The organism is Jiangella rhizosphaerae (assembly GCF_003579925.1).
GTDB lineage: Bacteria > Actinomycetota > Actinomycetes > Jiangellales > Jiangellaceae > Jiangella > Jiangella rhizosphaerae.
In genome coordinates this window covers 1-42,343 of record NZ_QUAL01000175.1, presented here as the reverse complement: position 1 = coordinate 42,343, position 42,343 = coordinate 1, and the positions used below count along the sequence as shown (strand labels likewise).

29 protein-coding genes are annotated in these 42,343 nt (G+C 73.2%); 13 read left to right on the top strand and 16 right to left on the bottom strand.

Annotated elements, in window-relative coordinates; all coding sequences use genetic code 11:
• The coding region (locus tag DY240_RS18820) for a S8 family serine peptidase (protein WP_158602907.1) at positions 1 to 3,066 on the bottom strand (3,066 nt) is incomplete at its 3' end.
• 101 nt (positions 3,067 to 3,167) lie between these two features.
• On the opposite strand from DY240_RS18820, the gene DY240_RS18815 reads away from it, so the two are divergent.
• The 9 genes from DY240_RS18815 to DY240_RS18775 all read left to right on the top strand — a co-directional run bounded on the left by DY240_RS18815 (position 3,168) and on the right by DY240_RS18775 (position 15,023).
• Positions 3,168 to 4,172, top strand: coding sequence for a helix-turn-helix domain-containing protein (locus tag DY240_RS18815; protein ID WP_158602906.1), 1,005 nt, complete (start codon positions 3,168 to 3,170; stop codon positions 4,170 to 4,172).
• Positions 4,173 to 4,188: 16 nt separating this feature from the next.
• Positions 4,189 to 4,866: a D-lyxose/D-mannose family sugar isomerase gene (locus DY240_RS18810; RefSeq protein WP_119661370.1), complete on the top strand. Its 678-nt coding sequence runs from the start codon at positions 4,189 to 4,191 to the stop codon at positions 4,864 to 4,866.
• Positions 4,867 to 4,920: 54 nt separating this feature from the next.
• Positions 4,921 to 6,006 (top strand): GNAT family N-acetyltransferase, encoded by a 1,086-nt coding sequence (locus DY240_RS18805; RefSeq protein ID WP_119661369.1) that lies wholly within the window; start codon positions 4,921 to 4,923, stop codon positions 6,004 to 6,006.
• A 133-nt stretch (positions 6,007 to 6,139) separates the two neighbouring features.
• Positions 6,140 to 8,302 (top strand): MMPL family transporter, encoded by a 2,163-nt coding sequence (locus DY240_RS18800; protein ID WP_119661380.1) that lies wholly within the window; start codon positions 6,140 to 6,142, stop codon positions 8,300 to 8,302.
• 625 nt (positions 8,303 to 8,927) lie between these two features.
• The gene (locus DY240_RS18795; RefSeq protein WP_199701763.1) at positions 8,928 to 9,938 is read left to right on the top strand and encodes a LacI family DNA-binding transcriptional regulator; all 1,011 of its coding nucleotides are present in this window, start codon (positions 8,928 to 8,930) and stop codon (positions 9,936 to 9,938) included.
• Positions 9,939 to 10,022: 84 nt separating this feature from the next.
• Complete coding sequence (locus DY240_RS18790) at positions 10,023 to 11,678, top strand: glycoside hydrolase family 13 protein (protein WP_119661379.1); 1,656 nt, start codon at positions 10,023 to 10,025, stop codon at positions 11,676 to 11,678.
• A gap of 46 nt (positions 11,679 to 11,724) precedes the next feature.
• The gene (locus tag DY240_RS18785) at positions 11,725 to 13,122 is read left to right on the top strand and encodes an ABC transporter substrate-binding protein (protein ID WP_119661378.1); all 1,398 of its coding nucleotides are present in this window, start codon (positions 11,725 to 11,727) and stop codon (positions 13,120 to 13,122) included.
• Between the two features lie 36 nt (positions 13,123 to 13,158).
• The gene (locus DY240_RS18780; RefSeq protein WP_199701760.1) at positions 13,159 to 14,046 is read left to right on the top strand and encodes a carbohydrate ABC transporter permease; all 888 of its coding nucleotides are present in this window, start codon (positions 13,159 to 13,161) and stop codon (positions 14,044 to 14,046) included.
• Positions 14,043 to 15,023 carry a carbohydrate ABC transporter permease gene (locus DY240_RS18775; RefSeq protein WP_199701754.1) on the top strand — a complete coding sequence of 327 codons (981 nt, stop codon included), beginning with the start codon at positions 14,043 to 14,045 and terminating at the stop codon, positions 15,021 to 15,023. Before DY240_RS18780 ends, DY240_RS18775 begins: the two co-directional genes overlap by 4 nt.
• Positions 15,024 to 15,156: 133 nt before the next feature.
• Here DY240_RS18775 and DY240_RS18770 read toward each other — a convergent pair whose 3' ends face one another.
• From DY240_RS18770 to DY240_RS18740, 7 genes are all read right to left on the bottom strand, one after another.
• Positions 15,157 to 16,044 (bottom strand): ROK family protein, encoded by an 888-nt coding sequence (locus DY240_RS18770; RefSeq protein ID WP_199701752.1) that lies wholly within the window; start codon positions 16,042 to 16,044, stop codon positions 15,157 to 15,159.
• The gene (locus DY240_RS18765; protein WP_119661367.1) at positions 16,041 to 17,501 is read right to left on the bottom strand and encodes an argininosuccinate lyase; all 1,461 of its coding nucleotides are present in this window, start codon (positions 17,499 to 17,501) and stop codon (positions 16,041 to 16,043) included. Before DY240_RS18765 ends, DY240_RS18770 begins: the two co-directional genes overlap by 4 nt.
• Positions 17,494 to 18,300 carry a creatininase family protein gene (locus tag DY240_RS18760; RefSeq protein WP_119661366.1) on the bottom strand — a complete coding sequence of 269 codons (807 nt, stop codon included), beginning with the start codon at positions 18,298 to 18,300 and terminating at the stop codon, positions 17,494 to 17,496. Before DY240_RS18760 ends, DY240_RS18765 begins: the two co-directional genes overlap by 8 nt.
• Positions 18,288 to 20,063 carry an ABC transporter permease gene (locus DY240_RS18755; protein WP_119661374.1) on the bottom strand — a complete coding sequence of 592 codons (1,776 nt, stop codon included), beginning with the start codon at positions 20,061 to 20,063 and terminating at the stop codon, positions 18,288 to 18,290. The genes DY240_RS18760 and DY240_RS18755 overlap by 13 nt, the downstream gene beginning before the upstream one ends.
• Positions 20,060 to 21,130: an ABC transporter ATP-binding protein gene (locus tag DY240_RS18750; RefSeq protein WP_119661365.1), complete on the bottom strand. Its 1,071-nt coding sequence runs from the start codon at positions 21,128 to 21,130 to the stop codon at positions 20,060 to 20,062. The genes DY240_RS18755 and DY240_RS18750 overlap by 4 nt, the downstream gene beginning before the upstream one ends.
• Before the next feature lie 71 nt (positions 21,131 to 21,201).
• Positions 21,202 to 22,257 carry an extracellular solute-binding protein gene (locus tag DY240_RS18745; RefSeq protein WP_119661364.1) on the bottom strand — a complete coding sequence of 352 codons (1,056 nt, stop codon included), beginning with the start codon at positions 22,255 to 22,257 and terminating at the stop codon, positions 21,202 to 21,204.
• A 72-nt stretch (positions 22,258 to 22,329) separates the two neighbouring features.
• The gene (locus tag DY240_RS18740) at positions 22,330 to 23,496 is read right to left on the bottom strand and encodes an ROK family protein (RefSeq protein WP_119661363.1); all 1,167 of its coding nucleotides are present in this window, start codon (positions 23,494 to 23,496) and stop codon (positions 22,330 to 22,332) included.
• A gap of 473 nt (positions 23,497 to 23,969) precedes the next feature.
• On the opposite strand from DY240_RS18740, the gene DY240_RS18735 reads away from it, so the two are divergent.
• Positions 23,970 to 26,693, top strand: a complete 2,724-nt coding sequence (locus tag DY240_RS18735) for a sugar-binding protein (RefSeq protein ID WP_119661362.1) — start codon at positions 23,970 to 23,972, stop codon at positions 26,691 to 26,693.
• Positions 26,694 to 26,836: 143 nt separating this feature from the next.
• On the opposite strand, the gene DY240_RS18730 is transcribed toward DY240_RS18735, so the two are convergent.
• Both DY240_RS18730 and DY240_RS18725 read right to left on the bottom strand, forming a co-directional pair.
• The gene (locus DY240_RS18730; protein ID WP_158602905.1) at positions 26,837 to 28,042 is read right to left on the bottom strand and encodes an integrase core domain-containing protein; all 1,206 of its coding nucleotides are present in this window, start codon (positions 28,040 to 28,042) and stop codon (positions 26,837 to 26,839) included.
• Between the two features lie 142 nt (positions 28,043 to 28,184).
• Positions 28,185 to 29,384, bottom strand: a complete 1,200-nt coding sequence (locus tag DY240_RS18725) for a glycerophosphodiester phosphodiesterase (protein ID WP_119661360.1) — start codon at positions 29,382 to 29,384, stop codon at positions 28,185 to 28,187.
• Between the two features lie 315 nt (positions 29,385 to 29,699).
• Here DY240_RS18725 and DY240_RS18720 point away from each other — a divergent pair, with 315 nt between their 5' ends.
• Positions 29,700 to 29,879 carry a hypothetical protein gene (locus DY240_RS18720; RefSeq protein ID WP_119661359.1) on the top strand — a complete coding sequence of 60 codons (180 nt, stop codon included), beginning with the start codon at positions 29,700 to 29,702 and terminating at the stop codon, positions 29,877 to 29,879.
• A 15-nt stretch (positions 29,880 to 29,894) separates the two neighbouring features.
• Here the strand turns inward: DY240_RS18720 and DY240_RS18715 are convergent, their stop codons facing one another.
• The 6 genes from DY240_RS18715 to DY240_RS18690 form a co-directional block, all read right to left on the bottom strand.
• A complete protein-coding gene (locus DY240_RS18715) occupies positions 29,895 to 31,139 on the bottom strand; it encodes a low temperature requirement protein A (protein WP_119661358.1) in 1,245 nt (414 codons plus the stop codon).
• A 47-nt stretch (positions 31,140 to 31,186) separates the two neighbouring features.
• Positions 31,187 to 32,341: a hypothetical protein gene (locus DY240_RS18710; protein WP_119661357.1), complete on the bottom strand. Its 1,155-nt coding sequence runs from the start codon at positions 32,339 to 32,341 to the stop codon at positions 31,187 to 31,189.
• 1 nt (position 32,342) lies between these two features.
• Positions 32,343 to 32,660 carry a PepSY domain-containing protein gene (locus tag DY240_RS18705; protein WP_119661356.1) on the bottom strand — a complete coding sequence of 106 codons (318 nt, stop codon included), beginning with the start codon at positions 32,658 to 32,660 and terminating at the stop codon, positions 32,343 to 32,345.
• Between the two features lie 134 nt (positions 32,661 to 32,794).
• Positions 32,795 to 34,162, bottom strand: a complete 1,368-nt coding sequence (locus tag DY240_RS18700; protein WP_199701750.1) for a sensor histidine kinase — start codon at positions 34,160 to 34,162, stop codon at positions 32,795 to 32,797.
• A 654-nt stretch (positions 34,163 to 34,816) separates the two neighbouring features.
• Positions 34,817 to 35,524: a response regulator transcription factor gene (locus DY240_RS18695; protein WP_119661354.1), complete on the bottom strand. Its 708-nt coding sequence runs from the start codon at positions 35,522 to 35,524 to the stop codon at positions 34,817 to 34,819.
• A gap of 4 nt (positions 35,525 to 35,528) precedes the next feature.
• Positions 35,529 to 35,957 (bottom strand): hypothetical protein, encoded by a 429-nt coding sequence (locus DY240_RS18690; protein ID WP_199701749.1) that lies wholly within the window; start codon positions 35,955 to 35,957, stop codon positions 35,529 to 35,531.
• A 176-nt stretch (positions 35,958 to 36,133) separates the two neighbouring features.
• Here DY240_RS18690 and DY240_RS18685 point away from each other — a divergent pair, with 176 nt between their 5' ends.
• The gene (locus tag DY240_RS18685) at positions 36,134 to 37,264 is read left to right on the top strand and encodes a HupE/UreJ family protein (protein ID WP_147375393.1); all 1,131 of its coding nucleotides are present in this window, start codon (positions 36,134 to 36,136) and stop codon (positions 37,262 to 37,264) included.
• 20 nt (positions 37,265 to 37,284) lie between these two features.
• Complete coding sequence (locus DY240_RS18680; RefSeq protein ID WP_158602904.1) at positions 37,285 to 42,060, top strand: outer membrane protein assembly factor BamB family protein; 4,776 nt, start codon at positions 37,285 to 37,287, stop codon at positions 42,058 to 42,060.
• The last annotated feature ends 283 nt before the right edge of the window (positions 42,061 to 42,343 follow it).

The window sequence follows — 42,343 nt, the reverse complement described above, 5'->3', positions numbered from 1 at the left end:
GGCGCCGGCGTCGGCCGCCGCCGCGGCCGCGGGGTCGAGCGGGCCGCCGTCGTCGGGTACGATCGCGCGCCGCAGCGGCGCGCCGGGCAGCGTCGCGAGGGTGTCACGCTGCTGCTCGAACGACGTGTTGCGCTCGGCCAGCTCGAACGATGCCGGCGCCGTCCCGACGTTGGTGACGGTGACGGTCGCCGTGCGCGTGCCGCCGACCTCGACCGTCTCCTCGACGACGGCGCTGCTCACTTCCAGCTCCCCGGTGCCGAGCTCGAAGTCGGCCCGGGTGACCGCACCCGGCTCGACGGTGACCGTGCGCCGCTGCGTGCCGTGCTGGCCGAGGTCGTGCTCGGCGGTGAGCTCGTGGTCGCCGGAGCCGGGGACGAACGTCGAGTAGAACCCGCCGCCGAGCTCCGGGTCGGCCGGGGTGGCCGTCGTGGTGGCCGTGACGGAGCCGTCGTCGCTGGTCACCGTGGCGCCGTCGAGCGCCGCGCCGGTGCGGTCGTCACGCACCTGGCCCAGCACGATGCCACCCTCGACCGGCTCGCAGGTCCGCGCGCCCAGCAGCACGTCGTCGAGCTGCCACCAGCCGTTGTTCGCGATGTCGTTGCGGTAGTGGAAGCGCACGCGCACGTCGTCACGCCCGGCGGCCTCCGGCAGCGGCACCTGCTCCTGCCGCGGGCCGCGCGAGTGCGCCGTCCGCCGCCAGACGTTCTGCCAGGTCGCGCCGCCGTCGACGGAGACGTCGGCCTCGGCGACCCCGCGCGAGAGCAGCAGGTCGGTCCGGAACGACAACACCGGCGCGGCGACCGCGCTGAGGTCCGCCGGCGCGGAGGCCAGCACTCCGTCCTCCAGCAGCTGCCCGGACGCGCTGTCGATGCTGGCGAAGCCGCCGTCGCCACCGGTGAGGTTGCCGCGCCCGCCGGTGTCGCCCGTCTCCCACCCGTTGCCCCTGGTCGTCTGCACCGCCCAGCCGGCCGGCAGGCCGTCGTCGAACGAGGCGAACGCCCCGGTGTGGGCCGGCGCGTAGCCGGGCGCCAGGCATTCCGTCGTCTCCACCGTGGCGGCGAAGTCCGCGGTCAGGTCGTCGTCGCCGACCTCGACGACGCGGCTGGACGTGGCGTAGCCCTCGGCCTGCGGGCGGACCGTGAGCGTGTAGGCCGTCGTCGCCGGCAGCTCGACCTCGTAGCGGCCGGTCGCGGGGTCGGTCCAGACCGTGCCGTGCGGGTAGCCGGCGATGCTGATGCCGGCGTAGAGCGGCCAGCCCTGGCCGGGGCGGTCGGTGACGGTGCCGCTGACGGTCACCGACGGCAACCTGGTGAGGCCGACGTCCAGCGTCGTCGTGGCGCCCTCGGCGACGGTGACGCCGGCGGAGCCGCCGGGGGCATAGCCGTACGCCGTCGCCGTCAGCTCGTAGGCCCCGGCGACCAGCGTCATGTCGTACCGGCCGTCCGGGCCGGTCACCGTCGTGCGCTGGTAGCCGTCGCTGCTCGCGCGCAGCAGGACGCCGGGCACCGGCTCGCCGGACTCGTCGTCGGTGACCACGCCCGAGAGCAGCCCGGTGGCGCCGATCGGCGACGCCGTCACGGCCGCGTACGCGTCCAGGCGGCCCTCGCCGAAGGCGTTGTTGCGTTCCTCGGTGCCGCCGCACTCCTCGTTCGGCGTGTCGACGGCGGTGGTGCCGAGCAGTTCCCGGGTGCCGTCGATGTCGCCGATCAGCGACGGCGCCGCCGACCACATGAGCGCGACGGTCGCCGTCACGTGCGGCGCCGCCATCGAGGTGCCGTTGGCCGTTCCGTAGGCGCTGCCGGGGACGCTGGACCGGACGGCCACGCCGGGCGCGGCGATGTCCGGGCGGATCCGGTCGTTCGGACCGGGGCCGCGGCTGGAGAACGGCGCGATCAGGTTCGCCGGATCGTGCGCGCCGACGGCGTACGCGCCGGGCGAGTCGGCCGGCGAGCCGACGGTCGTGCAGCCGTTCGCGCCGTCGTTGCCGCTGGAGAACACCGCGAACACGCCGGCGGCGTTCCACGCGTCGACGATCTGGTCGTAGAACGGGTCGGCGAACCCGAGGGTGTCGGCGCCCCACGAGTTGTTGACGACGTGCGGGCGCAGGTCGGTGCGCGGGTTGCGGCCCGACGCGTCGGTGGGCGCCAGCGTCCACTGGCCGGAGGCGACCAGCGACGTGATCGAGCAGGCCACCTGGGCGGTCGCCTCGCAGCCCTTGGCGGCGATCCAGCGGGCGCCGGGTGCGACGCCGATAGCGGTACCGCCGGCGTCGCCGCCGGCCATGGTGCCCATCGTGTGGGTGCCGTGGCCCTGGTTGTCGCACGGTGCGCTGCTCGGGCAGATGTGCGCGGGGTCGTACCAGTGGTAGTCGTGCGTGACGGTGCCGTCGGCGTTCATGCCGCGGTAGCTCGCCGCCAGCGCCGGGTGGTCGAACTGGACGCCGGTGTCGATGTTCGCGATGACCAGGCCCTCGCCGCGGACGTCGACGTCGGTCCAGACGCGGTCGGCGTGGACGGCGGCGACGCCCCACTCCGGCGCGGCGGCCTGGACCGCGGGGGCGTCCTCGGCGGGCAGCAGCTCGGGCACCTCGTACTGGGCCACCTCGAGCACCTGGTCGACGCCGGGCTGCGCCGCCACCCGGCGGGCGATCTCCTCCGTGGCGTCGCGGACCAGGATCGCGTTGGCGATCCAGTACGCCTCGTAGTCGGCGCCGGCCGCGTCGAGCTCCGCGCGGGTGGCGCGCTGGCTCTCCTCGGCGGTCTCCATCAGGGCGGTGACGACCGCCTCGCCGCGCTCGTCCCAGTCGTCGACGCGCGCGGCCGCGGCCAGGTCGGCGCGGTCCTCGAAGGCGATCATGACGTCGGTCGTCCCGCCGGCCGCGAGCGTGTGCTGGACGTCGTCCTCGACCTTCGCCGCCCACGCCTCCGCGGCGTCGCCCGATGCGGCGTCGCCCGCTGCGGTGGCGGCGCTGCCAGCGGTGGGCTCGGCGGCCGTCGCCGCGCCGATCGCCGTCAGGGAGCTCAGAAGCAGGGCCGCGGACGTGAGGGCGGCGACTCGGGTGCGCACGGGCATGCTCGGCCTTCCGACGACCATCTGGCATGGATTGCCGGTTATGGTCCGCGATGCCGGAACCGGGTGTCCAGGCGCTACTGTGGCCAGCTATGGCCATGGACAGAACTGGCCCGGCGGCCGACGGCGAGGCCGTCCCGCTGGGCGCGCTCGGCCTCGGAGCGGTCGAGGATCGCACCTACCGGACGCTGCTGCGGCTGCCCGGGTCGACCACCGCCGAGATCGCCGAGAGCCTCGAGATCCCCCGGCACCGGGCCCGCCGCGCCCTCGCCGTCCTGGAGCACGCCGGCCTGGTCAGCCGGTCCCCCGGTGCCGTCGCCCGGTTCCTGCCCGCCGCTCCCGACGTCGGCCTGGAAGCCCTGGTGCGCGACAAGGAGGCCGAGCTCGGCCGCATCCGGACGCTCGGCGCGCTGCTCATGGACGACTACCGGGAGGGCCTGAAGGCCGAGCGCACCGAGCTGTGCGAGATCGTCACCGGCTCCGAGGCGGTGCTGCGCCGCTTCGACCAGCTGCAACGGTCGGCGACCAGCGAGATCCAGGTGCTCGACACCCCGCCCTACTCCGGCCCGCGGGGTCCCCGGTCCAACGACCTGGAGTTCGAGATCCTGGCCCGCGGCGTCACCTGCAAGGCGATCTACGACCGCGCCGCGCTGGAGCGGTCGCCGCTCGCGGCCGACGCGATCCTGCGCTACGTCCAGGCCGGCGAGCAGGCCAGGGTCACGTCGCGGCTGCCGCTGAAGCTGGCGACGTTCGACCGCAAGCTGGCGTTCGTCCCGCAGTCGCTGAACCAGCGCGACGTCTCCGGCGCCATCGTCGTGCACCCCTGCTCGCTGCTGGACGTCCTGCTGTACGTGTTCGACGAGCTGTGGGAGCGCGCGACGCCGCTCACCGCGCCGAGCGAGCCGGACACCGTCGTCCCCGGGCCGGACGACCGGCGGCTGCTGGCTCTGCTGGCCAGCGGCATGAAGGACCAGGCCATCGCCAACCACCTCGACTGGAGCTACCGCACGACCCGGCGGCGGATCGCCGCACTGCTGGAGGAGCTGGGCGCGGAGACCCGGTTCCAGGCGGGGCTCGCCGCCGCCCGTCGCGGCTGGCTCTAGGCCTAGACTGCGGCGGGTGAAGAGGTCCACGATCGACGCCGCCATCGACGGCGCCCGCTCGCTGGCGGCGGAGGCCGGCATGCCGCTGCCCGGCTTCGCCGCGTGGACCCGCGCCGACTGGCTCGCGGCGGCGCCGACGCCGGCCGCCCGGCCGGCGCTGGAACGCGGTCTGGGCTGGGACGTCACCGACTTCGGCCGCGGCGACTTCGACCGCGTCGGGCTGGTGCTGTGCACGCTGCGCAACGGCACGCTGGCCGAGCGCGACGCCGGGGCGGGTCAGACGTACGCGGAGAAGTTCCTGGTCGCGCAGGACGGCCAGGAGACGCCGATGCACCTGCACCGGCGCAAGACCGAGGACATCATCAACCGCGGCGGCGCGGCGCTGGTCGTCGAGCTGCGGCCGGAGTCCGGCGACGGCGACGTCGTCACGCTGGTCGACGGGTTCGAGCGCGCCGTCCGGCCAGGTGCGCCGGTGCGGCTCGACCCGGGCCAGAGCATCCAGGTGCCGGCCGGCGTCTTCCACCGGTTCTGGGCCGACGGCGGCGTCGTGCTGGCCGGCGAGGTGTCGGCGGTGAACGACGACGTCGACGACAACCTGTTCCTCGACCCGTCGCCGCGCTATCCGTCCGTCGACGAGGACGCGCCGGCGCGGTACCTGCTGGTCAGCGAGTACGCGGAGGTCCTGGCCGGCTGAGACGGCGGAAAATGCGGTGCGGCGCCGGCGGCCGGCGGGCTAGCGTGCCCGGTCATGAGCACCGACACCGCCGTCGGCATCGAGGAGCTGGCGATCCCGGCCTCGATGGACGCGCCCGGCGCCGCCGACTTCGCCGAGATGGTCGACGTCCGTAACGCCATCGAGACCCACCTCATGGGCACCGACGTGCTCAACTACTCCGCCCGCGAGCTGCTGCCGGTCTACCAGGTGCAGCACCACGAGCCGATCCGGCTGTTCGTCGCGCGCGTCGAGGGCCGCATCGTCGGGCGCGGCATCCTGTCGTGGTCGGCGGCCGAGGACGCCACCGCGTCGTGGCTCGAGGTGGAGGTGCTGCCGGAGTTCCGGCGCCGCGGCGTCGGCACGGCGCTCTACGACCACCTCGCCGCCATCGCTCTGGCGTCCGGCCGGCCGACATTGCAGGCCGAAGCCATCCACACCCGGCCCGAGACCGGCGAACGCATCGAGCCGCCGACGGGGTTCGGCTGGCTCTCCGCCGACGACCCCGGAGTCCGGTTCCTGCGACGTCGCGGATATCAGCTCGAGCAGGTGGCGCGCATCAGCGGGCTGCCGCTGCCGGTCGACGCCGCGCTGCTCGCCGCGAAGCGCGACGCCGCCCAGTCCGCGGCCGGCCCCGGCTACCGCGTCGTCTCCTGGGTGGGCGCCACCCCGCCCGAGTGGGTCGGCGACGTCGCGACGCTGAAGACGCGCATGAGCACCGATGCCCCCAGCGCCGGCCTGGACATGTCCGAGGAGAAGTGGGACGCCGCCCGCGTGGCCGACTGGGACCGTCAGCTCGCCGACAGCGGACGCGAGCGCCTCACCGTCGCCGCCGAGCACGTCCCCAGCGGACGGCTGGCCGGTTTCAACGAGCTCTACCTGCCCGCCGACCGCTCCCGGCCGGTCACGCAGGAGGACACGCTGGTCCTCGCCGAGCACCGCGGCCGCCGGCTCGGCATGCTCCTCAAGGTGGCCAACCTGCAGCGGCTGGCCGAGGTGAGCCCGTCGTCGCCCATGGTCACCACGTTCAACGCCGAGGAGAACCGGCACATGCTCGACGTCAACGAGGCGGTCGGGTTCGTGCCGATCGGCTACGAGGGCGCCTGGAAACTCACGTCCTGACGGCGGCGCACGAGCGTGGCCGTCGAAAATATCCGGTTCGCGCCCGGCCCTCAACGGCGCAGTCGGGCCTAGACTCGTGCGGGTCTGGGACTCCGACGGGGGGCCGGCTCCGGCCGGTCGAGGAGTGATGGCCATGGCCGAGACCACACGAGAGCGCGACACCATGCCGCCGGCCGGCGGGACGCGGCGGAGACTGGGGTCGTACGTCTGCGGCCGCCGCAGCAAGTGGATCGTCCTGGTCTTCTGGCTGATCGTGCTGGCCGTGGCGTTCCCGCTGTCGGCGAAGCTGACCGGAGCGCAGGAGAACGACACCGCGTCCTGGCTGCCCGGCTCCGCGGAGTCGACACGGGTGTTCGAAGTGCAGCAGGAGGCCTTCCAGACCGGGGAGGAGCTGCCCGCGATCGTCGTCTACGAGCGGACGGACGGCATCACCCCGCAGGACCAGGAGAAGGCGGCCGCCGACGCCCGGGCGTTCGCCGGCGTCGAGCACGTCAGCGGCGACGTCGTCGGGCCGATACCGTCCGAGGACGGCGAGGCGCTGCAGGTCATCGTCCCGGTCGACCCGGGCGACGGCGGCTGGTTCGCGCTCGGCGACGCCGTCGACGCGATGAACGAGATCGTCGGCGGCGGACCCGGTGGGCTGGACGCGTACGTCGCGGGACCCGCCGGCGTCTCGGCCGACTTCGCCGACGCGTTCGAGGGTATCGACGGCACGCTGCTGTACGCGGCGATGGGCGTGGTCATCGTCATCCTGCTGTTCTCCTACCGCAGCCCGGTGCTGTGGATCATCCCGGTCTTCTCGGCCTTCACCGCGCTCACCGCCGCCCAGGCCGTCGTGTACCTGCTGGCGGAGTACGCCGACGTCACCGTCAACGGGCAGACCGCCGGCATCCTGCTGGTGCTGGTGTTCGGCGCGAGCACCGACTACGCGCTGTTGCTGATCGCGCGCTACCGCGAGGAGCTGCGCCGGCACGAGGACCGGCACGAGGCCATGGCGTTCGCGCTGCACCGCGCCGGCCCGGCGATCGTCGCCAGCGCCGCCACCGTCGCCGTCGGCATGCTGTGCCTGCTGGCCGCGGAGATGAACTCGACCCGCGGCATGGGGCCCGTGCTGGCGATCGGTGTCGTCATCGGCGTGACCGCGATGCTGACGCTGCTGCCCGCGCTGCTGGTGGTGACCGGCCGGTGGGTGTTCTGGCCGCTCAAGCCCCGGTACGGGTCCGCCGAGCCGACGGAGCGCGGGTTCTGGGCGCGGATGGGGCGCGGGATCGCCCGCCGGCCGCGGACGGTGTGGATCGGGACGTCGCTGGCGCTCGGCGCACTGGCGCTCGGGCTGCTGGGGCTGAACACCGGCGTCATCCAGAACCGGGACGCGTTCGTCGACACGCCCGCGTCGATCACCGGAGAGGAAGCGCTGGCCCGGCACTTCCCGGCCGGCACCGGCAGCCCTGTGATCGTCATCGCCGACGCCCCGGCGGCCGGCGACGTGCGGCAGGCGTTCGAGGACACCGAGGGCATCGCCGAGGTGACCGACCCGGTACCGCTGGACGACCTCGTCTACCTGGAGGGCACGCTCGAGGCGGCCCCGGACAGCCCGCAGGCGCAGGACACCGTCGAGGCGGTCCGCGACAGCGTGCACGCCGTCCCCGACGCGAACGCGCTGGTCGGCGGCAACACCGCGGTCGCGCTGGACGCGCAGAACGCGGCGGCCCGCGACAGCCTGGTGATCATGCCGCTGGTGCTGGCGGCGGTGTTCGTGATCCTCATGATCCTGCTGCGGGCGTTCGTCGCGCCCCTGGTCCTGATCGCGACGGTGGTGCTGTCGTTCGCCGCCGCGCTCGGGCTGAGCGCGCTGATCTTCGAGCATCTTCTCGGCTTCGCCGGCGTCGACACCGCGTTCCCGCTGTTCGTCTTCGTGTTCCTCGTCGCGCTGGGGATCGACTACAACATCTTCCTGATGACCCGCGTCCACGAGGAGGCGAAGCAGCACGGCACCCGGCGGGGCGCGCTCATCGGCCTCGCCGCGACCGGCGGCGTCATCACCTCCGCCGGACTGGTGCTGGCCGGGACGTTCGCCGTGTTGGCGACGCTGCCGGTGGTGGCGTTCGCGGAGATCGGGATCGCGGTGGCGCTCGGCGTGCTGCTGGACACCATGATCGTGCGCTCGATCCTCGTGACGTCGCTCAACCTCGACCTCGGGCGGTTCATGTGGTGGCCGAGCGCGCTGTCGAAGGGTCCCGAGCCGTCCGCGTCCGCCGTCGCCGACGAGCCGGAGGAGGAGCCCGCCGTTCGCTGACCCGGTGGTTGGCGTGGGCCGGGCGGACGTTCGTCGGGATTGTGGCGTGGGCCGTCCCCCTGCTGCCCATTCTCTTAGCCGCGCAACCGCGCCTCAAGCGGACTATGGGGCGCTTCGCGCGACGATGACCGCTTGACCCACGGCTGCGCGGCCAAGAACGGGCAGCTATCAGGGGACGGGGCGGGTCTGGGCACGACTCGGGTTCGCGGCCGTGGTCGCGGCTCCGCCGTTGCGGTGATCATGAACGATCGCGGACATCACGAGGATTACCCGAGCCTCAACACGCTTACAACCGTGTTGGGGCTCGGGTAATCCTGGTGCGGGCCCCAGAATCACGGTGAAATCTCACCAGGTGGACGCTCCACGACAGCAAACCCACACCGCAACCGGCCCAACGGCCCGGCCCCGTCGCCACACTGCCCCCGTCCCCCTGATAGCTGCCCGTTCTTAGGCCGGGTGCGTGCGGGTCAAGCGGTCCGCATCGGCGCGAAGCGCCTCCCTCGGTCCGCTTGAGGCGCGCGTGCGCGGCTTAAGAGAATGGGCAGCAGGGGGACGGCCGACGCCCCCGAATCTCACCAACACCTCATGCAAACTTCTTGCGCAATCCTGTCGTATGCTTTCGCCCATGGCTGGACGACTGACTGAGGTGGCCGCAAAGGTCGGCGTGAGCGAGGCGACCGTGAGCCGGGTGCTCAACGGCCGGCCGGGGGTGTCCGAGGCGACGCGCGAGGCGGTGCTGACGGCGCTGGACGTGCTCGGGTACGAGCGGCCGACGAAGCTGCGCGGCGAGCGGGCCCGGCTGGTCGGGCTGGTCCTGCCTGAGCTGCAGAACCCCATTTTCCCCGCGTTCGCCGACGTCGTGGGCGGGTCGCTGGCGCAGCAGGGACTGACGCCGGTGCTGTGCACGCAGACCGTCGGCGGGGTGTCGGAGGCCGACTACATCGAGCTGCTGTTCCAGCAGCGGGTGTCGGGGGTGCTGTTCGCCGGCGGTCTGTACAGCGGCCGCAACGGCGCGCACGACCACTATGCCCGGCTCATCGAGCGCAAGCTGCCCACCGTCATGGTCAACGCGGGCATCGACGAGCTGCCGTTCCCGCGGGTGTCCTGCGACGATGCCGTGGCGACGGAGCAGGCCATGGGCCATTTGCTGTCGCTCGGGCACACCAGGATCGGCCTCATTCTCGGCCCGCCCGACCACGTCCCGTCGCAGCGTAAACTCGCCGCCGCGCACGCGCGGCTGGCCGCCGCGGGCCTTAAGATCCCCGACGACCACGTCGAGAACGCGATGCACTCGCTCGAGGGCGGCCAGGCCGCCGCCAGCCGCCTCCTGCGCCGCGGCGTCACCGCCGTCATCTGCGCCAGCGACCCCATGGCCCTCGGCGCCATTCGCGCCGCCAAACGCGCCGGCCTGCGCGTTCCGCACGACTTCTCCGTCGTCGGCTACGACGACTCTGCGCTGATGAACTGCACCGAGCCGCCGCTCACGACGGTCCGCCAGCCGATCGAGGCGATGGGCAAGGCCTCGGTCGACCTCCTGGTCGGCCTCATCAACGGCCACCGGGTCGAGTCCGACGAGCTGCTCTTCGAGCCGGAGCTGGTGGTTCGCGGCTCGACGGCTCCGCCGCCACGCGAGTGAGGCAGCCGTCGTGACCTAATCGTGTTCCTTCAATTTGTTGTCGAAGTCTTGCGTGACGATATCGCCGTCGTTAACGTGACCGCCATGAATCAGCGACGCCTCGACGACGACGCCTGGTGGCGCAGCGCCGTCATCTACCAGGTCTACGTGCGCAGCTTCGCCGACGGGAACGGCGACGGCACCGGCGATCTGGCCGGCGTCAGGGCGAAGCTTCGCTACCTCGCCGAGCTGGGCGTCGACGCGCTCTGGTTCAGCCCCTGGTACCCCTCGCCGATGGCCGACGGCGGTTACGACGTCGCCGACTACCGGGACATCGACCCCGCGTACGGCACCCTCGAGCAGGCCGAGCGGCTGATCGCCGAGGCCAAGGAGCTGGGCCTGCGCACCATCGTCGACATCGTCCCCAACCACGTGTCCGACCGGCACCCCTGGTTCCAGGCCGCACTCGACTCCCCGCCCGGGTCGCCGGCCCGGCAGCGGTTCTGGTTCCGGCCGGGCCGCGGCGACGGCGGCGCCGAACCGCCGAACGACTGGAACTCGATCTTCGGCGGCTCGGCCTGGACCCGCACCAAGAACGCCGACGGCACGCCCGGCGAGTGGTACCTGCACCTGTTCGCGCCGGAGCAGCCCGACCTCAACTGGACCCACCCGCTGGTGTGGCACGAGCACGAGCAGATCCTGCGGTTCTGGTTCGACCGCGGCGCCGCCGGCGTCCGCATCGACTCCGCCGGGCTGCTGGCCAAGCATGCCGACCTGCCCGACCTCGACCCCGACCACGAGCCGGGTCAGCACGTGCACACCGACCGCGACGAGGTGCACGACATCTACCGCAGCTGGCGCCGGCTGGCCGACAGCTACGCCGAGCCGCGCGCGCTCATCGGCGAGATCTGGCTGCCCGACCTCGAGCGTCTGGCCCGGTACCTGCGCCCGGGCGAGCTGCACACCGTCTTCAACTTCGACTTCCTGGCCTGCCCGTGGGAGCCGGACCGCCTGCGCGCCAGCATCGAGCAGAGCCTGCACTTCCACGAGCGGGTCGGCGCGCCGGCCACCTGGGTGCTGTCCAACCACGACGTCACCCGCCCCGTCACGCGCTACGGCCGCGCGGACACGTCGTTCGCGTTCGCCACCAAGCGGGCCGGCACGGCCTCCGACCTCGCCCTCGGGCTGCGCCGCGCCAGGGCCGCCGCGCTGCTCATGTTCGCGCTGCCCGGCTCGGCCTACGTCTACCAGGGCGAGGAGCTGGGCCTGCCGGAGGTCGAGGACATCGAGCCCGGCCGCATCCAGGACCCCATGTACTTCCGCTCCGGCGGCGTCGACCCCGGCCGCGACGGCTCCCGGGTCCCGGTCCCGTGGAGCGGCTCCGAGCCGCCGTACGGGTTCAGCCCGGACGGCGCGACCGGCGAGCCGTGGCTGCCACAGCCGGGGACCTGGGCCGGCCTCACGGTCGAGGCGCAGGACGGCGACCCGGCCTCGACACTCACCCTGTACCGGGCCGCACTGCGGATCCGCCGCACCGAGCCGTCGCTCGGCGACGGCCCGCTGACCTGGCTGGACGCGCCGGCCGACGTCCTCGCCTTCCGCCGCGACGACGTCGCCTGCGTCGTCAACCTGTCGGCGGATCCCGTCGCCCTGCCCGCGCACGAGGAGGTCCTGCTCGCCAGCGCGGACCTCGAGGACGGCCGGCTCGGCTCCGACGCCGCCGTCTGGCTACGCCTGCCCACCGACACCCCCGAGCAGTGACCCCGACAACGCCGCAACGCAGCGGCACCAAGGGATGGAGCACGAGATGAGCACACGCAGACACCTGGGCGCCGTGGCCGCGGCGGTGATGGCGCTGAGCCTGGTGGCGGCCTGCGGGTCCGACGACGATCCCGCGGCCGACGGCGGCAACGGGCAGGACGGCGGCAGCGGCGACGAGCAGGTCACCATCAGCGTGAGCAACCTGCCGCCGGCGACGGAGTCGGCCACCCGCGAGGCGTTCCTCGCCCGCGTCGAGGAGTTCGAGGCGGCCCACCCGAACATCACCATCGAGCCCAGCGAGTACGAGTGGGACGTGACGACGTTCGCGGCCCAGCTCGCCGGCGGGACGCTGCCGACGACGTTCGAGTTCCCGTTCACCGACGGCCAGGCGCTGATCGCGCGCGGCCAGCTGGCCGACATCACCGCCGAGGTGCAGGAGCTCCCCTACGCCGACGACTTCAACCCCAGCGTCCTCGAGGTCGCCCAGGACGACAGCGGCAACATCTTCGCCGTCCCGACCGCCGCGTACGGCATGGGCCTGCACTACAACCGGTCCATGTTCGAGCAGGCCGGCCTCGACCCGGACCAGCCGCCCACCACGTGGGACGAGGTCCGCGAGTACGCCGACGCGATCGCCGAGGCCACCGGCCAGGCCGGCTTCGCCCAGATGAGCCAGAACAACACCGGCGGCTGGATCCTCACCACGCTCACCTACGCGCTGGGCGGCCGCATGGAGGAGGGCACCGGCGACGACGTCACCGCCACGCTGGACAACGAGGGCACCCGGCAGGCGCTGGAACTGCTGCGCCAGATGCGCTGGGAGGACGATTCGATGGGCGACAACTTCCTGTTCGACTGGGGCACCATCAACCAGGCGTTCGCCGCGGGCCAGGTCGGCATGTACATCGGCGGCTCGGACGTCTACAACAGCCTCGTCACGGAGAACAGCATCGACCCCAGCACCTACGGGCTCACGGTGCTCCCGCTGGAGGGCGACGACGCGGGCGTGCTGGGCGGCGGGACGATCGTCGGGGTCCGGCCCGACGCCAGCGAGGCCGAGCGCGACGCCGCCGTCAAGTGGATCGACTTCTTCTACATGAGCAAGCTGACCCAGGAGGAGGCCGCGCTGGCAGACGCCGAGGCGCTGGTCGCGACGGACGCCCCGCTGGGCACGCCGGCGCTGCCCATCTTCGGCGCCGAGCAGCTGGCGGAGTCCGACGCCTGGGTGGCCGACCTGGTGAACGTGCCGCTGGAGCAGATGATGTCGTTCAAGGAGAACATCCTGGACCAGCCGCTGGTGCCCGAGCCGCCGGTGCGTGCCCAGGACCTCTACGCCGAGCTCGACGCCGTCGTGCAGGCGGTGCTGACCGACGAGAACGCCGACATCGACGCTCTACTCGAGACGGCGAACACCAACGTCAGCGCACTGGTCGAGGCCGGCTGACACTCCGTCCACGGCGCCGTCGATGGGAGAACCGAGGTGAACGCGACCATCCGCTGGGTCCGCGGCGGCGGGCTGAGCACGTTGCTGCTCCTGCTGCCGCTGCTGCTGGTGTTCGGCTACTTCGCCTGGTTCCCCATCGGCCGCGCCGTGGTCATGAGCTTCCAGGAGACCAACCTGGTCACCGACCCGGCCTGGGTCGGCCTGGACAACTTCCGGCAGGTCCTCGAGGACCCGCTGTTCTGGACGTCGGTGCGCAACACCCTCTACTTCACCGGGCTGGCGCTGCTGTTCGGCTACCCCGTGCCGCTCGTGCTCGCCGTCGTCATGAGCGAGCTGCGCCGCGGCAAGGGCCTCTACAGTGCGCTGGCGTACCTGCCGGTCGTCGTGCCGCCGGTGGTCGCGGTGCTGCTGTGGCGGTTCTTCTACGACGCCAGCCAGACCGGCGTCTTCAACACCATCCTCGGCTGGGTGGGACTGGGCCCGTTCAGCTGGATCCAGGAGGCGTCGTCGGCGATGCCGTCGCTGGTGCTGCAGGCGACGTGGGCCAACGCCGGCGCGACGGTGCTCATCTACCTGGCCGCGCTGACCGGCGTGCGCGGCGACCTCTACGACGCCGCGGAGGTCGACGGCGCGGGGCTGTGGCGCAAGGTCTGGCACGTAACGCTGCCGCAGTTGCGCGGCGTGCTGCTGATCACGTTGATCCTGCAGGTCATCGCCACGTTCCAGGTGTTCACCGAGCCGTACCTGATGACCAACGGCGGCCCGCAGAACGCTACCGTCACCGTGCTGCTGCAGATCTACAACTACGCGTTCCGGTTCGGCGACTACGGCGCGGCGACGGCGTTGTCGGTGCTGCTGGCGCTGTTCCTGGCGGTCATGTCCGCCGTCTACTTCCGGCTCACCCGGTCCTGGAGCACGACATGAGCGACACGGTGAAGGACGAGGTGCGGGTGACGACGCCCGCCCCGGCGGCGCCCGTACCGGCCCCGGCGCCACGTCCGCGGCGGCGCGGACCGGACACCGCCGGCGAGCGCGGCATCCTGTCGGAGTTCGACTGGGGCCGGGCCGGCACGCGATGGGGCATGCGCGTCGCCCAGGGGCTGGTGCTGGTGCTGCTCGCCGTCGCGAGCCTCGGCCCCATCCTGTGGCTGGCCCGGGCGTCGGTCAGCACCACGCAGGACACCCTGCGCACGCCGATGGCGTTCTGGCCCAGCGGCATCGACTGGGCGAACCTGTCGACCGCCTGGAACCAGGCGCAGATCAGCCACTACTTCACCAACACGGTGTGGGTGGCGCTGGGATCCTGGTTCGTGCAGTTGCTCGTCGCGACGACCGGCGGTTACGTGCTCGCGGTGCTGCGGCCGAGGTACGCACCCGTGGTGACGGCGGCCGTGCTGGCCACGCTGTTCATCCCCGGGGTGGTCGTGCTGGTGCCGCTGTTCCTGACCGTCCTCGACCTGCCGGTGGTGAACGCGTCGCTGCTGAACACCTACTGGGCGGTGTGGCTGCCGGCCGGCGCCAACGCGTTCAACGTCCTGCTGGTCAAGCGGTTCATGGACGGCCTGCCGCGCGACGTGTACGAGGCGGCCCGCATGGACGGCGCCGGACCGTTGCGGATGCTGTGGTCGGTAGTGCTGCCGATGTCGAAGCCGATCCTCGGCGTCGTGTCGATCTTCGCCTTCCTCAACGCGTGGAAGGACTTCCTGTGGCCGCAGATCGTGCTGCCCGAGCCCACGCTCCAGCCGCTGTCGGTGCGCCTGCCGCTGATCCGCGACACCGTCGAGCTGGACGTCTTCCTGGCCGCGCTGCTCATCTCGATGGCGCTGCCGATCGTCATCTTCCTCGTGTTCCAGCGCCTGTTCCTGCGCGGCGCCGGCCTCGGCGGCGCGGTGAAGGGCTGATCATCGACCATCGCGTGCACGCGGAGTTGATCATGGAGGAATCGGGGTTCCAGCGCGCTGGGAACCCCGATTTCTCCATGATCATCGGCGCTCTGCGGGAACGGGCGGCAACGCCGCCACGGGACCGGCGTTGTCAGCGCGGCACGGCGTCGGCGGCCAGCGTCACCGCGCCGACGAGCGGCGCCTCGTCGGCGAACGCCGACACCACGACATCGGGCGCGAAGACCAGGTGCGAGCGCAGCCGCTCCGTCACCCGTGACACGATCCGCTCGCTGCCGGTCAGGCCGCCGAACAGCACCACGCGCTGCGGGTCCAGCAGCAGGCACATCGCGATGACGGCCCGCGTCAGGGAGTCGATGCGCCGGTCGGCCAGGTCGCTCAGCTCCGGATCCGCGTCCGCGAGCAGGGCCGGGGCGCCCCCGGTCAGGCCGTGCGCCGCGGCCAGGTCGTCGAGGACGCGGCCGCCGAAGACGGCCTCCAGGTGCGCTTCGTCGGGATGCAGCAGGCCGGAGCCGACCAGCGTGTAGCCGATCTCGCCGGCCGCGCCGTGGAAGCCGGGCACGACCTGTCCCCCGACGGTGACCGCGGCGGCGACGCCCGTGCCCAGGCCGAGCACCAGCCCAGGATCGGCCGTGCGCAGACTGCCGTGCCGCGTCTCCGCCAGCGCCGCCGCGTTGACGTCGTTCCACACCGGCACGGGGATGTCGCCGAGCCGGTCGCGCAGCGCGTCGGCCAGCCGCAGCTCACCCCACCCGGGGACGTTCGGGGCGAGGTCGATGCCGTCGGGCCGCACCACGCCGGGCGTCGCCACGCCGGCGGCCAGCACCGGCCGGCCGGAGTCGGAGACGAGCTTCTCGGCCGCGTCCAGCGCCCGCGACAAGGCGCGTTCGGCGCCGTCGCCGGCGTTGGTGGGGAGCCGGTGGCGCGCGACGATGGTGCCGTCGGGTTCGGCGAGCGCCAGCGCCATCTTGGTGCCGCCGAAGTCGATGCCGAGCAGGTGTCCGGAGGTGGGAACGCTCACGCGGCGATCCGCTCCCGCACCACGTCGTCGAGCCGCACGGCCGCCGCGTCGAGCCGCAACCGGAACCCGCTCACGTGCTCGGCCGACGCCGCCACGCTCTCGCGCAGCCGCGCGACCTGACGGCGCACCTGCGCCGAGCCGGGACCGTCGGCCTGGGCGCGATGGAGCACCCGGGCGGGGTCGTTGGCGGCGGCGATCAGCTCCTTGGCCGCCTCCTCGGTGACACCGGACAGGCCGAGCTCCGCGGCGACCGCGAGCACCGTGGCCGTCGTCCACTGGTCCGGCGGTCCCTCCCGCAGCAGCCGCCCGACCACGGAGTGCGCGGCCCGGAACGGCACGCCCGACGCGGTCAGCGTGTCGGTGGCGGCGGTGGTGGTGGCGCCGGTCGCCACGATCTCGGCCGCCGCCGGCGGCGAGAGCGGCTCGACCCGCGCCAGGAGCCCGCCGAGCAGGCGGAAGAACCGCGTCGCCCGGTCGTTGCTCTCCCACAGCCGGGCCTGCACGTCCGTCGTCGCGTTGTTGGAGTCCTCCCACCACGCGGCGCCGACGTTGTTGAGCACCGAGGCGGCGTCGGCCGCGGTGGCGCCGGCCATCGACACCAGGTGCTCGAACACGACGGGGTTGCGCTTCTGCGGCATGATGCTGCTGCCCTGGGTGAACTCCGGCGGCGTCGACAGCCACTGCCAGCTCAGCCAGTCCATCAGCGTCCGGACGAACCGGGCGCCGGTGGCCAGCACCTGCGCGTTGAGCGTGGCCACCCGCACGAGGTAGTCGGCGCCGGCCACCGCCTCGTAGGAGTTCACGATCAGCCCGTCGAAGCCGAGCAGCTCGGCGACCCGCGCCGGGCTGATGTCGAGGTCGGTGCCGGCGAAGGCGCACGACCCCAGCGGCGACACGTTGACCTCGTCGATCAGTGCCGTATAAGCACGCGCGTGGCCGGCCAGCGCCTCGGCGTAGCCGGCCAGCACGTGGCCGACGGTGGTGGGCTGGGCCGGTCGGCGGTGCGTGTAGCCGATGACGACGACGTCGGCGTAGCGGTCCGCGGCGTCGAGCAGCACGCCGGCGGTCGTCAGCACCTCGTCGAGCACGGCCGCGAGCTGGCCGCGCAGGATCATCCGGAAGATCCCCTGGTCGAGATCGTTGCGGCTGCGGGCCAGCTGCACGTCGAGCTCGGCGGTGCCGATGCCGGCGGCCGCGGCCAGCCGCTTCTCCATCGTGAAGTAGACGTCCTCGACCGACCCGTCGTAGGTCAGCGCGGCGGGGTCGTCGGAGCGCATCGCCTCGAGCCCGCGCAGCAGCGTCGCGGCCCGCTCGGCGGGGATCAGGCCCTGCTCGGCGAGCATGACCACGTGGGCCCGGCTCGCCTCGACCATGGGGCCGTACAGCATGGGCGCGTGGTGCTCGAACGCCACCCGCAGGTGGTTCTCCTGATAGACGGTCAGGGCCTGGTCAGCCATCGGCCTCTCCTGTGACGGGGTGTGGATCGGTCCCGGGCGCGTCGGGCAGCGGCGCGGCGAGCCAGGCGTCGACCAGCTCGCGCAGCCGCCGCTCCCCCAGCTCGCGCACGCGCGGGCCGGCACCGTCGGCGACCAGCGACACGTGCCCGGACCACCCCTCCCACGGGGTGGGCCGCGACTCGACGAGGACATACGGACTCGGGGTGGGCAGCTTCGGCCGCGGCGGCAGGTCGCGGGCCGCGGCCAGGTCGACGGCGTCGGGGGCGAAGCCGAGGACGCCGCTGGTCTCGTAGGCGCCGCCGTGGCCGCGCGAGGGCAGCGCACCGAACAGCTCGGTGGTCTCCTCCGGCGTGATGAGCTGGAACCAGTTGGCCAGCAGCAGGCTGCATCGCCGCCGTCCCGACACCCACTCCATCGCGGCGCGGACGATCGACATGTTGGCGTCGTGGCCGTTGACGACCAGCACGCGGACGAAACCGGCGGCCACGATGCCCTCGAGGACGTCGCACAGGTACGAGAGCGCGACCTCGGGCCGGACGCCGATGGTGCCGGGCCACGGCCGGGTCTGTCCCGGCACGGCCGTGTAGGCGACGGCCGGGTAGAGCACGCCGCGCGGCGCGCCGGAGGTCTCCGCCCACGCCCGGGCGAACCCCTCGGCCAGCAGCAGGTCGGTGCCCAGCGGCAGGTGCGGGCCGTGCCACTCGAACGCCCCGACCGGCAGCACGGCGAAGTCGGCCTCCGCCACCACCCCGGGCCAGGCGGCGCCGGTGACCCGGGTCGCGTCGATCAGCCCGCCCACTGCGTCGCCTCCCGGGCCGAGCGGGACGACCGGCCGTTCTCGAGCCGGCCGCTGACGAGCATGACGACGAAGATCAGCACGACCTGCAGCATGCCGTACGCGGCCGCCGTGCCCATCTCGAAGCGGTACATGCTGTTGTTGATGGCGACGGAGATGGGCTCGGTCTGCGAGGTGTAGATCAGCACCGACGCGACGAACTCCCCCACGCCGTGCACGAACGCCAGCAGCGCGCCGGCCACCACGCCGGGCAGCACCAGCCGCACCGTCACCGTCAGGAACGCCCGCGGCCACGACGCGCCCAGGTTGCGGGCCGCCTCCTCCAGCGCCGGGTCGGTCTGCGCGAGCGCGGCGGACGTCGAGCGGAACACCATCGGCAGGAACCGGACGAAGTAGGCCAGCGGCATGATCCAGAACGTGGCCACCAGCACCTGCCCGAAGCTGAACGCGTTGCCGGTGCTGAACGCCGCGATGAGGTTGATGGCCACGACGGTGCCCGGCAGCGCCCACGCGAGCATGACGCCGATGTCGAGCAGCGAGCGGCCGACGAAGCGCAGCCGGCGCACCGCGTAGGCGATGAGGACGCCGACGACGATGATGCCGGCGGTCGCCACCGCGCTGATCGTCACCGAGTTCATGATCGGTTCGAAGGCGCGGGGGTCGTTGAAGATCGTGCGGAAGTTCTCCGTCGTGTACTCCGACGGGATCACCTGCGTGGTCCACGAGCCGTCGCGCGAGAACGCCACCAGTGCGATGGTCGCGACGGGCGCCAACAGCACGGCGACGCCCAGCAGCGACCCGAGCATGGCGAGCCACCGGCCCAGGGGGTTGGTGACCTCGCGCCGGTGGCTGGCGATGCCCTTGGACTGCGATCGGTAGCTGCGCCGGCCCTCGTACCACCGCATGGCCAGCAGGAACAGGATCGACACCACACCCAGCACCGAGGCGTAGGTGGAGGCCAGTGGCATGTCGCCGTTGGTGCGGTTGATGTAGATCTGCATGGTCATGGTCTGGTCGACGCCGAACAGCAGCGGCGCGGTGTACGACGCCAGCGACGTCATGAACACCAGCAGCGCGCCGGACACCATGGCCGGGGTCAGCATCGGCAGCAGCACCGTGCGCCAGACCCGCAGCCGCGAGGCGCCGAGGTTGTACGCCGCCTCCTCGATGGACGGGTCCAGCCCGCGCAGGGCGGCCGACGCGGCCAGGTAGAAGAACGGGTACATCGTGAACGTGTGGACCACCAGGACGCCGGCGATCCCGCTGACCGCCAGCACCGGTTCCTCGGTCCCGAACAGCCGCTGAAGCGCCCGCGGCAGGATGCCGGTCTCGCTGTAGAGCAGCTGGAACGAGATGGCGCCGATGAGCGGCGGCAGCGCGGCCGGCACCAGGATGATCGCCTCGATCAGCCCGCGGCCGGGGAACTGGAAGCGGCGCAGCAGGAACGCCATCGCCACCCCGACCACGCCGCACAGCACGACGCTCGCGACGGAGATGAGGATCGAGTTGATCAGCGACTGCCGGGCCACGCCGCCGGCGCTGAAGAAGCCCGCGTAGTTGTCGCCGGCGTTCTCGGCGACGCTCTCGGAGAACGTCGCCAGCATCGGCTGGACGATGTAGCCCCAGAGCACCAGCGCCAGCGGCAGCACCAGGATGTAAGGGAACCACCGCGACCCGGTGACGGCACCGCTGCGCAGCCGCCGCGCCGAGGCGGCGGCGGGCGTCTCGGCCGCGGTGACGGCGTCCGGCTCGGTCTGGACGCTCACGGCCGCACCACCCACAGATGCTCCGGCGGCAGCACGACACCGACGGTGTCGCCGCTGCTCAGACCGGCGGGCAGCTGAACGGCGGCGACGTGCAGCGGGGTGCCGGCGAGGTCGACCGAGACGTGGGTCGACATGCCGGTGAACTCGGTCTCGACGACCGTCGCGCGCAGGGCGCCGGCGGCGTCGGGCCCGGTGAGCCGGACGTGCTCGGGACGCACCGACACCAGGGCGGTGGCGGTCTCGCCCAGGCCGTGCCCCTCCGGCGCTGCGGCCCGGAGGGTGACACCGTCGGGACCCGCGACGTCGACGTGCTCCGGCCCGGCCCCGACGACCGGGAGCGAGAGCACGTTGCTGCGGCCGATGAACGTCGCGACGAACCTGTTGGCCGGGCGCCGGTAGATCTCCTCGGGCGCGCCGACCTGCTGCACCGTGCCGCCGCTCATGACGGCGATGCGGTCGGACATCGCCATCGCCTCGGCCTGGTCGTGGGTGACGTAGATGGAGGTGGTGCTGGCCTCGCGCTGGATGCGGCGGATCTCCAGCCGGGTCTCCTCGCGCAGCTTGGCGTCGAGGTTGGACAGCGGCTCGTCGAGCAGCAGCGTGCGCGGCCGGATCACCAGCGCCCGGGCCAGCGCCACCCGCTGCTGCTGCCCGCCGGACAGCTGGTCGATGCGGCGCGACCCGTACCCGGCCAGGTGCACCTGCTCCAGGGCCTCGTCGATGCGCCGCTTGGCCTCCGTGCCGCGTACCTTGCGGGTCCTGAGCCCATACCCGACGTTCTGCGCCACGCTGAGATGCGGGAACAGCGCGTAGTTCTGGAAGACCATGCCGGTGTCGCGCTTGTTCGGCGCCTGCCGGGTGACGTCGTCGGACCCGAAGAAGATCCGTCCCGACGAGGGGAAGTAGAACCCCGCGACCATCCGGAGCGTCGTCGTCTTCCCGCAGCCGCTGGGCCCCAGCAGCGTGAAGAACTCCCCGTCCCGGATGGTCAGGTCGACCTTGTCGACCGCGGGATCGCCGGAGCGGGCGAACACCTTGCTCACCGCATCGAGCCGGACCTCGACCATGTTCCACCTTTCGCGTCAGCGTGACCGGCGAGCCCGCCGTGACGGCCCGCCCGCCGGTCCGCCGGGCCGGATCAGCCCTTGTTCTTGATGTTCTCGTTCCAGTAGTTGATCCAGTCCGTCTCGTTCTGGCCGATCGTGGCCCAGTCGACGTCCATCGGCTGCAGGTCGAGGTTCGCCAGCCACTCCGGCTGCTCGGAGATCTCGACGGTCGGGATCTGGTAGTAGTCGGCGGCGAGCTCGGCGCGCAGGCCGTCGTCGAACAGGAACTCCAGGAACTGCGTGGCGGCCTCGCTGTCGCCGCCGGCCACCGCCGCGACGCCGTCCACCAGCACCGGCGCGCCGGACGCGGGCATGACGTAGCCGAAGGGCATATTCTGCTGCTCGGCCTGGATGAGGATGTCCTGCAGGTTCCAGGCGCTGAGGATGCCCTGCTCACGCGACATCTTCAGGTAGAGGTCGGCCGGGTTGGCCGCGTACTCGGCGGTGTTGGCGTCCAGCTGCTTCAGCCACTCGTAGCCCGGCTGCGGGTCCTGGCCGTCCGGGGACTCCTTGAGGATCATCGCGGCGTAGATCGAACGCATGGTGCCCGACGCGGCCACGTCGCGGATGATGATCTGGTCCTTCCACTTCGGGTCGATCAGGTCGTCCCAGTCCTGCGGGGCCTCGTCCTCGGAGAGGGCCGCGTTGTTGTACATGATCACCTCGGGCAGCAGGATCTCGCCGAACCAGCGGCCCTCGGGGTCCTTGTGCTCGTCGGCGATGTCGGCGGCGAACGCCGGCTCGATCGGCTCGAGCAGGTCCTCCGCGGCCGCGGCGTCCAGACCCTGCTGGGTGCCGCCCCACCAGACGTCGGCCTGCGGGTTGGAGGCCTCGGCCCGGACCCGTTCGAGCACCTCCTGGGCGCCGAGGTTCAGCACCTCGACGTTGCCCGCGTACTCCGGGTACTCCTCCTCGAACCGCTCGATCACGAAGTCGGTGATGTTGGAGTCGCGGGCGCTGTAGATGGTGAGGCTGCGCGACTCCGAGCCGCCGTCCTCGGACGTGGTGTCGCTGTCGTCGCCGCCGCAGGCGGTGAGGACCATGCCGAGCGCGACGGTCGCGCCGAGCACGATGAAGGGGCGTCGCATGGGTGACCTCCAGTGAGTGGGTGATGACGTGCGAAGCAGGGGGGTGCGCGCTGAGCCGAGCCGCGCGGTGAGTCAGGTGGCGGGCACCGCCATGAGTCCGGCCGCGGTGAGCGCGGAGCTGATGGCGCCGTGCAGGACGGCGCGCTCGCCCAGCGCGCCCCGGCGGATCTCGACCGGCGCCGGGACGTCGGCGTCGACCAGGTCCTGCAGCCGGGCCAGCGCGGCGTCGTCGAGCTCGGCGGCCGCCCCGCTGAGCAGCACCCGTCCGGGGTCGACGACACACGCGCAGGAGATGATCAGCCGCGACCACGCCACCAGCACCTCGTCGAGGTAGGCGCGGGCAGCCTGCGCGGCGGGCCCGTCGCCGGCGGCGGCCGTGACGAGAGCGGTGACCGGGCTGGCGCCGTCCCGGTCGATGCCGGCGTCGTCGAGGTGACGGGCGACGGCGCTCTCGGACCACCGCGCCTCGAAGGCGCCGACGCCGTCGCGGGTGTGCGCGTCCCGGTCCAGCGTCATGAAGCCGACCTCGCCGGCCGCGCTCGAGGCGCCCCGCCGGACCCGGCCGTCGAGCATGAGCCCGGCGCCCACGCCGTCGGTGACGTGCAGCAGCATCAGGTCGCGGACGTCGCTACCGGCGCCGGCGGCGTGCTCGCCGGCCACCATGAGGTTGACGTCGTTGTCGACGACGACGGACACCCCGAGGCGTTCGCGGATGCCCTCGCCGATCGACCGGGTCTCGACGACGCCGACCGACGGCGCCAGCCGGACCTCGCCGTCGGCGGTGACGCCGGGTACCGCGACCGCGACGCCGCGCAGCTCCGGCCGGCCCGCTCCGGCCAGCCGCGGCACCACGTCGCAGATGGTGGCGACGATGTCCGGGCCGAGCGGCACGTCGTCGTGGGCGATGACGGTGCCGTCGCTGTCGGCGATCTCGCACCGGGCCTGGTGAGGCTGCAGCGCCACCGCGGCGACCAGTTCGGCCCGCGGGTTGAACTCCAGCCTCTCCCGGGGGCGGCCGGCCCGCGACGAGTCGGCGCCGCGTTCGATCAGATAGCCTTCGGCGATCAGCTCGCGGACGAGCGGTGTGAGGGTCGCAGGACTCAGCCCGGTCAGTTCGGTGAGTTGTGATCGCGACAGCAGCCGGGCCTGACGGGCCGCGGAGATCACCGCGGACCGCTTGATCTCCCGGGAACGCTCCCGTCGCACGGGGCTCGCGGGGACCTCGGATTGCGCCTTCACGGTTATTTTCTACGGCGAAGGAAGTACGGCGGTCAAGACACGGTTCGGACACGGTGGATCTCGGCCCGTTATTTTTCGTTCCCCGAAGGAAAAAGCTCGCGAACTCTTGCCAACGGCCCGGAGACGTCCCTATGGTCGCCACCTAGGAAGGCCGGGCAGACCGGCGACGAGAGGGGCCCGGAGGCCTCCTCGATGTCGTCGGTGCATGGCGCCGAGCCGGGTGACCGTATCCGCGGCCATGCCCGGCCCGACGACACACACGAGGTTGCCGAAGGCCTTCTGGGACGCTCGGCCGGCGTCCGCACCTGCACTGCTCCTGCTGAGAAGTCGGGTCATGCACAGAGCACGACCGCTCTCCACCGACGTCCGCATCGGACGCACGGCTCGGGGAGACCGTCGGCCTGCCGTCGCCGTCGTTGGTGCATGACCTCTTGGGGATCGCGCTGTCGTCGCGCGTCGTAGAGAGGGCTTTGATGGACGTGAACCTGAACCGCCGTAGTTTCCTGCGTGGGACCGGCGCCGTCACCGCGGCGGCCGTCGGCGCCGCCGCGGGACTGCGGCTGCTGACCCCCGCCGAGCGGGCGCTCGCCGCGCCCGGCGGCGCCGTGAAGCTGGACATCCTCTACATCGGTGCCCATCCCGACGACGAGGCCGGCACGCTGGGCGCGCTGGGTCAGTGGAACGAGTACCACGGCGTCCGCGCCGGCGTCATCACGATCACCCGCGGCGAGGGCGGCGGCAACGCCGTCGGCCTGGAGGAGGGCCCGCCGCTGGGCCTGCTGCGCGAGGCCGAGGAGCGCCGCGCCGTGGCCTACGCCGGCATCGAGCACATCTACAACCTCGACGGTCTGGACTTCTACTACACCGCCAGCGCTCCGCTGAGCGAGCAGATCTGGGGCCACGACAGCACCCTCGGCCGCATCGTCCGGGTCATCCGCGCGACCCGGCCGAGCGTCATCGTCACCATGAACCCGTCGGCCACCGACGGCAACCACGGCAACCACCAGCAGGCGGCCAAGCTGGCCGTCGAGGCCTACTACGCCGCCGCGGACCCCGAGCGGTTCCCCGAACACGCCGACGAGGGCTTCCAGCCGTGGCGGGTCGGCCGGATCCTGCAGAGCGGCGCCGTCGGCAGCGGCCCGCTCGGCCCGGACGGCCCCACCATCGGCTACACCCCGAGCGTCGCGACGGACGTGGTCTTCGGCACCTGGGACGGCACCGTGTCGGAGCGGCACGGCGGCGAGCGGTGGAGCGTCGTCAAGACGTGGGCGGCGCGCGAGTACATCACCCAGGGCTGGGGCACCCGCGCGTTCCCGCCGTCGGACCCGGCCCGCATCTCCAGCCAGTGGTTCACGCTGATCGACACCCGCACGCCGTACCCGGCGCCGACGTCCGGCGGGCTCGCCGCCATCCAGGGCGCGGCCCTGCAGGCGCCCGGCGGGCTGCCGCTGGGCACGGAGTTCTACCTGGAGACGCCCGGGTTCCACGTGCTGCCCGGCTCGACCGTCGAGGTGGTGGCGCACGCTCGCGCCGCCGCGCGTCAGCCGGTGCCGAACGCGACCGTGACGGTCGAGGCCCCGGCCGGCTGGACGGTGAGCGGTGACGGCCGGCTCGGCACGCTGGCGCCGGGCCGCGCGGCGACCGCGACGTTCACCGTCACCGTCCCGGCCGACGCCGTCGCGGGCGAGCGGTTCAGCCTGCGCGGCACGCTGAGCACGCCGCGTCACGGCACCGGCACGGTCGGCGAGGTCGTCGAGATCGGCGCGCCGGTGCGCGGGACGCTGGAGCCGCTGCCGGAGATCGCGCAGTTCCGCGAGTGGACCGCGGCCAACCGCGTCGAGCACCTCGATAGCCTGATCCTGCCGCTCCTCGCGATCGGCAGCGGGCGCAGCCGCGACATCCGCGTCGACCTCGCCAACACCGGCGACGTCCCGCAGTCGGGCACCGTCACGCTGTCGGTGCCGGCGGGCTTCGGCGTGTCACCGGCGTCGCGGGAGTACCGCGACCTGGCGCCGGGCGCGACGGACGCCGTCACGTTCACCGTCACCAACACCGACCCGTCGCTGCCGACGTCGAACCGGGCGCCCGACGACGGCCGCTACCCGGTCGAGGTCGTCACCACCTACGACGGCGGCTCCGCCACCCAGGACGCCGCGTTCCTGCTGGTCCCGTCGCTGGAGCTGGTGAAGGCGGCGACGCCGCCGCGGGTCGCCGGCGACGTCGACGAGAGCGAGTTCCCCGGCGAGGTCATCGACATCTCGACCCGCTGGGAGGGTGAGCAGGCGCCGGCGTCGGACATCTCCGGCCACGCCAAGATCACCTACACCGACGACGCCTTCTACGTCTACGTGAACATCACCGACGACCTGCTGGGCTTCGTGCTGCCGCCGGAGGACACCAAGCGCCAGCGGCGCACCGACTCGGTCGAGATCAACATCGACCCGCGAGGCACGTCGGCCAACACGTCGACGGTGTTCATCGCGGGCATCTTCCCGGTCACCGACGACCCCGCGAACGGCAACCCGCCGAGCTTCCACCGCGACCGCGACAATCGGCAGGGCCCGGGACCGGAGACGGCACCGGGCATGCAGGTCGCGTCGCGCGTCGGTGACCCCTACACCGGCTACACGGTGGTGGCGAAGATCCCGTTCGACGTGCTGCCCGACACGCTGGACCCGCAGCACGTCGGCTTCAACATCCTGATCAACGACTCCGACACGCAGGACAAGAGCAGCCAGACCCGCATCGGCTGGTCGACCTGGCAGGGCGTGCGCGCCGACCCGTACCGCTGGGCCGTCGTCACGCTGCCGGAGCTGGCGGCGAAGCCGTCCGCGCCGAAGGAGCCGGTCCTGCCCGACACCGCCGCGAAGAGCGTCGACTCCCCGCAGAGCATCCTGCAGTCGGCCGGCGACAACGTGCCGCTGGGCGGCTGGCGGTCGCTCGGCGACGGGTCGGTCGAGGTGCTGTCCGCGTCGGCGGCGGCCGGAGGGGTCGCGGCGCGGCTGCGGGTGCGGCGGGCCGGCACGGCGCGGATCTTCGTCTGGGACGGCGCGGCGGTGCTGGGCCGGCTCGACCGGGACCTCGCGGCCGGCCGGCACACCGTGACGGTGCCTCTGTCGGGTACGTCCGACGGCGCCTGGCTGCTGGTCTCGCTGGAGAACGGCGACGCCAACGACGCCGCGGCCTACCGCCTCTGACCACTCCCATGATCATCAACGGTTGGCGACACCATGACGTCTGTGCGTTCCGGAGACATCGGTGACAAAGCGTTCGGGGACATGGGCGACAGTTCGGTTGGTTGGCTTCCCGTCTTTGCAGTGTGCGCCTTGGCTCGGCGGTGTCAAGGTCGTTCGTCCTCGCTGCGCTGCGGGCGCTGCACCTTGACGCCTTCTCGCCGCGGCGCTCGGGGCGGTGACGGGGCGCCGCCGGGGACGATGAAGGTGGTGATCTCGGCGGCGCCGTAGTAGACGTGCAGGCGGGCGCCGTGGTGGATCAGCCCGACCTGGACGCCGGCGAAGCGGCTGCTCAGCTGGTAGGACCGGTTGCGGTAGCTGAACGCGCCGCCGTGGTCGGTGTGGCGCAGCACGGCGTCGGCGGGGAACGCCTCGGCGGGGTCGAGTTCGACACGGGGCAGCAGCACCGGGGTGCCGCGCCGGTAGACGCGCGCGGGCACGTCCCCGTCGAGTTCGTCGTGCGGGCGGGCGTGGTTGTACTCGTCGCGGTGCCGGTCCAGCAGGGCCTGCAGCGCCGCCACGGTGGCCGCGGCGGGTTCGTCTTCCAGCCAGTCCTGGACGGTGCCGTGGGAACGTTCGGCCTTGCCCTGGGTCTGCGGGTGCCAGGCCCGGCCGTGGCTCAGCCCGATCCCGGCCGCGCGCGCCTGGCGTTCGAACTTCACCGTGGCGTCCCTCGTGCGGCCGGTGAAGGCCATGTCGTTGTCGGTCAGGATCCGCGCCGGCAGCCCGACCGCGGCGACGGTGTCGACCAGCAGCTGCCAGGCCAGCTCGGTACTCACCGTCTCCATCGCCCGGGACGCGATCAGATACCGGGAGTGGTCGTCGAGGATGTCCAGCACCCACGCCAGGGGGCCGCCGTCGAGGGCATAGGCCCAGGCATCGACCTGCCACAGCAGGTTCGGCGCCCGGGCCCGGAACCGCCGCCACACCTGGCCCGCGCTCGGCGCGGCGACCCGGGCGCCGAGCGCCTCACCGTGGCGGATGAGCACCTGGTGGATGGTCGAGGCCGCCGGCAAAGAACACCCGTCCAGCCGGTCCGGTTCGGCCCGCAACAACCAGCGGATCTTCCGCGCACCCCACCGCGGGTGCTCCTTCCGCACCCGGATGATCTCGTCCTCGACCCACTGCGGCAGCATCGACGGCGAGGACAACGGGCGCCGCGAGTGCGGCACCAGCCCGGCCACGCCCGCGTCCCGGTAGCGCGACACATACCGCTGCATCGTCTGACGACACACCCCCAGGCAGGCCGCCGCCTCGGCACACGTCAGCTCCCGCCGGAGCACCAGATCGGCCAGGTTCGCTCGAACGTCCACGACGTCCCACATCCCCACAGGTCCCATCCCCCCAGCATCGGACCATGATCAGGAAATGTCGCCCATGTCCCCGAACGCCCAGTCGCACAAGTCCTCGGAACGCACAGACACCATGACGTCGCCAACCGTTGATGATCACCGCTCAGGGGACGAGGCGCGCGGTGGAGGCGTGGACGGCGCCGTCGCCGGCGAACGTCACCTCGGCGCCCAGCCAGTGACCGGGCGGCGGTGCGACGCAGCCGCCGCGGCCCGTGGTGACCTCGGCCGACTTCGTCCCGCGCTCGAACCGCAGCGGCTTGCCCGGGAAGCCGAACCCGTTGTCGGCGTTGACCAGGCAGACCTCATCGATGCGGCCGTGCTCGCCGCGGCCGACCTCGATCGCGGAGGCGACGGTCTCCCCCGCGGCGGCCACGACGAGCTCGGGCTGGTTCGTCTGCACGCCGTCCGCGCCCATGGCCCGGGCCTGCAGGAACTGCGCGACCTCCTGCTCCGGGCCGGCGTCGTAGGCGTGCGGCATGACGATCGCGCAGGCGTCGTGCGCCGCCGCGATCGACTCCGGCGTGTACTCGTCCAGTCGTGAGCCGAACACCTTGAAGATCCCGGCGATCTCGTAGATGAGGAAGTTCGGCTCCCACCGGTCGCGGTTGTAGATCAGCCGGGCCGCCGGCTCGGCGACGAAGATGCGCGGGTCGCCGGAGTTGAAGATCGACTCCTCGACCAGCCCGTACTCGCCGACCAGCTCGGCCAGCTCGCCCTCCTCGGTGACCGACCCCTTGATGTCCAGCTCCAGACCCTTGCCGGCGCGCTGCGCGAGCTGGAGGACCTCCTCGAGCGAGGCCACCTGCGCCGGATCGTAGGCGCTGCCCTTCCACGGCGCGTAGTCGGCCGCGTTCAGCGCGCGGACCTCGTCGAACGTGAGGTCCGCGATGTTGCCGGTCCCGTCGGTGGTGCGGTCGACGGTGGAGTCGTGCAGCGCCACGAACCGGCCGTCCTTCGTCTGCTGGACGTCGACCTCGACCAGGTCCACGCCGTAGGCGAAGGCGTACGCGTAGGAGTCCAGCGTGTTCTCCGGCGCCAGCGTCAGCGCGCCGCGGTGCGCGGAGATGACGGCGTCGGGCGAGCCCTGGTCCGGCGTGCCTGCGTCGGACCAACGGTCCGGGTCGGGCAGCTGGTCGCAGGCGGGCGGGTCGGTCAGCGGCCGGAGCTCGGCGAGCGCCTGCCTGTACTGCTCGATCCGTGGGTCGTCCTCGCCCTCGGCGCCGGCCTGCGTCGCCGCCAGCCCGGTGAGCAGCGCGATCGCGCCGGCGGCCGACACCGTCCGGCGCAGGGTCCTCACGGCCATGTCCGATCCTCTCGACGAGCGTGCGGGGCTGGTCGAATATTCGCGCCGCGGTCCGACCGCCCGGTGAACCGCGGACGACGGCGACACGGCGCCCGCGCGACGTTTCGATGCCGGCCGCGCCGCCCGAGCCCGACCTGGAGGAGCACGACATGCCGCGCAGACCCGTCCCCGAGTGGCCGGCGCCCTCGCCGCGACCGCCGTCCTGGCGACCGGCCTCTCCCTGCCCGCCGCCGGCGGGCCCGACGAGCTGACCGGTCGGCCATCGGAGAGCGGACCTGGACGGAGTTCGTCCGCACGCACGCCGACATCCGCTTCGTGTTCTCGGGCCACGACACGTGTGCCGGCCGGCAGGTCGCCGAGGGCGACCACGGCAACTCCGTCTACGCCTTCCTGGCCGGCTACCCGACGTACAGCATCCCGAACGTGACGGCGAACAGCTACCTGCGCGTCACGCGGTTCGACCCGGTGACCGGCGTGGACCTCGGCCGGTCCTGACCCGGTCCGCGGCGCTCAGGGGGCGTCCACGACCTCGCCGGTCGCGGGCGCCTCGCCGTCGTCGCCGGCCGGCTCGCGGGCGGTGCGGCGGTGCTCCACGACGGCCAGCGCGCCGAGCACCACGACCACGAAGGCCGCCGTCACCAGGCCGCTCTGCCCGGCCATGACGGGGACCGCGGCGAGCAGGACGAGGACGGCGGCGATCGCCGGCCAGCCGACCGGGTGCTTGACCCGCACGCCGCAGGCCGCCAGGCCGAGGAGGAAGAGGGCCGGTCCGCCGAGGACGGCCAGCGCCCCGACGGTCTCCATGTCGTAGTCGGGGTGCGCGACCACGAGCTCGTCGCCGACCGCCATCAGGACGATGCCGGCGACGATCGGCACGTGCAGGTAGGTGTAGATGTCGCGGCCGAGCGCTCCGACGTCCTCGCTGGTGCTGTTGCCGATGCGCCGGGCGATCACCGGCGACGCGCCGGAGAAGTACAGCCACCACAGCGCCACCGAGCCGAGGAAGGACAGGCCGAGCGCGAGGCCGGTCTCGGCGTTCATCTCCCCGTTCGACGCCGTCACGCCGGTCAGCACGATGCTCTCGCCCAGGGCGATGATCACGAACAGCCGGAACCGCTCGGCGAAGTGGTGCCCGTCGATCGACCACTGGCTCATCGGCGTCGTGCCGGCGCCGGGGAGCCAGTAGCGGGCCAGCGGGCCCGCGAGGTCGAGCGCCAGCGCGGCCAGCCAGAGCGGCCAGCGGGCGTCGTCGGCCACGCCGCCGGCCACCCAGAGCGGCGCGGACAGGACGGACCAGGCGAGGATCTGGCGGAAGTTCTGGTGGAACAGCCCGGGCGGCGTCGCGAGGACGACGAACAGGTTGCGGCCGATCTGCAGGCCGGAGTACGTGCAGGCGAACAGCAGCGCGAGGTCGCCGAAGCCCTCCGGGATGGCCACCGCCATGAGCAGGCTGGCCAGCATGACGAACGTCAGCACCAGCCGCACCGGCACCGTCTCGGGGTCGAACCAGTTCGCCATCCAGGTCGTGTAGTTCCACGCCCAGTAGACCGCCACCAGCATGAACGCGGTTTCGGCCGCGCCGGCCCAGGTCAGGTGCGTGTCGAGCAGGTGGTGCGAGAGCTGGGTGACGGCGAAGACGTAGACGAGGTCGAAGAACAGCTCGAAGAACGTCGCCCGCTGCTCGCGGCCGGACCGCCGCATGATGCGGATCTGCGGGATGAGCGCGTCCTGGCCGTCTCGGGTCGCGTCGGACATGAGGCGGAGCGTAGTACCGCCGGTCCCGCGCGGCGACGGGCGTTCGCTCAGCGCGTCAGCGCGCCGCGGTCGCGGAGCACGGCGACGAGCGCTGCGTCGGACCGCTGACCGGGCAGGTCTGCGGCCGCGGTGTCGATCGCCAGCTGGCGGGCGACGACGTCGAGCCGCGCGGCGTCGACCTCGGCCGGCGGCCGGTAGGCCAGGGTGAGGTCCAGGACGGCGGTCGTGGTGTCGACGGCGGCCTGCCGCACGCCGGCCGTGTCGCCGGAGCCCGCCGCGTCCGACAGCCGGTCGAGGGCGTCCTCCAGCGCGGCGGCGAGGGCGGCCGGCGCGGTCTCGTCGGGCCGGTCCCGCCAGGCGGCCGTCATCGCGTCGACGTGGCCGCGGACGGCGACGCCGCCGGCGCCCGCATCGTCGAAGACCCGCGCGGCACCGTCGGCGAGCTGCGTCAGCACGGCCGGGACGGGGCCCGCGACGGCGTCGGTGGGGACCGCCAGCGCGACCTGGACCAGCTCGTCGGCGGCCTCGGCGCGGAACTCGCCGTACCCGGGTGCGAAGACCTTGTGCTCGACGGTGCCCTCCATCAGCCGCTCCTCGGTCGCGATCGCGCCGTGCACCGGGCCGCGCGGCCCGTCGGCCGTGACGTCGTCGTCCTGGACCGTCACCTCCTCGAAGACGAGGTCCGGGATGTTCTCGGGCCGGTACACGTCGCCCTGGCGCGGGTCCGCCGGCATGATCAGCCCGCCCGGCCCGTCGCGGCCGGCCAGCCAGCTGCCGTCGTGGTCGACGACGACGCCGTCCTCGTAGTTGTCGACGTCCTCGCCGAGGTACCAGACGCCGCCGTCGTCGTCCTGCGCGTAGTAGTCGTAGGCGACCTCGACGATGCGCCCGGCCCGGTACGCGACGTACTGCGACACGACGGCCTCGATCCGCCGGCCGGCCCAGGTGATCGTCCGCGTCCGCGGGAGCGTGGTGACCTCGACGCGGAGCGGCTCGCCCTCCTCCTGGCCCAGCTGGATCGTCTGGGAGCCCGGCGCCAGCGGGAACAGCGGGTTCGTCACGGTCGCCGGATCGGAGAACGACGGCGTCCCGGTGTCGACCCGGCGGGTGGCGGCGTCGCCGGAATCGTGGCTCGCGCCGCAGCCGGCCAGCGCGACGCCGGCGAGGAGGGCGGCGACCATCGTCGCGGCCGGGCGGGGCATCTCAGTCCTCGCCGCCGCCGTCGTCGTCGGACTCGTCGCCGACCACGGTGAAGTCCTCGTCCAGCTGGACGTCGACCTGCGTGCCGTCGTCGAGCGTGACCTCGACCTCGTAGTAGCTCTCCTCGTCGCCGGCCTCGGTGCCGGTGACGGTGCCGCCGCCGGTGTGCTCGAGGGCGGCCGCACTCGCCCGCTCCAGGGCGTCGCCGGTGATGGGCTGTTCACTGTCGTGGTCCGCGGCCGCCGCGCCCATGACGGCGACCGCCCCGGTTGCCGCCACCGCCGCCGCGCCGATGCCGATCCATGCCTTCGGGTGCCTCATCGTCGCGCTCCCTTCCCTCGTGGTTCCGGCGATGGCACGAGCGTGCGCCCGCGGTGCTGAACCGGCGCTGAACGGCGTAGGGCCGCTGTCCGGGATGGGTGAGCGTTCGGTGTTGCTCTGGCGACACCGAACGCTCACCCATCCGGTGACCGACCGGGCAGCCGGACGACGATCCGGGCGCCGCCGCCGGCGGCCGCCTCCACCGACACGTCGCCGCCGTGGGCACGGACCAGCTCGTCGACGATGGCCAGGCCCAGGCCCGCGCCGCCGGCGTCGCGGTCGCGGGCCTCGTCGAGGCGGACGAAGCGGCGGAGGACGCGCTCGCGGTCGGCGGGCGCGATGCCGGGGCCGTCGTCCTCGACGGCCAGCACGGCGACGCCGTCGCGCTCCGCGACGGACAGCGTGACGACCCCGGCCGCGTGCCGGGCGGCGTTGTCGCCGAGGTTGCGCAGCACGCGGCGCAGCGCGGCCGCGTCGCCGGTGACCCGCGTGGCGGCGACGCCGGTCGTGTCGACCTCGACGCCGCCGGCCGCCCGCAGCCGGGACGCCTCCTCCAGCACGAGGTCGTCGAGGTCGACGGGGTGCGCGGCGAGCCGCAGCCGGCGCTCGTCGGCACGGGCGAGCACCAGGAGGTCCTCGACCAGGCGCTGCACCCGCATGTCCTCGGCGAGGACGGTGCCGGCGAGGTCGGGCACGGTGGTGCGATCGGGGTGGGCGAGCGCGACCTCGGCGTGCTGCCGGATCGACGCGACCGGCGAGCGCAGTTCGTGCGAGGCGTCGGAGACGAACTCGCGCTGCCGCGTCTGGGCCTCCTCCAGGCGGTCCAGCATGCGGTTCATGGTGCGGGCCAGCCGGGCGATCTCATCGTCGCCGCGGCCGGCGGGCACCCGGCGATGCAGCTCGGCGGCGGAGATCGCGTCGACCTCCGCCCGGACCGCCTCGACCGGCGCGAGCGCCCGGCCCGCCGTCCACCACGTCGTGACCGCCACGACGGCGAGCAGCACCGGCAGGCCGATGCCGAGCAGGCGGGTCACCACCGCGGTCGCCTCCGCGACGTCGGCGGACTGTCCGGCCACGACGGTGCGGTCACCGGCGCGCACCGCGACGACGAGCATGTCCTCACCCGCGACATCGACCCGCGCGGTGCCGCCGGGACGCACGTCGACGGCCGCGGCCCCCGCGACGTTCGCCGTCGCCGCGACGACGGTGCCGTCGGCGTCGACCACCTGCACGAACCCGTCGTCGTCGGCGCTCGGCCGCGGCCGCGGCTGCCCGGCGTCGACCGACTCCGCCCGCGCCTGCGCCGCGTCGGCCACCTGCTCGAGCAGCGTCGACCGCATGACGGCCACCAGCGCGACCCCGCCGATCAACAGCGCCAGCCCGACGACGACCACCGCCCCGATCGTCGTGCGCCACCGCACCGAGCCCGCCCGGCCGCGCTCGGCCGGGTGGCGCTCTGCCGGGCTGCGCTCGGCCGGGCGGTGCTCAACCTCGCCGGGCACGACCCCGCCGCGTTCGCCCCGGCCGTGGTCATGCCCCGCCCCGATGGGGTGGGACCCCACCCTACGGGCGGGCACCGACAGGTCCTCTCCGCGAGCCGCCGACCGAGCCAACCCGGCTGCGCCCGACCCCACCGCGCCCGACCCCACCGCGCCCAACCCGGCCGCACTCAGCCCAACCGCGGGCGCATCCGTCGCGCTGCGGCCGCCCGCGATCGACCCGGCCGGGCTCGACCCGGCCGTGGTCATGCCCCGCCCCGATGGGGTGGGACCCCACCCTACGGGCGGGCACCGACAAGCCCTCTCGACCAGCCGCCAACGGCGACCAACCGCCCGCCCTCAACCGGGCCGCGCCCAACCCGGCCGCGCCCAACCCGGCCGCACTCCCCTCGATCGCGCTGCAGCCGTCCGCGCCCAACCCGCCCGCGCCCAACCCGCCCGCGCCCAACCCGGCCGCGCCCAACCCGGCCGCACTCACCTCGATCGCGCTGCAGCCGCCCGCGCCCAACCCGCCCGCGCCCAACCCGGCCGCGCCCAACCCGGCCGCACTCACCTCGATCGCGCTGCAGCCGCCCGCGCCCAACCCGCCCGCGCCCAACCCGGCCGGGCTCGACCCGGCCGCGGTCATGCCCCGCCCCGATGGGGTGGGACCCCACCCTACGGGCGGGCACCGACAGGCCCTCTCGACGAACCGCCATCGGCGGCCAGCCGGTAGCCCGCGCCGCGCACCGTCTCGATGCTCGACCGCCCGAACGGGCGGTCGAGCTTCGTGCGCAGATGGCCGACGTAGACCTCGACGATGTTGGGGTCGCCGTCGAACGCCTCGTCCCAGACGTGCCGCAGGATCTCCGACTTCGACAGCACGTCGCCGCGGCGGCGCAGCAGGAACTCCAGCACGGAGAACTCGCGCGCGGTCAGCTCCACCTCCTGGTCGCCGCGCCATGCTCGCCGGGAGCCCGGGTCGGCCCGTAGGTCGCCTGCCTCCAGCACGACGGGGCGGGCACCCGGGTCGCGTCGGAGCAGCGCCCGCAGCCGCGCGACCAGCACGTGGTGCGAGAACGGCTTGGTGAGGTAGTCGTCGGCGCCGGTCTCGAGGGCCTCGACCTCGTCCCACTCGCCGTCCTTGGCGGTGAGCACCAGGATCGGCGTCCACACGCCGCGCTCGCGCAGCCGCGCGCACACCTGGTAGCCGTTCAGCCCGGGCAGCAGCAGGTCGAGCACGATCGCGTCGTACGCGTGCTCGCCGGCGGCCCAGAGCCCGTCGGTGCCGGAGTGGACGACGTCGACGGCGAAGCCCTCGGCCTCGAGGCCGGCCCTGATCCCGTCGGCCAGCCGCCGCTCGTCCTCGACCACCAGGATGCGCATGGCGTCACCTCCGGTCCCGACCCTGCGGCGCGGCACCTGAATCCCGGCTGAACGCGCCGACGACGGCGCCGAAGGCGAGGTGGTCGAGCCACTGCGGCCCGCGCGGGAGCGCCCGGATCGCCGGGTAGCGGCGGCCCACCAGCTCCAGGTCGAGCACCGCGATCGCGGCCCCCGCCAGGAGACCGCCCGCCACGCCCAGCGGCCGCCGCCGCGCGACCGCGAGCAGCAGCGCCGTCCAGCCGGCGCTCACCGCGACATGGGCGACCACGCCGCCGGCCACCGACGGACGCGACCGCCGGCCCGGCAGCAGCGTGCCGGCCGCGCGGGTGGACGCCAGCGGGTCCCCGCCGACGACCACCGTGCACAGCGTCGACGGCAGCCCGCTCAGCGCGGCGGCGACCGCCGCGACCCGGGCCAGCCGGCGCAGTTCCACAACCCCCAGTCTCGTCCTTCCTGCGACCCCGTCGCACCCCCGTTGCCGGGCAGGCGACGCCGCGCCGTAGCCGGTGCGAACCCTGGGCGAACAACCGGCGACGAGCATTGCCGCCGGGAACTCCGGCGCACCAGGGTGATCCCGGCGAATGCCGGAACCGGGGCGGAAAGGTGCGCATGTCGACGAGTCGGGTGGTCCGCGCGGCCGTGGCCGGGCTCGTGGCCGTCCTCGTGCTGCTCACGGCCGCCGCGCCCGGCCTGGCGCACGTGCGCACCAGCGACGGCTGGTCGCGGCTGCGGTCCGACGGCGACCGCGTCGGTTACGAGCTCGGCCTCGAGTACGAGATCCTGGCCCGCGCCATCGGCATGGGCATGGCGGCGATCGAGGCGCCCGACGACGGCGCCCGCCGGGCCGAGCTCGAGGAGCACCACGACCTCATCGAGACCTACCTGACCGACCGCGTCCGCGTCTTCGTCGACGAGGTCGAGTGCACGATGACGCTGGACGGGTCCGACGTCCGGCAGCTGCCGGCCACCGACGCGACGGCCGAGGACGTCCCCTATGCCGTGCTGGACCTGAGCTACGACTGTCACGGCGCGACGTCCGGGCGGTACCTCGTCGACTACTCGGTGTTCTCCGGGGCCGGCTCGGACGCCGTCGTCGACGACCACACCACCACCGTCGACTACGACCTCGGCGGCGAGCGCGGCCGCATCGTCCTGGACGGCGGCCATCCGCGGTTCAGCACCGGCGAGCAGTCGCTCGGCGACTCCGCGCTGCGCTCCGCCGGGCTCGGCGCCGGCCGCGTCCTCACCGGCCTCGACCACGCCCTGTTCGTGGCCGCGCTGGCCGTCGGCGCGGCCGGTCTCGGGCGGCTGGCCCGCGCGGTCGGCGCGTTCGCCGTCACCAACAGCGCCGGTCTGCTGGCCGCCGTCGCCGGCTGGGTGAGCCCGCCCGACCAGGTGCTCGGACCGCTGGTCGCGCTGTCGGTCGTCTACGTCGCCGCGACGAACGTCGTCGGACCGGAGTCGCGCTGGCGGCTGCCGGTGGTCGCCGCCGCCGGCCTGCTGCACGGGCTGGCCTTCGCCGGCGAGCTGCGCTTCGCCGACGACCTCGGCTGGGACCTGGTGACGTCGTACGCCGGCTTCAACCTCGGCATCGAGGTCGGTGCGGCCGCCCTGGCCGCCGGCCTGTTCGCGCTGGTCACCGTCGCCCGGCGCTACGCGTGGTTCTCGCTGGCCCACGTCGTCGCGGCCGCCGCGACCGTCGTGACGGGGCTGGCCTGGTTCGTCCATCGGCTGCTGTGACCCCAGTGAATGGAGACGAAGTGACAACGCTCAATGTCCTGGCCCGCTGGCGCGCTCGGTCGCCCGATGCGCCCACGGTCGCACGCCTCTCCCCGGAGGCGCTCGGCCGCTACCGCCGCGCCGTCTACGCGGCAGTGGCGCTGCTCACCGGGCTGGCCCTGATCGGCCCGGTCGCGACCGTGGTCGCCGAGACCATCGCCGCGTCGGCCGCGCCGGTCAGCGGCGTCGTGTTCGAGGACGCCAACGGCAACGGGCGGCAGGACGCCGGCGAGCCCGGAGTCGCCGGCGTGAGCGTGTCCGACGGCGTCGCGCTGGTCGAGACCGACGCCGAGGGCCGCTACCGGCTGGAGATGGACACCGAGCGGCGCCTCAGCGACATGGTGTTCATCACCCAGCCGTCCGGCTACATGGTGGGCACCGACCAGTTCATGACGCCGCGGTTCTACCAGAACTTCGGGCAGGTCCCGGCCGGTGAGACGCGGACGGCGGACTTCGCGCTGACCCGCGACCCGGGCAGCGACAGCTCGACGTTCTCCTTCGCCAACATCGCCGACCCGCACGTCAACCCGCAGCTGCCGGAGCAGATCCACGAGATCAACTCCACCTCGAACGACATCCCGTTCATCGCCGTCAGCGGCGACCTCACGAACAACGCGACCGACGCGGAGTTCACGAACTACAAGAACGCGACCGCCGGCTCCGAGGTCCCCGTCTGGCCCGCGGTGGGCAACCATGAGTACTTCTCCGGCGGCGGCACCGGCTACGCCGCGCGCATCGACAACTACCGCCGGCACGTCGGCCCCGAGTGGTACTCGTTCGACTACGGCAACCGGCACTTCCTCGTGCTGGAGAACAACGGCCAGGCGCCGTTCGACGAGCAGCTCAGCTGGATCCGCCGCGACCTGGAGGCCAACGTCGGCGACAAGGAGCTGGTCGTCCTGGCGCACCAGCCGATGAACGTGCCGTTCGGCTCGCCGTCGCAGTACGACCAGTACGGCGACCTGTTCGACCGGTACGGCGCCGAGCTCATGCTGGTCGGCCACGAGCACTCCAACGACGTCGAGCCCAACAGCGAGTTCGCGCCGTCGGCCAAGCACATCCAGACGGTGTCCAGCTCGTACACCATCGACAACGCACCGCGCGGCTTCCGGTTCATCCACATGCGCGGCGACCACTTCGAGAACCCGTTCCGCATGTACGGCGTGGACCAGGCGCTGACGATCACGAGCCCGGCGCCGGGCAGCGAGGTGGGCGCCGACGGCCACCGCACCGGCTTCCCGGACATCCAGGTCAACGCCTACGACACCGCCGACGAGGTGGTCCGGGTCCGGTACCGCATCGACGACGGCTCGTGGCGCAGCCTCAAGCCGTCGGGCGAGCTGACCTGGCACGCGGAGTTCGTCGGACGCGCCCCCGGGCCCGGTGCGCACACCATCGAGGTCGAGGCGGTCAGCGAGGGCGGCGAGCGCTGGACGGAGTCGGCGGACTTCACCATGACGACCGAGCCGCTGGTCGCCCCCGTGGCCGGCGCCGACTGGACCCAGCACCACGGCGACTCCGCGCACTCCGGCGTCGCCGCCGACGTCGTCGACCCCGGGCTGGAGCTGGCGTGGAGCTACCGCACGCCGGGCACCTTCCTCACCGGCTCGCCGGTGATCGCCGACGGCGTCGTGTACGCCGGCACGCGCGACGAGAACGGCGACGGCAACGCCGCGCTGCACGCCGTCGACCTCGCGACCGGCGAGCAGCTGTGGGAGTTCCCCGTCCCGTCGTCGGTCGTCGGCACCCCGGCGGTCCTCGGCGACACGGTCTTCGTCGGCACGCTGCGCGCCCAGCTGTTCGCCGTCGACCGCGCCACCGGCGAGCTGGTCTGGCAGCGCGACACCGAGGAGGCGCCGGACCCGAACAACCAGCGCGCCTACGGCTACTACTCCCCCGCCGTCGCCAACGGCAAGGTGTACTGGGCGTACCAGACCCGGTTCGGCCCGGCCAGCCAGGGCCTGCTGGTCGCGCTCGACCCGGAGGACGGCAGCCAGCTCTGGGCGTCGCCCATGGCCGGCGCGACGATGAGCGACGGCACGCCGGCGATCGCGGGCGGGCAGGTCTTCGTCGGCAGCCAGACCGCCGATCAGGTGCTCGCCTACGACGCCGCCACCGGAGCCCGTCAGTGGCAGTCGTCGGCCGTGCTCGGCGGCTGGCAGGACGGCATCCCCGCCGCCGGCGGCGGCCGGGTCTTCATCGGCTCGAACAACGGCATCATCGCCCGCGACGCCGCCACCGGCCGTGACCTGTGGACCTACCGCAGCCCGCACGCGTCGCGGGTGTCCAGCGGGGCCACGCCGTCGGCGCCGGTGGTCGCCGGCGAGGTCGTCTACATGGGCTTCCCGAGCGGCGCGGTGACGGCGCTCAACGCGCGCACCGGCGCGGTGCTGTGGGACCGGCTGCTGCCCGGCGGCACCTACACCGGCGGCGTGCTGTCCTCGCCCGTGCTCAGCGGCGAGACGCTGTTCGTCGGCGCCAACAACGGCTTCCTCTACGCGCTGGACAGCGTGACCGGGCAGCCGCTGTGGCAGTACGAGATCGGCACCTGGGTCGGCTCCGGCCCCGCGGTCAGCGGCAACACCGTCGTCGCCGGCGCGTGGGACGGCAACCTCTACGCCTTCACCCCCGGCGGCGAGGCGGCGGCGCGCTGGGCGCGGGTCACCGGCGTCGTGACGGACTCGGCGACCGGCGCGCCGGTGGCCGACGCCCGGGTCGTCGCGACCGCCGGGGGCACGTCGCTGACCACGACCACCGACTCGCACGGCCGGTACACGCTCGGTCTCGCCCCCGGCGACTACACGCTGTCGACGGCGAAGCGGGCGTTCCTGCCCACCGACGGGTCGACGGCGTCCGTCACGGTCGGCACCACCGGGACGCAGACGGCGAACCTGGAGCTGGTCGAGGTGACCGGCCCGACGGCCGGCGCGTCGACCGTCCTGCCCGACTACGGCTCGGGCAGCCCGCGCACCGACGCCGTGGCCGGCGAGACGTACCACTTCACGATGAACGAGCGGGTCCAGGCGACCATCTCGTCCCGGGCCGCGGCGAACAACCTGCCGGGCACGCTGGCGCCGGGGAGCCTCGGCGACATCTTCCTGCTCGACGGGACCGCGCAGGAGACGCTGGACTGGAGCGAGCTGATGCTGTCGCGGACGGCCGGCGGCCCGGGCACGCCGGACTGGAACCGCCCGAACGACTGGCTCGACCTCACCGACATCGGCACCGAGGGCTCCTCCGTCGTCGCCTCCGGGTCGGCTCGCGTCGACGGCAACCTCAAGACGACGCTGCGCTACCGCGCGCTGGGCGACGCTCCGGTCGTCAAGATCAGCCTGGAGATCGAGAACACCGGCACGACGGACTTCGACGGGTACTTCCAGTACCTGCTCGACCCCGACAGCGCCCAGGACGTCGCGTACGTGCCGGGCGTCGGCCGCAACGACCCCGGCTACGTCCGGTCCGGCTGGACCGACAACTTCGTGTACGTCGGCTCCACGACGGTCCGGCCCGTCCCGGCGCACGGCCTGGCCTGGCTGGAGGACGAGCCGTACGCGATCAGCGGCTTCGGCTACGTCACCGGCACCTGGTTCGACGCCGGCGTCGACGCCGGCGACACCCGGACCATCAGCTGGTACCACATCACCGACTACCCGGGCGCCGGCCACGTCTCCTCCAACATCGCGCAGTGGGCCGACCGGCTCGACCTGCTCGACGACGAGGTGGCCGACCGGTCCCGCGTCGGCGGCACGGTGACGCAGTCCGACACCGGCGCGCCTGCCGCGGGCGTGCTGGTGGAGGCGCTCGACGCGGCCGGCTCCGTGGTGGGGTCGGCGCGGACGGCGGCGGACGGCCGCTACCTGATGGCGCTCGACCCGGGCGAGTACACGCTGCGGGTGGCGACGCTGGGGTACGCGACGGCGTCCGTGCCGGCGTCGGTCACCGCCGGGTCGACCGCGACGGCGGACATCGCGCTGGCTCCGGTGTCGGTGCTGGCCAGCACCGGCCGGCAGCTCTCCGGCGGTACCGTCGAGGGCGGCCCGCAGGACGTCGTCATGGAGAACGACAAGCTCGCCATGGCGATCTCCAAGGTGTTCGACGACGGCCAGCTGCCGAACTCCACCGTCGGCAAGCCGATCGACCTCGCCGTCCGCGGCCGGGCCGACCAGCTGGACTGGCTGAACCTGCCGTACATCGTCGACGAGGAGCCGACCGGCACCGAGGCGTGGCAGCAGACGACGATCCGGAACAGCGGCGTCGAGATCGTCCAGGCGACCGGCGATGCCGCCGTCGTGCGCACCACCGGCACGTCGTCGGCGCACCCCGGCGTCACCGTCGAGACGACGTACACGATCCGGCCCGGTGAGGAGTGGGTCGGCGCCTCGACGGTGTTCCGGAACACCGGGCCGTCCGACCTGGACGTGTGGGTCGGCGACGCCATGGACTGGGACGGCGCCGGGCAGCGGATCGGCGTGCCCGGCCACGGCGTGATCACGACGCCGTACGAGAGCCCGGCGGCGTACGAGCCGGCCGGGCGGTGGATCGGGGCCGCCGGCACCGACCCGCAGACGTACGGCGTCATCTACGCGGGCGACGACGCGTTCACCGCGTACGGCAACGGCAACTGGGTGATGAGCCGGTTCCAGGTCGAGATCCCGGCCGGCGGGAGCTACACGCTCGACCGGCGGGTGGTCGCCGCCGCCAACGGTGGTGCGGCGAACCCGTTCGCGGTGCTCGACCAGCTGGCCGCCGCTCGCTGACGGCCCTCTCCCGTCCCCGTCGTCCGGCGCCTCGCCGGGCGGCGGGGACGTCCCTTTGATGAGAGAACCCGGGCCCGCGATGAGGTCTCGATGAGAACGCTCTCAACAACACCCTCCGCGCTGGAATCCGGCCGCTGGCCAGGACAGATTGAGTCCGGAAGTCCACTCACGCGAAGGAGTCCAGCCATGCGTTCCAGCAAGATCAGCCTCGCCGCGGCGCTCGCCGCGGCCGCCGGCCTCACCGGCGCCGGCGTCGCCCTCGCGGCGCCCGCGACGGCGGTGG

Bases quoted from the DNA above. Each gene is read 5' to 3' on its own strand.
- DY240_RS18815 (WP_158602906.1), top strand. From the start codon at position 3,168: ATGGACAGAACTGGCCCGGCGGCCGACGGCGAGGCCGTCCCGCTGGGC.
- DY240_RS18805 (WP_119661369.1), top strand. From the start codon at position 4,921: ATGAGCACCGACACCGCCGTCGGCATCGAGGAGCTGGCGATCCCGGCC.
- DY240_RS18800 (WP_119661380.1), top strand. From the start codon at position 6,140: ATGGCCGAGACCACACGAGAGCGCGACACCATGCCGCCGGCCGGCGGG.
- DY240_RS18795 (WP_199701763.1), top strand. From the start codon at position 8,928: ATGGCTGGACGACTGACTGAGGTGGCCGCAAAGGTCGGCGTGAGCGAG.
- DY240_RS18790 (WP_119661379.1), top strand. From the start codon at position 10,023: ATGAATCAGCGACGCCTCGACGACGACGCCTGGTGGCGCAGCGCCGTC.
- DY240_RS18785 (WP_119661378.1), top strand. From the start codon at position 11,725: ATGAGCACACGCAGACACCTGGGCGCCGTGGCCGCGGCGGTGATGGCG.
- DY240_RS18775 (WP_199701754.1), top strand. From the start codon at position 14,043: ATGAGCGACACGGTGAAGGACGAGGTGCGGGTGACGACGCCCGCCCCG.
- DY240_RS18765 (WP_119661367.1), bottom strand. From the start codon at position 17,501: ATGGCTGACCAGGCCCTGACCGTCTATCAGGAGAACCACCTGCGGGTG.
- DY240_RS18750 (WP_119661365.1), bottom strand. From the start codon at position 21,130: ATGGTCGAGGTCCGGCTCGATGCGGTGAGCAAGGTGTTCGCCCGCTCC.
- DY240_RS18745 (WP_119661364.1), bottom strand. From the start codon at position 22,257: ATGCGACGCCCCTTCATCGTGCTCGGCGCGACCGTCGCGCTCGGCATG.
- DY240_RS18735 (WP_119661362.1), top strand. From the start codon at position 23,970: ATGGACGTGAACCTGAACCGCCGTAGTTTCCTGCGTGGGACCGGCGCC.
- DY240_RS18725 (WP_119661360.1), bottom strand. From the start codon at position 29,384: ATGGCCGTGAGGACCCTGCGCCGGACGGTGTCGGCCGCCGGCGCGATC.
- DY240_RS18715 (WP_119661358.1), bottom strand. From the start codon at position 31,139: ATGTCCGACGCGACCCGAGACGGCCAGGACGCGCTCATCCCGCAGATC.
- DY240_RS18710 (WP_119661357.1), bottom strand. From the start codon at position 32,341: ATGCCCCGCCCGGCCGCGACGATGGTCGCCGCCCTCCTCGCCGGCGTC.
- DY240_RS18705 (WP_119661356.1), bottom strand. From the start codon at position 32,660: ATGAGGCACCCGAAGGCATGGATCGGCATCGGCGCGGCGGCGGTGGCG.
- DY240_RS18695 (WP_119661354.1), bottom strand. From the start codon at position 35,524: ATGCGCATCCTGGTGGTCGAGGACGAGCGGCGGCTGGCCGACGGGATC.
- DY240_RS18685 (WP_147375393.1), top strand. From the start codon at position 36,134: ATGTCGACGAGTCGGGTGGTCCGCGCGGCCGTGGCCGGGCTCGTGGCC.